This is a genomic window from Dactylosporangium siamense (genome assembly GCF_016862795.1).
Classification (GTDB): Bacteria; Actinomycetota; Actinomycetes; order Mycobacteriales; family Micromonosporaceae; genus Dactylosporangium; species Dactylosporangium siamense.
Window position 1 is genome coordinate 1 of the sequence record NZ_BONQ01000187.1, and the last position, 56,266, is coordinate 56,266.

Annotated in this window: 51 protein-coding genes (1 of these 51 cut by a window edge); 32 read left to right on the top strand and 19 right to left on the bottom strand. The window is 72.6% G+C overall.

Going from position 1 to position 56,266, the window contains the following annotated elements; translation table 11 throughout:
- Positions 1–325, top strand: a 325-nt coding sequence (locus Dsi01nite_RS53855; RefSeq protein ID WP_203854299.1) for a hypothetical protein, incomplete at its 5' end; no start/stop codon positions are given.
- Positions 326–436: 111 nt separating this feature from the next.
- On the opposite strand, the gene Dsi01nite_RS53860 is transcribed toward Dsi01nite_RS53855, so the two are convergent.
- Together Dsi01nite_RS53860 and Dsi01nite_RS53865 are read right to left on the bottom strand one after the other, a co-directional pair.
- Positions 437–1,315, bottom strand: a complete 879-nt coding sequence (locus Dsi01nite_RS53860; protein ID WP_203854300.1) for a helix-turn-helix domain-containing protein — start codon at positions 1,313–1,315, stop codon at positions 437–439.
- 42 nt (positions 1,316–1,357) lie between these two features.
- A complete protein-coding gene (locus tag Dsi01nite_RS53865; protein WP_203854301.1) occupies positions 1,358–1,798 on the bottom strand; it encodes a hemerythrin domain-containing protein in 441 nt (146 codons plus the stop codon).
- 121 nt (positions 1,799–1,919) lie between these two features.
- Between Dsi01nite_RS53865 and Dsi01nite_RS53870 the strand changes: the two genes are divergently transcribed.
- From Dsi01nite_RS53870 to Dsi01nite_RS53955, 18 genes are all read left to right on the top strand, one after another.
- Positions 1,920–2,576, top strand: coding sequence for an aldolase/citrate lyase family protein (locus tag Dsi01nite_RS53870; RefSeq protein ID WP_203854302.1), 657 nt, complete (start codon positions 1,920–1,922; stop codon positions 2,574–2,576).
- A gap of 325 nt (positions 2,577–2,901) precedes the next feature.
- Positions 2,902–5,709 carry a sensor histidine kinase gene (locus Dsi01nite_RS53875; RefSeq protein WP_203854303.1) on the top strand — a complete coding sequence of 936 codons (2,808 nt, stop codon included), beginning with the start codon at positions 2,902–2,904 and terminating at the stop codon, positions 5,707–5,709.
- A gap of 32 nt (positions 5,710–5,741) precedes the next feature.
- Positions 5,742–6,137 carry a roadblock/LC7 domain-containing protein gene (locus tag Dsi01nite_RS53880; RefSeq protein WP_203854304.1) on the top strand — a complete coding sequence of 132 codons (396 nt, stop codon included), beginning with the start codon at positions 5,742–5,744 and terminating at the stop codon, positions 6,135–6,137.
- Positions 6,134–6,709: a GTP-binding protein gene (locus Dsi01nite_RS53885; RefSeq protein ID WP_203854305.1), complete on the top strand. Its 576-nt coding sequence runs from the start codon at positions 6,134–6,136 to the stop codon at positions 6,707–6,709. Before Dsi01nite_RS53880 ends, Dsi01nite_RS53885 begins: the two co-directional genes overlap by 4 nt.
- 67 nt (positions 6,710–6,776) lie before the next feature.
- Complete coding sequence (locus Dsi01nite_RS53890; RefSeq protein WP_203854306.1) at positions 6,777–7,961, top strand: ABC transporter substrate-binding protein; 1,185 nt, start codon at positions 6,777–6,779, stop codon at positions 7,959–7,961.
- Between the two features lie 5 nt (positions 7,962–7,966).
- Positions 7,967–8,842, top strand: a complete 876-nt coding sequence (locus Dsi01nite_RS53895; RefSeq protein WP_239137174.1) for a branched-chain amino acid ABC transporter permease — start codon at positions 7,967–7,969, stop codon at positions 8,840–8,842.
- Positions 8,839–9,795, top strand: coding sequence for a branched-chain amino acid ABC transporter permease (locus Dsi01nite_RS53900; RefSeq protein ID WP_203854307.1), 957 nt, complete (start codon positions 8,839–8,841; stop codon positions 9,793–9,795). Before Dsi01nite_RS53895 ends, Dsi01nite_RS53900 begins: the two co-directional genes overlap by 4 nt.
- A complete protein-coding gene (locus Dsi01nite_RS53905) occupies positions 9,788–10,519 on the top strand; it encodes an ABC transporter ATP-binding protein (RefSeq protein ID WP_203854308.1) in 732 nt (243 codons plus the stop codon). The genes Dsi01nite_RS53900 and Dsi01nite_RS53905 overlap by 8 nt, the downstream gene beginning before the upstream one ends.
- On the top strand, positions 10,516–11,244 hold the full coding sequence (locus tag Dsi01nite_RS53910; protein WP_203854309.1) for an ABC transporter ATP-binding protein: 729 nt from the start codon (positions 10,516–10,518) through the stop codon (positions 11,242–11,244). The genes Dsi01nite_RS53905 and Dsi01nite_RS53910 overlap by 4 nt, the downstream gene beginning before the upstream one ends.
- A 49-nt stretch (positions 11,245–11,293) precedes the next feature.
- The gene (locus tag Dsi01nite_RS53915; protein ID WP_203854310.1) at positions 11,294–12,763 is read left to right on the top strand and encodes a GGDEF domain-containing protein; all 1,470 of its coding nucleotides are present in this window, start codon (positions 11,294–11,296) and stop codon (positions 12,761–12,763) included.
- A gap of 64 nt (positions 12,764–12,827) precedes the next feature.
- Positions 12,828–13,529, top strand: a complete 702-nt coding sequence (locus Dsi01nite_RS53920) for an energy-coupling factor ABC transporter permease (protein WP_203854311.1) — start codon at positions 12,828–12,830, stop codon at positions 13,527–13,529.
- On the top strand, positions 13,526–13,882 hold the full coding sequence (locus Dsi01nite_RS53925; RefSeq protein WP_203854312.1) for a PDGLE domain-containing protein: 357 nt from the start codon (positions 13,526–13,528) through the stop codon (positions 13,880–13,882). Before Dsi01nite_RS53920 ends, Dsi01nite_RS53925 begins: the two co-directional genes overlap by 4 nt.
- Position 13,883: 1 nt before the next feature.
- Positions 13,884–14,648 (top strand): cobalt ECF transporter T component CbiQ, encoded by a 765-nt coding sequence (gene cbiQ / locus Dsi01nite_RS53930; RefSeq protein ID WP_203854313.1) that lies wholly within the window; start codon positions 13,884–13,886, stop codon positions 14,646–14,648.
- Entirely contained in the window at positions 14,645–15,388 is a 744-nt protein-coding gene (locus tag Dsi01nite_RS53935; protein ID WP_203854314.1) for an energy-coupling factor ABC transporter ATP-binding protein, read from the top strand. The genes cbiQ and Dsi01nite_RS53935 overlap by 4 nt, the downstream gene beginning before the upstream one ends.
- Positions 15,385–16,215, top strand: a complete 831-nt coding sequence (locus Dsi01nite_RS53940) for an AraC family transcriptional regulator (protein ID WP_203854315.1) — start codon at positions 15,385–15,387, stop codon at positions 16,213–16,215. Before Dsi01nite_RS53935 ends, Dsi01nite_RS53940 begins: the two co-directional genes overlap by 4 nt.
- Positions 16,216–16,225: 10 nt before the next feature.
- Positions 16,226–17,113: a DMT family transporter gene (locus Dsi01nite_RS53945; RefSeq protein WP_203854316.1), complete on the top strand. Its 888-nt coding sequence runs from the start codon at positions 16,226–16,228 to the stop codon at positions 17,111–17,113.
- Positions 17,114–17,168: 55 nt separating this feature from the next.
- Positions 17,169–20,105: an AfsR/SARP family transcriptional regulator gene (locus tag Dsi01nite_RS53950; protein WP_203854317.1), complete on the top strand. Its 2,937-nt coding sequence runs from the start codon at positions 17,169–17,171 to the stop codon at positions 20,103–20,105.
- Positions 20,106–20,196: 91 nt separating this feature from the next.
- Positions 20,197–23,130, top strand: coding sequence for an AfsR/SARP family transcriptional regulator (locus tag Dsi01nite_RS53955; protein WP_203854318.1), 2,934 nt, complete (start codon positions 20,197–20,199; stop codon positions 23,128–23,130).
- A gap of 6 nt (positions 23,131–23,136) precedes the next feature.
- Here Dsi01nite_RS53955 and Dsi01nite_RS53960 read toward each other — a convergent pair whose 3' ends face one another.
- Positions 23,137–23,712, bottom strand: coding sequence for a PadR family transcriptional regulator (locus Dsi01nite_RS53960; protein WP_203854319.1), 576 nt, complete (start codon positions 23,710–23,712; stop codon positions 23,137–23,139).
- 128 nt (positions 23,713–23,840) lie between these two features.
- Entirely contained in the window at positions 23,841–24,926 is a 1,086-nt protein-coding gene (locus Dsi01nite_RS53965; RefSeq protein ID WP_203854320.1) for an S-(hydroxymethyl)mycothiol dehydrogenase, read from the bottom strand.
- Positions 24,927–24,972: 46 nt separating this feature from the next.
- Between Dsi01nite_RS53965 and Dsi01nite_RS53970 the strand changes: the two genes are divergently transcribed.
- Positions 24,973–26,604 (top strand): RecQ family ATP-dependent DNA helicase, encoded by a 1,632-nt coding sequence (locus Dsi01nite_RS53970; RefSeq protein ID WP_203854321.1) that lies wholly within the window; start codon positions 24,973–24,975, stop codon positions 26,602–26,604.
- Here Dsi01nite_RS53970 and Dsi01nite_RS53975 read toward each other — a convergent pair.
- Together Dsi01nite_RS53975 and Dsi01nite_RS53980 are read right to left on the bottom strand one after the other, a co-directional pair.
- Positions 26,560–29,523, bottom strand: a complete 2,964-nt coding sequence (locus Dsi01nite_RS53975) for an AfsR/SARP family transcriptional regulator (protein WP_203854322.1) — start codon at positions 29,521–29,523, stop codon at positions 26,560–26,562. The genes Dsi01nite_RS53970 and Dsi01nite_RS53975 overlap by 45 nt on opposite strands.
- A gap of 87 nt (positions 29,524–29,610) precedes the next feature.
- The gene (locus Dsi01nite_RS53980; protein ID WP_203854323.1) at positions 29,611–29,931 is read right to left on the bottom strand and encodes a DUF2795 domain-containing protein; all 321 of its coding nucleotides are present in this window, start codon (positions 29,929–29,931) and stop codon (positions 29,611–29,613) included.
- 67 nt (positions 29,932–29,998) lie between these two features.
- Here Dsi01nite_RS53980 and Dsi01nite_RS53985 point away from each other — a divergent pair, with 67 nt between their 5' ends.
- Positions 29,999–30,715 carry a hypothetical protein gene (locus Dsi01nite_RS53985; RefSeq protein ID WP_203854324.1) on the top strand — a complete coding sequence of 239 codons (717 nt, stop codon included), beginning with the start codon at positions 29,999–30,001 and terminating at the stop codon, positions 30,713–30,715.
- 75 nt (positions 30,716–30,790) lie between these two features.
- Here Dsi01nite_RS53985 and Dsi01nite_RS53990 read toward each other — a convergent pair whose 3' ends face one another.
- Positions 30,791–33,118, bottom strand: a complete 2,328-nt coding sequence (locus Dsi01nite_RS53990; RefSeq protein WP_203854325.1) for an EAL domain-containing protein — start codon at positions 33,116–33,118, stop codon at positions 30,791–30,793.
- 112 nt (positions 33,119–33,230) lie between these two features.
- Between Dsi01nite_RS53990 and Dsi01nite_RS53995 the strand changes: the two genes are divergently transcribed.
- From Dsi01nite_RS53995 to Dsi01nite_RS54005, 3 genes are all read left to right on the top strand, one after another.
- Positions 33,231–34,232, top strand: a complete 1,002-nt coding sequence (locus Dsi01nite_RS53995; RefSeq protein ID WP_203854326.1) for a glycosyltransferase family 4 protein — start codon at positions 33,231–33,233, stop codon at positions 34,230–34,232.
- A gap of 218 nt (positions 34,233–34,450) precedes the next feature.
- Positions 34,451–36,217, top strand: coding sequence for a tetratricopeptide repeat-containing protein (locus Dsi01nite_RS54000; RefSeq protein ID WP_203854327.1), 1,767 nt, complete (start codon positions 34,451–34,453; stop codon positions 36,215–36,217).
- A 67-nt stretch (positions 36,218–36,284) separates the two neighbouring features.
- On the top strand, positions 36,285–36,848 hold the full coding sequence (locus Dsi01nite_RS54005; RefSeq protein WP_203854328.1) for a GtrA family protein: 564 nt from the start codon (positions 36,285–36,287) through the stop codon (positions 36,846–36,848).
- 9 nt (positions 36,849–36,857) lie between these two features.
- Here Dsi01nite_RS54005 and Dsi01nite_RS54010 read toward each other — a convergent pair whose 3' ends face one another.
- Entirely contained in the window at positions 36,858–37,265 is a 408-nt protein-coding gene (locus tag Dsi01nite_RS54010; protein WP_308442156.1) for an STAS domain-containing protein, read from the bottom strand.
- Positions 37,266–37,275: 10 nt separating this feature from the next.
- Positions 37,276–37,878 carry a winged helix DNA-binding protein gene (locus tag Dsi01nite_RS54015; protein ID WP_203854330.1) on the bottom strand — a complete coding sequence of 201 codons (603 nt, stop codon included), beginning with the start codon at positions 37,876–37,878 and terminating at the stop codon, positions 37,276–37,278.
- A 252-nt stretch (positions 37,879–38,130) separates the two neighbouring features.
- On the opposite strand from Dsi01nite_RS54015, the gene Dsi01nite_RS54020 reads away from it, so the two are divergent.
- Positions 38,131–38,526, top strand: coding sequence for a subtilase-type protease inhibitor (locus Dsi01nite_RS54020; protein ID WP_203854331.1), 396 nt, complete (start codon positions 38,131–38,133; stop codon positions 38,524–38,526).
- Here Dsi01nite_RS54020 and Dsi01nite_RS54025 read toward each other — a convergent pair.
- Positions 38,516–39,871, bottom strand: a complete 1,356-nt coding sequence (locus tag Dsi01nite_RS54025) for a DUF1501 domain-containing protein (RefSeq protein ID WP_203854332.1) — start codon at positions 39,869–39,871, stop codon at positions 38,516–38,518. The two genes, Dsi01nite_RS54020 and Dsi01nite_RS54025, sit on opposite strands and share 11 nt — an antisense overlap.
- Before the next feature lie 4 nt (positions 39,872–39,875).
- A complete protein-coding gene (locus Dsi01nite_RS54030; protein WP_203854333.1) occupies positions 39,876–41,801 on the bottom strand; it encodes a DUF1800 domain-containing protein in 1,926 nt (641 codons plus the stop codon).
- A 202-nt stretch (positions 41,802–42,003) separates the two neighbouring features.
- Between Dsi01nite_RS54030 and Dsi01nite_RS54035 the strand changes: the two genes are divergently transcribed.
- The gene (locus tag Dsi01nite_RS54035; RefSeq protein ID WP_203854334.1) at positions 42,004–44,145 is read left to right on the top strand and encodes a sensor histidine kinase; all 2,142 of its coding nucleotides are present in this window, start codon (positions 42,004–42,006) and stop codon (positions 44,143–44,145) included.
- On the top strand, positions 44,142–44,534 hold the full coding sequence (locus Dsi01nite_RS54040; RefSeq protein ID WP_203854335.1) for a roadblock/LC7 domain-containing protein: 393 nt from the start codon (positions 44,142–44,144) through the stop codon (positions 44,532–44,534). The genes Dsi01nite_RS54035 and Dsi01nite_RS54040 overlap by 4 nt, the downstream gene beginning before the upstream one ends.
- A 3-nt stretch (positions 44,535–44,537) precedes the next feature.
- Here the strand turns inward: Dsi01nite_RS54040 and Dsi01nite_RS54045 are convergent, their stop codons facing one another.
- The 3 genes from Dsi01nite_RS54045 to Dsi01nite_RS54055 form a co-directional block, all read right to left on the bottom strand.
- Positions 44,538–45,521: a YihY/virulence factor BrkB family protein gene (locus Dsi01nite_RS54045; RefSeq protein ID WP_203854336.1), complete on the bottom strand. Its 984-nt coding sequence runs from the start codon at positions 45,519–45,521 to the stop codon at positions 44,538–44,540.
- 36 nt (positions 45,522–45,557) lie between these two features.
- On the bottom strand, positions 45,558–45,947 hold the full coding sequence (locus Dsi01nite_RS54050) for a response regulator (protein WP_203854337.1): 390 nt from the start codon (positions 45,945–45,947) through the stop codon (positions 45,558–45,560).
- Between the two features lie 79 nt (positions 45,948–46,026).
- A complete protein-coding gene (locus Dsi01nite_RS54055; RefSeq protein WP_203854338.1) occupies positions 46,027–46,572 on the bottom strand; it encodes a copper resistance CopC family protein in 546 nt (181 codons plus the stop codon).
- A 204-nt stretch (positions 46,573–46,776) separates the two neighbouring features.
- Between Dsi01nite_RS54055 and Dsi01nite_RS54060 the strand changes: the two genes are divergently transcribed.
- Complete coding sequence (locus Dsi01nite_RS54060) at positions 46,777–47,616, top strand: hypothetical protein (RefSeq protein ID WP_239137179.1); 840 nt, start codon at positions 46,777–46,779, stop codon at positions 47,614–47,616.
- Here the strand turns inward: Dsi01nite_RS54060 and Dsi01nite_RS54065 are convergent.
- The gene (locus tag Dsi01nite_RS54065; RefSeq protein ID WP_203854339.1) at positions 47,547–47,954 is read right to left on the bottom strand and encodes a MerR family transcriptional regulator; all 408 of its coding nucleotides are present in this window, start codon (positions 47,952–47,954) and stop codon (positions 47,547–47,549) included. The genes Dsi01nite_RS54060 and Dsi01nite_RS54065 overlap by 70 nt on opposite strands.
- A 47-nt stretch (positions 47,955–48,001) precedes the next feature.
- Here Dsi01nite_RS54065 and Dsi01nite_RS54070 point away from each other — a divergent pair, with 47 nt between their 5' ends.
- From Dsi01nite_RS54070 to Dsi01nite_RS54085, 4 genes are all read left to right on the top strand, one after another.
- Positions 48,002–48,988, top strand: a complete 987-nt coding sequence (locus Dsi01nite_RS54070) for an aldo/keto reductase (protein WP_203854340.1) — start codon at positions 48,002–48,004, stop codon at positions 48,986–48,988.
- A 235-nt stretch (positions 48,989–49,223) separates the two neighbouring features.
- A complete protein-coding gene (locus Dsi01nite_RS54075; RefSeq protein ID WP_203854341.1) occupies positions 49,224–51,041 on the top strand; it encodes an anthranilate synthase family protein in 1,818 nt (605 codons plus the stop codon).
- Positions 51,042–51,070: 29 nt separating this feature from the next.
- Entirely contained in the window at positions 51,071–51,874 is an 804-nt protein-coding gene (locus Dsi01nite_RS54080; RefSeq protein ID WP_203854352.1) for a YhjD/YihY/BrkB family envelope integrity protein, read from the top strand.
- 38 nt (positions 51,875–51,912) lie between these two features.
- A complete protein-coding gene (locus Dsi01nite_RS54085; protein ID WP_203854342.1) occupies positions 51,913–53,091 on the top strand; it encodes an MFS transporter in 1,179 nt (392 codons plus the stop codon).
- 127 nt (positions 53,092–53,218) lie between these two features.
- On the opposite strand, the gene Dsi01nite_RS54090 is transcribed toward Dsi01nite_RS54085, so the two are convergent.
- The 4 genes from Dsi01nite_RS54090 to Dsi01nite_RS54105 form a co-directional block, all read right to left on the bottom strand.
- The gene (locus Dsi01nite_RS54090) at positions 53,219–54,508 is read right to left on the bottom strand and encodes a methyl-accepting chemotaxis protein (RefSeq protein WP_203854343.1); all 1,290 of its coding nucleotides are present in this window, start codon (positions 54,506–54,508) and stop codon (positions 53,219–53,221) included.
- A gap of 277 nt (positions 54,509–54,785) precedes the next feature.
- Positions 54,786–54,929, bottom strand: coding sequence for a hypothetical protein (locus Dsi01nite_RS54095; protein ID WP_203854344.1), 144 nt, complete (start codon positions 54,927–54,929; stop codon positions 54,786–54,788).
- 16 nt (positions 54,930–54,945) lie between these two features.
- Complete coding sequence (locus tag Dsi01nite_RS54100) at positions 54,946–55,869, bottom strand: sugar kinase (protein WP_203854345.1); 924 nt, start codon at positions 55,867–55,869, stop codon at positions 54,946–54,948.
- A gap of 229 nt (positions 55,870–56,098) precedes the next feature.
- A protein-coding gene (locus Dsi01nite_RS54105) for an SDR family NAD(P)-dependent oxidoreductase (protein ID WP_203854346.1) crosses the window boundary here: on the bottom strand, positions 56,099–56,266 show its 3' portion. 546 nt of this gene lie beyond the right edge of the window; 168 of the gene's 714 nt are visible here — the last part of the coding sequence; the start codon falls outside the window, past its right edge — the gene reads right to left on this strand; its stop codon occupies positions 56,099–56,101.

Consider the following 56,266-nt stretch of genomic DNA (forward strand, 5'->3'; position numbering starts at 1 on the left):
CGTGGTCGCTGTTTCCACCGGGCTGGGGTGGATCTTCCCGGTGATCGAAGTCGCTTCATGGCTGGCTGGGTGGTCGGGCGGTCAGCACACGATTTTGGTCGCCGGTCATTGGCCCAAGGTTCGTGGGCGGTGGCAGTTGCGGCAACGCTGGCGGCGTGCGCCACGTGATCGAAGGATCGCGGCGGTCGTGTGGGCGGCCAGCGCGCGGCATCGATCATGGCGGAGGGCGGCCCAGGGCGACGCCAGGGCCGGCGCGCTGTACTTCGATCGAAGTTGGTTGGGTCGTGAGCGGGTGGTGCGGTCCTTTGATCGGTGCAGCGCATGATCGAAGCGGTGCCAGCTGGGTCGGCGTTTCGGGGCGCCGGATGGGTGATCTTCGGTGGGATCACACATTATCTATGTGTGTGATCGTTCCTTATCTATGTGGGTGCTTGGGTCAGGCGGGGCGGGGGGTCAGGGGGGTCAGGCGGCCCGGCAGGGATGAGCGCTGGTGGGGGACGCGGGGGGCGGCGGGGGAGCGCAGCAGGGCGGCCCGGAACGCGCCCGGCGCCTGGCCGGTCTCGCGGCCGAAGAAGCGCCCGAAGTTCGTCGGCTCGTCGAAGCCGAGCCGGCGGCCGACCTCGGCGACCGGTAGGTCGCTGGTGGCGAGGAGGCGCTTGGCCTCCAGGGCGATCCGCTCGTCGATGAGCTGTTTCGCGCTGCGGCCGGTCACCGCGAGGCTGGCCCTGGTGAGCGTGCGGACGGAGCAGCGCAGCGTCTCGGCGTAGTCCTCCACCCGGCGGTGGGTGAGGTCGCGTTCGATCTCGGTCCGCAGCAGTTCGATGAGGTTCGCGGCGGGGCCGGAGCGGGGCGGAGGTGCCAGGGCGACGATCCGCATGAGCAGGACCGCGACCTGGTGGGCGAGGAGGGTGCGGCTCAGGTGGCCGCCGTCGCTGCGGGCCCGGTCGACCGCGATCTGGGCGATCTCCGCGACGATCGCCTCCTCGTCCTCGCCGGCGGGTTGCCAGCAGGCCGGGGCGAACGGGTCCGCCACGAGCTGGACGGGCAGCGGCGGCAGGATCGACGGCGGGAAGGCCAGGACGGTCGCGTCGAAGCCCGCCTGGCCGCCGAACTGGTGGACCTGGCCCGGCCGCCCCCACAGCAGGGTGCCGGGGCGGCAGGCGTGGGTCACGAAGTCGAGCGTGTGGGTGCCCTGCCCGGTGCTGGCGAGGATGACGACGTGGTCGTGGGCCCGCTGCGGCGCCCGGTGGGCCGGCAGGTCGCTGAGCCGCGCCGCATCGACGGCCGCGGTCGGGGAAGGGCCGAGAAGCACCATGACCAGGCCGACTGTACCCAAACCCGGACCGGGCGGGAACCCTCAGGAAACGCTGATGCCCGCGACGGCCAGTTCCTCGAGGCGGACCCGCTCGAACGCGGCACCGATCTCGATGAGTTTGGCGTCGTCGACGGCGTCGCGCAGGGCGGGGAGCACGGTGGTCTCCTCCTCCTCGATGTGGTTGGCGACGGTGGCGATGAAGTCGTCCAGGCGGTCGGCGAACCCCTCGTCGTCGGGCCCCATCCGCTGCAGGTCGTGGAGCATCCGCTCGGCCTCGTGGTGCTCGTCGGCGCCGTGGTGTGCCTCGTCGGTGGATAGCGACGGGTACACCTGGAGTTCCTCGGCGTGGCTGTGCGCGGTGAGCCTTGCGGCGATCTCGTCGAGCAGCAGCTGCCGGTCGCCCGATCCGGCGCGCAGCCGCTCGAAGAGCTGCTCCATGACCCGGTGGTCATTCATGATCAGCGTGACGGCGTCGGATGCCATGACTCCCCCTGTCGTCGCGGTCACGTTCAGCGTGCACGCATACCCGGCGACAAGAGGTGCCAAACGGTCAAAACGCACCGCACGACGTGCGCGTGCGCGCCGGCCGTTCGATGATCGAGGCATGAGGTCGTGGCTGTATATCCCCGATATCCGAAATGTCGGAAAAAGCGAGGCGGACGCGCTCGTTGTCGACCTCGAACGCGCCGGCGACCCGGCCCGGGTGCGGTCGTGGATCGAGACCGTGGGCCGGCCGGCGGTCTGGGCGCGGATCACCAACGACGAGCCGGGCCGGCGCGCCGTGCGTGCCGTCGTCTCGCCCGCCCTGACCGGGATCTGCGTCGCCGCGGAGTCGGCCAACGAGCTGGCCGCCCTCGCCACCGTCCTCGCCGAGGCGGAGGAGGCGGTGGGCCTGCCGGTCGGCCGGATCGCGGTGATCCCGCGCCTGGAGTCCGCCGCCGCGGTGCTGCAGGCCGCCGAGATCGCCCGCGCCCCCAGGGTCGCCCGGCTCCAGCTCGCCGAGGGCCCGCTGATCCGCCGGCTCCGGGTCGAGCCGGGGCGGGACGAGCACGAGCTGCTGTGGGCCCGGTCGATGGTCGTGATCGGCGGCGCGGCCGCTTCGCTCGAGCCGCCGATTGCCGCGTCGTGCCCGGCCGGCACGGATTGTGAACCGTCCACCGAGGTGCTGCGACGGCTCGGCTTCCGTGGCCGGACCTGCCTTGACGAGGATCAGGTGCGGATCGCGAACAAGGTATTTGCAAACGCATCGGCATTGGCGTGAAATTGTGTGGTCAATGACAAGCATTAACCCTTTGTGCTGTCGACAATGCGTTGTGTAAGTATTTCGGTACCGTAAAAACCCGGAAACGTCGGCGTTGCGCCGGGCGTCCCCTGAGCGGCGAAATCCGGGCCCTTGGCAGCCGTTAGGGTCCGTATGGGTTCGTGTACACCGACCCAACGGATGAGGAAAAACGAGGCGTTCGGCGCTGCATCGCGGACGTCGGTATTGACACGGATCGGCCGAGCTGTGATTGTGCTCATCGTCATGCGCCTGCTTGTCAGGACTGACCCGTATTGTCAATCTCGGATGCCTGCGGGGACTCTTCGTGACCCAAAGCCAGAGCTCGTCGTCGCTGCCCGTCCCAAGGCAGGAGCGCGACCCTCGGCTGAGTCCCGATCGCCGCCCGACGCGACATGCCATCGCCGCCAGTGCCGCGCAGCAGCGCGACCCCGGCGGCCGGCGTGAGCGGCCGGGCCGGCGCATCATCGACCAGCTCCGGCTCATCGTTGCACTGCCGCTCGTCGCCGTCGTCGTGTTCGCCGGCATCGCCCTGGTGACCACCGTGCAGGACGTGAACCGCAGCCGGCAGCTGCAGGAGTACGCCGAGCTCGCCTCCGACGCGGGCGCCCTGGCCCACGCGTTGCAGCGCGAGCGGGCCGCGGCCGTCAACGTGCTGGTCAACCCGGCGCCGGCGCAGCTGGAGGCCTACTCGTCACAGGTGATGAGCACCGACGACAACGTCGACGCGTACCGCGACCGCCGCTCCGGCATCAGCGACGTGCCCGACGCCGTCCGCCGCGTCGACAGCAACCTCGACGCCCTGCCCAACCTGCGCGACCAGGTCCGCAAGGACGCCCGCGCGTCGGTGTCCGGTATCGCGTTCAGCTACCGCATCCTCATCGCCGACCTGCTGTCCTACCGGGAGTCGGTGGCCCGTTCCGGCGCCCCGACCGAGCTGGCCGACCAGATCCGTGCCGCGGCCGCGCTGTCCCGGGCGGCGGAGGCCCTCGGCCAGCAGCAGGCGGCCGTCCTGCGCGCCTACGCCGCCGGCGAGCTGACCCCCGCGCTCCAGCAGGAGATCACCGCGACGCGGACCAGCTTCGTCGAGGCCACGGTCCAGTTCAACGACCTCGCCCCGGTCGAGTGGCGCAGCTGGTTCGAGCAGGCCAGCACGGGTGAGCAGATCATCGCCGCCCAGCGGCTGCAGGACCAGGTCAACCGCGCCCGGCCCGGCGAGAAGTTCAACCTCGACACCAGCGGCTGGATCAACGCGATGTCCGGCTGGTCCGGCCTGCTGTTCGGGGTCCAGCAGAAGATCGACGACGCGGTCGTGGCCAAGGTCGGCGAACTGCGCGACGAGCAGGTGACCCAGGCCGGTGTCCAGATCGCCGGCGTCGCCCTCGTGCTGCTCATCGCCATCGTGCTGACCGGTGTCGTGGCCCGGCGGATCACCCGGCGCCTGCGCGCCCTGCACGACGCGGCCCGCGAGGTCGCCTACGACCAGCTGCCCGCGGTCGTCGCGGAGCTGCGGGCCGCCGCGCCCGGCACGGTCGACCCGGACGAGGTCGCGGACCGGGCCTCGGCGAAGCTCGTCGTCGGCGGCGCGGACGAGGTCGCCGACGTGGCCCAGGCGTTCCGGGCGGTCCACCGCGAGGCGGTCCGCATCGCCGGTGAGCAGGCCGTCATGCGCTCCAACGTCGCGGAGATCTTCGTCCACCTGTCCCGCCGCGAGCAGCGACTGGTCGACGCCGTGCTGGCCCAGGTCGACCGGGTCGAGCGCGACGAGACGGACCCGGACCGGCTGCAGGAGCTGTACCAGCTGGACCACCTCGCGACCCGGATGGCCCGGATCAACCTGAGCCTGCTCGTGCTGGGCGGCTCCGGCGCCGCCCGCGTCCGCCGCGAGGACGCCCCGATGGGCAAGGTCCTGCAGGCCGCGATCTCGCAGATCGAGCACTACACCCGGGTCCGCTTCGGCAGCGTCGACGACGACGTCGCGGTCGTGGCCGAGGCGGTCGACGAGATCGTGCACCTGCTCGCCGAGCTGCTGGACAACGCGACCGGTTACTCGCCGCCGGAGTCCGAGGTGTGGGTCACCGGCCGGGCCCTCGGTGACCGGATCATCCTGCAGATCGTCGACGAGGGCGTGGGTCTGGCGCCGTCGCGGCGCGAGCAGCTCAACCAGCTGCTCGCCCAGCCGCCCGCGATCGACATCGCCGCCGTGCGGGCCATGGGTCTGACCGTGGTCGGGCACATCGCGGCCCGGTACCAGATCCAGGTGCAGCTGCGGCCCGGCCAGCACGGCGGTACCCTCGCCGAGGTCGTCATCCCCAAGGACGTGTTCCGGCCGATCATGGCCGCGGAGCGCCAGCCGCAACTCGCGCCGTCCATCGTCGCGGGCCCGCCCGCCGGCTACAGCACGACTGCCGGCAACGGCAATGGCAACGGCGGCAACGGGGGTGCGCCGGCCCGCCCGGTCGCCGCGGAGCTGTTCACGCCCGCGCCGCGCACCGCACCGCCGAGCCTGTTCGACGTGCCGACCCAGGAGTACCGGGTCGCGTCGCCGAGCCCGACGGCCGAGTACACCCAGGACTATTCGCAGGACTACTCGCACGGTCAGGCGCAGACGCAGAGCTTCGCGGCCGTGCAGGACTACGCGCCGCCCCGCGACTACCGCACCGCCACGCCGATGCCACCGGGGCCGGGCGCCTGGCCGCCCCTGCCGGAGCCGGACGTGCCGTCGATCCTCGCCGACGCCGACGACTCGATCGAGCTGCCGATCTTCCAGTCGGTCAACGGCTGGTTCAAGACCACCGAGGTGCCGGTCGAGGTCGCCGTCCCGAGTGCGTACACCGTCGCCGCCGTCCCCGTCGCGGAGGAGCCCCCCAACTGGGAGTCCAGCGCCGATGAAGGCTGGCGCGCCGCTCAGCAGGCGGCCACGCCCGATGTCAGCTCGATGACCGCGTCGGGCCTGCCCGTCCGCGCACCGCAGCGGCATCTGGTCCCGGGCGCCGCCGTGCCGTCGCAGGTGGACCGTTCCACCACGCCGCGCCGCGACCCCAGCAAGGTCGCCGCGGCGATGTCCGCCTACGCCCGCGGTGTGGCCGGCCGACGGCCGGCCGGCGGCTCCTGAAGTACCAAGAACAGCAAGAGAGGACCATTTCTGTGACCGACCCGAGTAATCTCGGTTGGCTGCTGGACAACTTTGCGAGCCGCACCCCGGATGTCAGCCATGCGCTGGCGATCTCCACCGACGGGCTGGTCCTGGCCCATACCCGGGCACTGCCGCGCGACCGTGCCGACCAGCTGGCCGCCACCGGCAGCGGCCTGGTCGCGCTGCTCGCCGGCGCGGCGCGGTTCTTCGAGGCCGGCAACGTGGTCTCCAACGTGACCCAGCTCGACGGCGGCTTCATGTTCTGCATGGCGTTCAGCGACGGCGCGTCGCTGCTGGTGCTCGCCTCACCGCACGCCGACGTGGGCAAGGTGTCCTACGAGATGACCGAGCTGGCCAACCGGATCGGTGACGCGCTGTCCCCGACCGTGCGTGGGGCGCCGGCATGACGGCACCGGGACGCGGACGGCCCACCGCCGTCAAGATCATCATTGCCGGCGGGTTCGGGGCCGGCAAGACCACCCTCGTCGGGGCCATCTCGGAGATCCCGCCGGTGACGACCGAGGCCGTGATGACCGCGGCCAGCCTCGGGCACGACGACGCCACCCTCGTGCCGGACAAGGGCAGCACCACCGTCGCCATGGACTTCGGCCGGATCACGCTGTACCAGGACCTCGTGCTCTACCTGTTCGGCACGCCCGGGCAGAAGCGGTTCTGGTTCATGTGGGACGAGCTGTGCCGTGGCGCGATCGGCGCCGTGGTCATCGCCGACACGCGCCGGCTGGCGGACTGCTTCGGCGCGATCGACTTCTTCGACAACCGGCGGCTGCCGTACGTCATCGCGGTCAACCACTTCGAAGGCGCGGCCAAGTATCACCTCGAGGACGTCCGCGAGGCCCTGGCGGTCAGCCGGGGAGTCCCGATGATCAACGCCGATGTCCGGTCGCGCGCGTCCGCCAAGGAGATCCTGGTCGCCGTGACCGAACACGCGCTCGCACAGCGCACCGGCGGGCGTCGCTGAACCCTGCGCGAAACCCCCATTGAACCGTTTCACCAACCGCGAACGTACAGACACATAGGGGAGAACCATGCAACGACGATCGCTGGTCAGTGCGGCACTTGCCGCCGGGCTGCTGTTCGCAGCCGCCGGCTGCGCCGATTCCGACCCGAAGAGCACCAGCGGCGCCGCCGCGTCCACCCTGAAGATCGGCTTCCTCGGCTCGCTCACCGGCACCTACCAGGCGGTCGGCACCGATCTGAAGAGCGGCTTCGAGCTGTACCTGGCGACGCACGACAACAAGCTCGGCGGCCACCCGATCGACCTGAAGATCGCCGATGAGGGCGACGGCGCCCCGACCGCGGTGCCCGCGGCGACGAAGCTCATCAAGGACGACAAGGTCGTCGCGCTGACCGGCATCGTCGGCGGTGGCTCGGTCGCGGCCGTCGCGCCGCTGCTCGCCGAGGCGAAGATCCCGCTGATCGGCTCCAACGGCCGGCCGGAGCTCAAGGACCTCAGCGGCGTGTGGACGACCAGCTTCATGTCCACCGACACGGGCCAGTCCATCGCGCAGTACATCAAGGACAAGGTCAACGGCCCGGTCTACGCGATCGGCCCGGACTACCAGGGCGGTTACGACCAGGTCGGCGGCTTCACCACCGAGTTCCTGAAGCTCGGCGGCACGCTCGTCAACGGCAAGGCAACGTTCACGCCGTTCCCGACGACGACGAACTTCCTGCCGTTCTTCTCGCAGATCAAGGCGAGCAACGCCAAGGCCGTGTACACGTTCTACGCCGGCAAGGCCGCGATCGACTTCGTGAAGCAGTACGCCCAGTCCGACGCCAAGGACATCCCGCTGTACTCCGCGGGCTTCCTCACCGAGGGCTCGGTGCTGCAGGCCCAGGGTGACGCCGCGAAGAACATCCTGAACGTCTGCAACTACTCGCCCGACCTCGACAACGAGGAGAACCGCAAGTTCGTCGCCGCCTGGAAGCAGAAGCACCCGGACGCGACGCCGACCACGTACGCGATGGCGTCCTACGACGCGGCCGCGGTCCTGGACCGCGCGATCGCGGCGGCCGGCGAGAACCCGACCCCCGAGTCGATCAACGCGGCCGTCGGCAAGCTCGGCCAGATCCCCTCGCCGCGCGGCAACTGGCAGTTCGGTCCGAAGACCCACTCGCCGATCCAGAAGTGGTACCTGCGGCAGGTCCGCAACGACGGCCGGGCCCTCGCCAACGTCATGGTGCAGGACCTCGCGACGGTCGGTGCCTGACCGAGTTGGACGCGTACCTGATCCCGGCGGTCGACGGCGTGGGCTACGGCCTGCTGCTGTTCGTCGTCGCCGCCGGGCTCACCCTCGCCTTCGGCGTCGGTGACGTGCTCAACCTCGCCCACGGCACGCTGTTCGCCTTCGGCGCCTACGCGGCGGCGAAGGTCAGCGACGGCACGTGGCTCTCGCTCGCGCTCGCGGTGCTGGTCGGCACCGCGGCCGCGGCGGCGGGCGGCGCGGTGCTGTCGGCGCTGCTGGTGCCGCTCGCCGGGCGGGGTCACCTGGCCCAGGCGCTGCTGACGTTCGGCGTGGCGCTCGTCGTCGGCGACCTGCTCGTCGGGCTGTTCGGCCCCGACGAGCTGCCGGTCAAGGTCCCGGCGCTCCTGGACCGGCCGGTCGACATCGCCGGCCACTCCTACCCCGGCTACCGCCTGGCCTTCATCGGCGTCGCGGCGCTGATCGCGGTCGTGCTGTACGTCGTCGTCGCCCGGACCCGGGTCGGCAGCCTCGTGCGGGCCACCGTCGACGACCGCGACATGGTCGCCACGCTGGGCGTCAACCCGTTCATGGTGCGCACCGGGGTCCTCGCGGCCGGCGGCGCGCTCGCCGGGCTCGCCGGCGCGCTCGGCGCCCCGATCATCGGGCCCGGGCCGCGCACCGCGGACCTCGTGCTCATGCTGTCGCTGGTCGTGGTGGTGCTGGGCGGGCTCGGCTCGATCGGCGGCGCGTTCGTCGCCGCGATCGCGGTCGGCGAGATCCAGACCATCGGGGTCACCTCCGAGGTGACCCAGGACTTCGCCCCGTTCCTGCTGTTCGGCGCGATGGCCGTCGTGCTGTCCGCCCGGGCCCGTGGCCTGCTGACGTCCCGCCGGAGCGCGGCATGAGCATCCTGAGACGGCTGACGCCGCTGGGTTTCCCGGCGCTGATCGTGGTGCTCCTGCCGATGGCGTGGGTACTGGACGACTACGCCACGAAGACCCTCACCAGCATCCTCGTCCTCGGGCTGCTCGCCGCCAGCGTCGCGCTGCTCACCGGCGTCGCGGGCCTGCCGACGCTCGGGCAGACCGCGCCGTATCTCGTCGGGGCCTACACCGCCGCGACCCTGGTCCGTCACGACGTCTCGATCGGCGTCGTGCAGCTGCTCGCGGCGGCCGCGGCGGGGGCGCTGTTCTCCCTGGTCACCGCGCCGCTCGTGGTCTACGCCCGCGGCGTCGTGGTGCTCATGATCACCCTCGCGCTCGGCGAGCTGACCATGACCGTCGCGGGGCGGTGGAAGTCGGTGACCCACGGCACCGACGGTCTGCTCGCCTTCGCCGCGCCGGCGCCGCTGCCGGGTCTGGTCACGCTGGACACCGACCGGGCCACCTACCTCTACGTCCTCACCGTCGTCGCGGTGCTGGTCGGCGTCATGCTGCTGGTGCTGCGCTCACCGGCCGGCGCGCTGCTGCGCGCCGCGCGGGACGGCGAGGCCCGGATGCGGGCCAGCGGGCATCCCGTCGCCGGATACCTCACCGTCGCCTACGTGGCCGCCGGTGGCCTCGCCGGGGCGGCCGGCTCGCTGCTGGTCACCGTCGAGCGATACGTCTCGCCCGGCGCCGGCGGCTTCGACATCTCCGCGCTCGTCCTGCTCGCGGTCGTGATCGGCGGCGCCACCTCGCTCGTCGGCGCGCTGCTCGGCGCCGGCCTCGTCGTCGCGACCCGCGACTGGATCGCGAGTCGCGACTGGTTCGGCGGGTCCATGGCCGGGCACGCGCCGCTGGTGCTCGGCGGTCTGTTCATCCTCTGCGTCTACCTCCTGCCCCGTGGCCTGCTAGGAAAGCGGACGGCACATGAGTGACCTGCTTGCCGTCGACGGACTCGGCCGGCGGTACGGTGACCTCGCCGCGCTGGACGGGGTCGACCTGCGGGTGGCGCCCGGCGACCGGCTCGGGCTGATCGGCCCCAACGGCGCCGGCAAGTCCACGCTGCTCAACCTCATCGCCGGGTCGTTGCGGCCGACGGCGGGCCGGATCCGCTTCGACGGCCGCGACGTCACCCGGCTCGCCCCGGCCCGCCGGGCGCGGCTCGGCATCGGCCGCACCCACCAGCACCCGGCGGTCTGGGCGAGCCTGCCCGCCCTGGACAACGTGCTCGTCGCCGCCCGCCTGCCGTGGGGACGGTTCCGCGCCGGTCGCCGCGCCAAGCCCCGTGAGCACGCCCGGGAGCTGCTGGCCGGGGTCGGGCTGACCGGGGTGGAGCAGACCCTGGCGGGTGCGCTGTCGCACGGCCAGCGCCGCCAGCTGGAGCTGGCGATGGCCCTGGCCGGGGAGCCGCGCCTGCTGCTGCTCGACGAGCCCGCCGCGGGCCTCGCCCCGCCGGAGGTCGAGGTCCTCGCGTCGCTGCTGGCGTCGCTGCCGCTCACCGTCGCGATCCTGCTGGTCGAGCACCACCTCGACCTGGTCTACGGCTTCGCCGACCGGATCACCGTCCTGCACTCGGGGCGCCACGTGCACACCGGCACCGTCCCGGAGACCCGCTCCTCGCCCGAGGTCGCGGCAGCCTACGCGGGGGTCGCGCCATGACGCTCACCATCGACGGCGTGCACGCCGGCTACGGCGGCGGCACCGTCCTGCACGGCGTCGACCTGGTCGTGCCCGAGGGTGCGGCCCTGGCGGTGCTCGGCATGAACGGCGCCGGCAAGACCACCCTGGTGCACACCATCGCCGGCCTGGTGAAGGCCCGTTCGGGCAGCATCCGGCTGGGCGACGCGGAGCTGGCCACTGAGCTGGCCGGGCGGCCGGCGCACCGGATCGCCAGGGCCGGTGTCGCGCTGGTGCCGCAGGGCCGCCGGGTGTTCGCCAGCCTGACCGTCGCCGAGCACCTCGCGCTGTCGCGGCGCAAGGGCGACTGGACCGTGCCGCGGATCCTGGAGCTGCTGCCGCGGCTCGGGGAGCGGCTCACCCACAAGGGCAACCAGCTCTCCGGCGGCGAGGCCCAGATGCTCGCGATCGCCCGGGCGCTGCTGACCCAGCCGCGGCTGCTGCTGCTCGACGAGCCGTGCGAAGGGCTCGCCGTCGACCTGGCGGCCAGGGTCCGGGGGGTCGTGGCGGAGCTGACCCGCACCGGGCTGACCGTGCTGCTGGTCGAACAGCAGCCCGAACACGCCCGCGCGGTCACCGACCGGCTCGTCCACCTGGCCAACGGCGTCCTGAGCGCCAACGACGTCCTGAGCGCCACCGCGGACGACGGCGCTACTGCGGACGACGGAGCCACTGCTGCCGTGCTGCCGCAGGGTCAACCCCAGTAACAACCGTAAACGCCTCACGTGCACCCGCCACCCTGCCGAACAGGCGGGTATGGCAGGACTCAGGGGACGCCCCGCACCGTGGCAGATCTGGATCGGGTGCGGGGCGCTCATGATCGCCGTGTACTACATGTTCCCGCTCGGGGGGATCCAGCGCGGCTTTCTCTACCCGGCCCTGTCGGCGTCGTGCACGCTCATGGTCGTCGCCGGGATCCGGCGCAACCACCCCGTCCGGCCGTCGGTCTGGTACTGCGTCGCGGCCGGGCTCGGCATGTGGTCGACCGGCGACTTCGTCTTCGCCTACCTGTACTACGTCCGCGGCGAGGAGGCGTTCCCGTCCTACGCCGACGCCTTCTACCTCGCCGCGATCCCCGTCCTCGCGACGGGCGTGTTCATCCTGATCAAGGGGCGGGTCTCCGGCCGGGACCGCGCCGGGCTGCAGGACGCGCTCATCATCTCCACCGGCCTGGCGCTGCTGACCTGGACGTTCATGATGCGCCCGATCGCCGAGGACCACTCGATCAGCGTGCTGGCCAGGCTGGTGTCGCTCGGCGCGCCGGCCGGGGACCTGCTGCTCATCTCGATGCTGCTGCGCCTGCTGGCCAGCCCCGGCGGCCGCAGCGCGAGCTACCGGTTCCTGATCGGCGGGTTCGCCTTCACGCTCGGCACCGACGTGCTCTACAGCGTCGTCAACACCATCGCCGTCTACGAGGGCGGCGCCATGGACGCCGGCTGGATGGCCTCCTACGTCATGTTCGGCGCCGCCGCGCTGCACCCGTCGATGCGGTCGCTGTCGGAGGTCGCGCCGGACCGCGCGGAACGCTTCCACAAACAGCGCATCGGCGTGCTCGCCACCACGTCGCTGCTGGCCCCGGCGATGCTCGTCTACGACGGGCTCACCGACCCGGCCCACGTCGACTGGAAGGCCATCAGCGCCGGCTCGGTCGTGCTGTTCCTGCTGGTCGTGGCCAGGATGTCCGGTCTGGTGGCGCAGGTGCGCGACCAGGCCGCCCAGCTCGACGCCCTCGCGCACAACGACGGCCTGACCGGCGTGCCCAACCGCCGGTCCTGGGACCTGGAGCTGCACCGGGAGACCACGAAGGCGCGCCGTAGCGGCGCGGAGGTCTGCGTGGCGCTGCTGGACCTCGACCACTTCAAGCGGTTCAACGACACCCACGGCCATCAGGCCGGCGACCGGCTGCTCAAGGAGGCCTCGGCCGCGTGGCGGTCGCTGCTGCGCCCGGGCGACGTCCTGGCCCGCTACGGCGGCGAGGAGTTCGGGGTGATCCTGGTCGGCGCGTCCCCGCCGGAGGCGATGCACGTCCTGGACCGGCTGCGCGCGGTCACCCCGCAGGGGCAGACGTTCTCCGCCGGCCTGGTCCGGTGGGACGGGGTCGAGGCGGCGGACGAGGTCGTCGGGCGCGCCGACGAGGCGCTCTACCACGCCAAACACAACGGCCGGAACCGTGTTCACCTGGCCGACCCGATCCGGACGACCAGGGACACCAAGATTCTCGCGTGAACTTCGTTTCGGCGTTGTTGCAAGCTCTTGGCAACAACGCCCGATCGGCAATAGGCTCCATGGCATGCCTGCGGTAGCCATGCACATCTCCAACGGGATCATCGACAACCAGGTCGCGTTGCTGTTCGCCGCCATCGCCCTGGCGGGGCTCGGCCTGTGCTTCGTCCAGGGGCGCCGCGAGCTCGACGACCGGCTCGTGCCGATGGCCGGCCTGGTCGCGGCGTTCATCTTCGCCGTGCAGATGCTCAACTTCCAGGTCCTGCCCGGGGTCAGCGGCCACCTGCTGGGCGGCACCCTCGCCGCCATCCTCGTTGGGCCCTACCTGGGCGCGATCTGCGTGTCGATCGTCCTCGTCGTCCAGGCGCTGATCTTCAGCGACGGCGGCGTCACCGCACTCGGGCTGAACGTCACCAACATGGCGCTGCTCGGCACCGCCGCCGGCTACCTGCTCGTCGCGACCCTGCTGCGGGTCCTGCCCCGGCGCGCCTGGACGCTGACGGTGGCCGCCGTCATCGCCTCCGTCGTGTCGGTGACCGTCGCCTCGCAGGGCTTCGTCCTGCAGTACTACCTGGGCGGCGCCGTCGACGTCGGCCGCTCCCTCGGCGCGATCGCCGCCGCGATGGCCGGCACGCACCTGCTGATCGGCCTCGGCGAGGGCGTCATCACCGCGCTCACCGTCACCTACGTGGCGAAGGTCCGGCCCGACCTCGTCTACGCGGTGCGCAACCTCAAGCGTCCGGTCGTCAGCGAGGCGGTGACGGTATGAAGAAGTCGACCTGGTTCATCCTCAGCGGGCTGATCGCCGCGCTGCTGCTCGCCGGCGTGGTCAGCAACTTCGCCTCCAGTCATCCCGACGGCCTCGACTCGGTCGCCCGCGAGGGCTGCACCTTCGACGCCGACGACAACATCACCGGCGGCACCTGCATGGCGCAGAGCGAGGCCGAGAACCAGACCAAGGACAGCCCCCTGGCCGGATACGGGCTGCGCGGCGTCGGCAACGACGTCCTGTCCACCGGCCTGTCCGGGGTGATCGGGGTGGTCGCCACGTTCGCGATCGGCGGCGGCGTCTTCTGGCTGCTGCGCGCCGGCACCAGGGACCGCACGAAGCAGAACGCCTGACATGGGCGCCGGCCACAGCCACGCGCTGTTCGTGCACCGCGACTCGCCGGTGCACGCGCTCGCGCCCGAGGTGAAGATCACCGCCAGCGTCCTGTTCACCGTCGCGGTCGTCGCGACGCCGCGCGAGGCGTTGTGGGCGTTCGGCGGCTACCTCGTGGTCATCGTCGCGGTGGCGTTCACCGCCCGCATCGGGCTGGGCTGGCTCGCGCTGCGGTCCCTGATCGAGCTGCCGTTCATCCTGTTCGCGTTCGCGCTGCCCTTCCTCGGCCACGGCGAGCGGGTGCACTGGCTCGGGCTGAGCCTGTCGGTCGACGGGCTCTACGGCGCGTGGAACATCGTCGCCAAGGGCACCCTCGGCGTGCTGTCCTCGCTGCTGCTCGCCGGCACGACCACCCCCCGTGACCTGCTGCTCGGCCTGGACCGGCTGCGCTGCCCGACGATGATCACACAGATCGCCACGTTCATGCTGCGATACCTCGACGTGCTGGCCGCCGAGGGCCGCCGGATGCGGATCGCGCAGCGCTCACGCGGCTACGACCCCCGCTTCCTGTGGCAGATCAAGGGCTTCGCCAGCGGCATCGGCGCCCTGTTCCTGCGCGCCTTCGAACGCGGCGAACGCGTCTACCTGGCGATGGTCTCGCGGGGCTACGAGGGACGGATCCCCCTGTCGCTGGCCGGTGCCGGCGCGACCGCCCGGCAGTGGGCCGCCGCCGCGCCGGTGCCCGTCGTGGCCGGCGCGATCGCGACGGTAGCGTTACTCGGGTGACGCCATCCCTGCGGGTGACCGGCCTGCACTTCGCCTACCCGGACGGGCACGTGGCGCTGCGCGGCGTCGACCTCACCGTGCCGCAGGGGGAGCGGGTCGCCCTGCTCGGGCCCAACGGCGCCGGCAAGACCACGTTCGTGCTGCACCTCAACGGCATCAACACGGCCACCGGCGGCGGTGTCGAGGTCGGCGGTCTCGCCGTCGACCCCCGCGACCGGACCGGGTTGAAGGAGGTCCGCCGCCGCGTCGGGATCGTCTTCCAGGACCCCGACGACCAGCTGTTCATGCCGACCGTCGCGGAGGACGTCGCGTTCGGCCCGGCGAACCTGGGCCTGCGCGGGGCCGAGCTGGCCGAGCGGGTCGACGAGGCCCTCGCCGCGGTCGGGATGGGTGCCGTCCGGGACCGGGCCCCGCACCACCTGTCCTTCGGTCAGCGCCGCCGCGTCGCCGTCGCCACCGTGCTCGCCATGCGGCCCGAGATCCTGGTGCTGGACGAACCGTCCTCCAACCTGGACCCCGCCTCCCGGCGGGAGCTCGCCGGGATCCTGCGGTCGCTGCCGGTCACGCTGCTGATGGTGACCCACGACCTGCCCTACGCGCTGGAGCTGTGCCCGCGGGCCGTCATCCTCGACGAGGGCCGGATCGTCGCCGACGGCCCCACCCGCGAGCTCCTGGCCGACGCTGACCTGCTCGAACGGCACAGGCTGGAGCTGCCGTTCGGGTATACCGTGACGGCATGACCGAGTCCGCGCGCTGGACCCGCGTGGATGACGGGCGGTTCCAGGTGGACCTGCTCACCGCCGACTACCAGCGGCACGCGTTCACCCGGCACAGCCACTCCACCTTCGCGATCGGCGTGGTCCTCTGCGGCGAGGAGCAGTTCCACTACCGGGGCGAGCTGCACCGCGCCGGCGTCGGCAGCCTCGCGATCCTGGAGCCCGACGAGCCGCACGACGGGCAGGCCGCCGACCCGAACGGCTGGGCGTACCGGGTCTTCTACCCGCCCGCCGACCTGCTCTTCGAGGACGGGCCGAGGGCACACTTCGCCGACCCGGTGGTCCACGACCCGCGCAGCGTGCACCTGATCCGCTCGGCGCACGAGGAGCTGACCGCCGGCGCCGACCCGTTCGCCGCGCACTCGAAGCTGGCGTGGGCGATGACCGCGGTGGCCCGCCGCCACGGAGACGGGCGCCCCGCCGGGCCGGTCCTGTCACCGCGGGACGCGGCCGCGGCACGGAAGATCGCCGAGATCCGGGACCGGCTCACGGCCGACCTGCGGTGCGCGCCGAGCCTCCGCGAGCTCGCCGCCGGGGTCGAGCTGTCCCCGTTCCACCTGCTGCGGGTCTTCCGCGACGCGACCGGCTTCCCCCCGCACACCTGGCTGGTCCTGGAGCGGGTCTGCCGGGCCCGGCACCTGCTCGCCGCCGGACTGACCCCGGCCCAGGTCGCCAGCGGCGTCGGCTTCGCCGACCAGGCCCACCTCACCCGCTGGTTCAAGCGCGTGACCGGCGTCACCCCGGCCGCATTCCGCAACTCCGTTCAAGACCCGGTGCGCCCCGCGGCGTGACGCTGTCGGCATGAGTCGTCGCGGATGGATCCTCTTCCTCGCCATGTCCGTCGTGTGGGGCGTCCCGTACCTGCTGATCAAGGTCGCGGTCCGGGACATCGGCCCGGCCGAGCTGGTCTTCGTCCGCACCGCGATCGGCGCGCTCCTGTTGCTGCCGATCGCCCTGTACCGCAAGGAGCTCCGCGCGTCGCTGCGCCCGTGGCTGCCGCTGCTCGCCTACACCGTCGTCGAGATCGGCGTGCCCTGGCTGCTGCTGTCCCACGCGGAGCAGGAGGTCGACAGCTCGCTGACCGGCCTCATCATCGCCGGCGTCCCGCTCGTCGCCGCCCTGATCGCCCGCGAACGGCTCTCCGCGACCCGGGTCACGGGACTCCTCACCGGACTGGCAGGGGTTGGACTGCTCGTCGGTTTCCACGGGGGTACCGGTGGCGCCATCCCGATCCTCGAGCTCCTCGGCGTGGTGCTGTGCTACGCCACCGGCCCGCTGATCATCGAACGCTGGCTCGCCGACGTGCCCCGCTACGGCGTCTCGGCCGCGTCCCTGGTCGCCGGCGCGCTGCTGTTCGCCCCGGTCGCGGTGCCGAACCTGCCGTCCCTCGCGCGCACCGTCACGCTCGGCCCGGCCCTGGCCGCCCTCGGCCTCGCCGTCATCTGCACCGCGCTGGCGTTCGTGCTGTTCTTCGCCCTCATCGCCGAGGTCGGCGGGGTGCGCGCCACCGTGATCACGTTCGTCAACCCGGCGGTCGCGGTCGTCCTGGGCGCCCTGGTCCTCGGTGAGGAGATCACCCCGCTGACGGTGGGCGCGTTCGCGCTGATCCTGGCCGGCTCGTTCCTGGCCACCCGCCGCCGGTCGGCGGGGAAGGAGGCCACCCCGGACGCCGAGCCCGCACCGGTCTGAGTCGGAATGGGATGTCGGTGTACGCTCCGCGGCTGATCGACTACCGTCCCCTGACGTGCAGTGCGGTGTGCTCGGGCCGGTCGAGGTGCGGGTCGGTGGCGTGCCCGTCGATCTCGGTGGGCCCAGGCAGCAGCTGATCGTGGCGGGTCTGTTGTTCCATGCCGGGCAGGTCGTGACCGTGGCTGACCTGGTGGAGCTTGTCTGGGACGAGGACCCGCCGGCGACTGCCCGCAACCAGATCCAGACCGTGGTGTATCGCCTCCGCAAGCTGCTCGGCCCGGCCGGCTCGTTGCAGACCGATCCGGCCGGTTACCGGATGGTCATCCCGGCCGGTGGTCTCGACCTGAGCCGCTTCCGGACGGCCCTTGCGCAGGCCAGGGCGGCGGACGGGGAGGCGGCCGCCGCGTTCTACCGTGAGGCCCTGGATGAGTGGCGGGGCGTCCCGTTCGCGGGGTTGCCCGGTTCGGTGGTCGGCCGGTGGCGGGACGCCCTCGTGGAGCTGCGTTGGGCGGCGACTGAGGAGTGGGCCGATACGTTGGTGCGGGTTGGTCGGCACCGTGAGGTGGTGGAGGTTGTCGCGCCGCTGGTTGCCGGGGATCCGTTGCGGGAGCGGTTGGTCGGGGCGTTGATGGCGGCGTTGCATCGGGAGGGCCGGCAGGCGGAGGCGTTGCAGCTCTTCCAGCGCACGGTTGTGGCGCTGCGTGAGGAGCTCGGCGTCGATCCGGGCCCGCAGTTGCGGGAGCTGCATCTGGAGGTGCTGCGTGGTGTGGCGCAGGCCCCCGCCGGTCGGGTGAACGTGTTGCCCCGGGCGGTGACGCAGTTGCGTGGCCGGGAGCAGGAGACGGGTCGGCTGCTGCGGGCGGTCCGTGGTGGGCATCGGGTCGTTGTCGTGGACGGGATGGCGGGGGTCGGTAAGTCGGCGTTCGCGGTGTCTGTCGCGGAGGCGTTGCGGGAGGAGTACCCGGGCGCGCAGCTGTTCGTGGATCTGCAGGGGCATAGTGAGGGCGCGCCGGTGGCGCCGGTCGATGCGTTGGGGCTGTTGCTGGCGCAGCTTTGTGAGGTGCCGCAGCGTGTCCCTGATGACCTTGCCGGTCGGCAGGTCCTGTGGCGGCGGGCCCTGACTGGTCATCGGGCGGTCGTGGTGGTGTTGGACAACGTGGCGGGTGCGGAGCAGGTGCGGCCGTTGTTGCCGCCGGTGGATGCGGTGTGTGTGGTGCTGGTGACGAGCCGGACGCGGATCGGTCCGGTCGATGGGGCGTTCCCGTTGAGTCTGGAGCCGTTGCCGGTCGGCGATGCGGTGTCGGTGCTCCGCGACGCGATCGGTGACCGGGTCGACGCGGAGCCGGACGCGGCGGCCGAGGTGGTGGAGTTGTGTGGGCGGCTGCCTCTCGCGGTGCGGTTGATCGCGCATCGGTTGCAGCATCGGCCGCGGTGGAGTGTGTCGGCGATGGCGGAGCGGTTGCGGGCCGCGGATCCGCCGCCGATCGCGGTGTCCGCGGAGGGGCACAGCGTGGCGGCGGCGTTCGACGTGTCGTATCGGCAGTTGAGCGCGCTGGAACAGCGGTGTTTCCGGTTGCTGGGGTTGCATCCGGCGGGTGAGTTCGAGGTGTGGCCGGCCGCTGCTTTGGCTGAGGTGCCGGTGCCGGTGGTGCGGGACCTGCTCGACCGTCTGGTGGAGGTACACCTGCTGCAGGAGGATCAACCCGGGCGCTACCGTCTCCATGATTTGCTGCGGGAGTTCGCCGGGACCCTGGTCACCGCAGCGGAACGGCCGGCGGCGATGGAACGGCTGCTTGACTACTACCTGCATTCCGCGGCTATGGTCAACGTCTATCTGGAGATGCGGCCCGAGACCGCGCCGAGGTTCCCGTCCGACGCCTTCACCCGGCCGTTCGCCGGTGACCGGGACGGACTGGCCTGGATGCGTGCGGCCTGGCCGGCGCTCGTGGCGCTCGCCGACGAGGCGCACCGCATCGGCGCGCACCGGCACCCCGTGCTGCTGCACCGGGTCCTGTGGCGGTTCGCCAACAACGAAGCCCGGTCCGAGATCGCCGAGCGGCTCGGGCAGCAGGCGATCGCCTCCGCCCGCGCGCTCGGCGACGACGAGCTGATCGCGATGGCGTGCAGATGGCACGCGGGCACGATGCTGCGGCTGTGCCGGCCCGCGGAGAGCATCGAGCACCTGCGCGAGGCCGCCGCCCGGTACGCCGCGGCCGGGCTGCGGGCGGGGCTGGCGGCCATCGAGGTCAACCTCGGCGTCGTCTGCCGGGCGGCCGGGCGGCTCAGGGAGGGCATCGAGCACGCGCGCACGGCCATCGCCCTGAGCGAGGAGACCGGCGACCACACGACCCGGTTGACCGCCCTCGCCGAGCTGGGTTCGACGCACATGCTGCTGGGCGAGCTGGCCGAGGCCCGCTTGGCGCTGCGGGAGTCGGTGATCGGTATGCGCCGGCTCGGCGCGACGATGCAGCTGGCGAGCAGCACCGCCGAGTTCGGCCGGGCGCACCTTGCCCAGGGCCACCCGCGCGTGGCGTTCCTGCTGCTGCGGCGGGCGCACCGTGCCTACGCCGACTACGGCAGCGTCGCCGGTTCGGCGGAGATGCTCAGTTCAATGGGACGGGCGCACGCCGTCCTCGGCGACCTCGACGCGGCGTTGCGCTGCCAGCTTGAGGCGATCGAGGAGGTCCGGGATCTGCCGGACCGGTTCTTCGAGGCGACGATCCACAACGACCTGGGTGCCACGCTGACCCTGCTCGACCGCACCGGCGAGGCGATCACCGAATACGAGCGGGCGTTGCTGCTCACGGCGCGGACCGGGCAGCGGTTCGAACAGGCGCGGGCGCACACCGGCATCGCCGACGCGCTGCGCCGCACGGGGCGGGACGACACCGGCCAGCGCGCTGAGGCACACGCCGTGTTCCTGGAGTGCGGGCTGAGTGAGCAGGCCGCCGCGCGCGCGGCGGGCCTGACCCGCGTGGTGAGCGTGCCCTGAGAGTCCGGTCAGGCATCGACCGCGCCCGTCGTCTGAGCTGGAATGGGATGGCGGTGTACGCTCTGCGGCCGATCGACTACCGTCCCCTGACGTGCAGTGCGGTGTGCTCGGGCCGGTGGAGGTGCGGGTCGGTGGAGTGTCCGTCGACCTTGGTGGGCCCAGGCAGCAGCTGATCGTGGCCGGCCTGCTGTTCCATGCCGGGCGGGTCGTCACCGTGGCTGACCTGGTGGAGCTCGTGTGGGACGAGGATCCGCCGGTGACTGCCCGCAACCAGATTCAGACCGTGGTGTATCGCCTGCGCAAGCTGCTCGGTCCGGCTGGCTCGTTGCAGACGGATCCGGCCGGTTACCGGATGGTCGTTCCGGCTGGGGGTCTTGACCTGGCCCGGTTCAGGACGGCCCTGGCGAAGGCCAGGGCGGCGGACGGGGAGGCCGCCGCCGCGTCCTACCGTGAGGCGCTGGATGAGTGGCGGGGCGTTCCGTTTGCCGGGTTGCCCGGCTCGGTCATCGGTCGGTGGCGTGACTCGCTTGTTGAGTTGCGTTGGGCGGCGACTGAGGAGTGGGCCGATACGTTGGTGCGGGTTGGTCGGCACCGTGAGGTGGTGGAGGTCGTCGCGCCGCTGGTTGCCGGGGATCCTCTGCGGGAGCGGTTGGTCGGGGCGTTGATGGCGGCGTTGCATCGGGAGGGTCGGCAGGCGGAGGCGTTGCAGCTCTTCCAGCGCACGGTCGTTGCGTTGCGTGAGGAGCTCGGTGTCGATCCGGGCCCGCAGTTGCGGGAGCTGCATCTGGAGGTGCTGCGCGGCACGGCGCAGGCCCCCGTGGCACGCCGGGCCAGTGCGCTGCCGCGGGTGGCCCGGCTGCGCGGGCGCGACGAGGAGACGGACCGGCTGCTGCGGGCGGTCCGCGGCGGACATCGGGTCGTTGTCGTGGACGGCATGGCCGGGGTCGGCAAGTCGGCGTTCGCGGTGTCGGCCGCGGAAGCGCTCGACGGCGACCACCTCGGCGCGCGGCTGTTCGTGGATCTGCAGGGGCACAGCGAGGGCGCGCCGGTGGCCCCGGTCGACGCGCTCGGCCTGCTGCTGGCGCAGCTCGGTGAGGCGCCGCAGCGGATCCCTGATGACCTGCCGGGCCGGCAGGTGCTGTGGCGGGAGTCCCTGACGCAGCGCAGCACCGTCATCGTGCTGGACAACGTGGCTGGGGCGGAGCAGGTGCGGCCGTTGTTGCCGCCGGTGGATGCGGTGTCTGTGGTGCTGGTGACGAGCCGGACCAGGATCGGCCCGGTCGACGGTGCGTTCCTGCTGAGTCTGGAGCCGTTGCCGGTCGGCGATGCGGTGTCGGTGTTGCGCGACGCGATCGGTGAGCGGGTCGACGCGGAGCCGGAGGCGGCGGCCGAGGTGGTGGAGCTGTGTGGGCGGCTGCCCCTCGCGGTGCGGTTGATCGCCCACCGGTTGCAGCATCGGCCGCGGTGGAGCGTGTCGGCGATGGCGGAGCGGTTGCGGGCCGCGGACCCGCCGCCGATCGCGGTGTCGGCGGAGGGGCACAGTGTCGCGGCGGCGTTCGATGTGTCGTATCGGCAGCTGAGCGCGCTGGAACAGCGGTGTTTCCGGTTGCTGGGGTTGCATCCGGCCGGTGAGTTCGAGGTGTGGCCGGCGGCCGCGCTGGTTGAGACCGCTGCGCCGCAGGCGCGTGAACTGCTCGACCGCCTGGTGGAGGTACACCTCCTGCAGGAAGACCAACCAGGGCACTATCGGTTGCACGATCTGCTGCGGGAGTTCGCCGGGACCCTGGTCACCGTTGCGGAACGCCCGGCGGCGATGGCCCGGCTGCTCGACTACTACCTGCACACCGCCGCCATGGTCAGCGTTCACCTGGAGATGCGGCCCGAGACCTTGCCGAGGTTCCCGTCCGACGCCTTTACCCGGTCGTTTGCCGGTGACCGGGAGGGACTGGTCTGGATGCGTGCGGCCTGGCCGGCGCTCGTGGCGCTCGCCGACGAGGCGCACCGCATCGGCGCGCACCGGCACCCCGTGCTGTTGCACCGGGTCCTGTGGCGGTTCGCCAACAACGAGGGCCGGGCCGAGATCGCCGAGCGGCTCGGCCGGCAGGCGATCACGTCCGCGGTGGCGCTCGGCGACGACGAGCTGATCGGGATGGCGTGCAGGTGGCACGCGGGCACGATGCTGCGCCTGTGCCGCCCGGCGGAGAGTATCGAGCACCTGCGCGAGGCCGCCGCCCGGTACGCCGCGGCCGGGCTGCGGGCGGAGCTGGCGCCCATCGAGATCAACCTCGGCGTCGTCTGCCGGGCGGTCGGGCGGCTCAGGGAGGGCATCGAGCACGCGCGCACGGCCATCGCCCTGAGCGAGGAGACCGGCGAGCACGCGGTCCGGCTGGCCGCCCTCGCCGAGCTGGGATCGACGCAGACCCTGCTGGGCGAGCCGGTCGAGGCCCGCTTGGCGCTGCGGGAGTCGGCGATCGGCACGCACCGGCTCGGGCGGTCGATGCAGCTGGCGAACACCACCGCCGAGTTCGGCCGGGCGCACCTCGCCCATGGCCACCCGCGCCTGGCGTTGCTGCTGCTGCGGCGGGCGCACCGCGTCTACGCCGACTACGGCAGCGTCGCCGGCACCGCGGAGACGCTCAGCTCGATCGGACGGGCGCACGCCGTCCTCGGCGACCTCGACGCGGCGTTGCGCTGCCAGCTTGAGGCGATCGAGGAGGTCCGGGATCTGCCGGACCGGTTCTTCGAGGCGACGATCCACAACGACCTGGGTGCCACGCTGACCCTGCTCGACCGCACCGGCGAGGCGATCACCGAGCACGAGCGGGCGTTGCTGCTCACCGCGCGGACGGGGCAGCGGTTCGAGCAGGCGCGGGCCCAGGCCGGCATCGCCGATGCGCTGTTCCGCGCGGGGCGGGACGGCACCGGTCAGCGGGCTGAGGCACACGCCCTGTTCCTGGAGTGCGGGCTGGGTGAGCAGGCCGCCGCGAACGCGGCGGGCCTGACCCACGTGATGACCGTGCCCTGACGGGCATCAGTCGGCGAGGATGGCGTACAGCTTGCGGCGCGTCTCGGTCAGCACCTCGAGGGCCTGGGTCCGCTGCTCCGCGGTGCCGTTGAAGCCGACCTGGCGCAGGGCGTCCATGATGCCGACGGCGGCGTCGCGGAACTCCTGGGCCTGGGAGACGTTCTCGTCGCCGTACTCCTGCCAGGGGGCGTTCTGCGCGGCGGCCTCCGCCTCGGGGCGGCCGGTGTCGGTGAGGACGAAGCGCTTGCGGCCGCCCGTCTCCTCGGCGGTGATGAGACCCTCGTCCTCCAGCAGCTGCAGCGTCGGGTAGATCGAGCCGGGGCTCGGTCGCCAGATGCCGCCGGTGCGGGACTCGAGCTCCTGGATCATCTCGTAGCCGTGCATGGGGCGCTCGTGCAGCAGCGCGAGGACGGCGAGTCGCACGTTGGGGCGTCCGCCCCGGCCCGTGCCCTTACCGCCCCAGCCGCCGCCCCGGCCCGCGCCGCGGCCGTGCCCGGGTCCCCACGGCCCGCGCCCACCGGGCGGGAAGGGCGGGATGAACCCGCCGAAGCCACGGTGCCAGGCACCTGCGTCGAAGAGCATTGCTCCGTGTCGTGATCGCATGATCGTTCTCCTGTCGTCGAACTGTCGGCGACTGTCGCCGACAGTTCGACGATATATCGGGAGACTATCGGCGACAAGTCGTTGACCGATACATCCCGTTATATCCGTTACAGGACGATAACCGTGCGCAACACCGATCCCGCCTCCATCTCGTGGAAGGCCGCCTCCACGTCGGACAGGGTGCCGGTGGCGCTGACGAAACGGTCCAGTGGCAGCCGGCCCTGCAGGTACAGGTCGATGAGCAGCGGGAAGTCCCGGGAGGGCAGGCAGTCGCCGTACCAGCTGGACTTGAGCGCACCGCCCCGGCCGAACACCTCCAGGAACGGCAGGGTCAGCTGCATGTCGGGGCGCGGCACACCGACCAGGACGACCGTCCCGGCCAGGTCACGGGCGTAGAAGGCCTGCTCGTACACCTGCGGCAGCCCGACGGCCTCGATGACGACGTCGGCGCCGAAGCCCCCGGTCAGCGCCCGCACCGCCTCCACCGGGTCGGTCTCGCGCGAGTTGACGACGTGCGTCGCCCCGAACTCCTGCGCCCAGGCGAGCTTGCGCACGTCGACGTCGACCGCGATGACCTTGCTCGCGCCGGCGAGGACCGACCCGACGATCGCCGCGTCGCCGACCCCGCCGCAGCCGAACACCGCGACCGTGTCGCCGCGGCCCACGTTGCCGGTGTTCAGCGCGGCGCCGATACCCGCCATGACCCCGCAGCCGAGCAGCCCGGCGACGCTCGCCGACGCCCTCGGGTCGACCTTCGTGCACTGCCCGGCGGCGACCAGGGTGTACTTGAGGAACGCGCCGATGCCCAGCGCCGGCGACAGCGGGGTGCCGTCGGCCAGGGTCATCTTCTGCTTGGCGTTGTGCGTGTTGAAGCAGTACCAGGGACGCCCGCGCTGGCAGGCCCGGCACTGCCCGCAGACGGCCCGCCAGTTGAGCACGACGAAGTCGCCCGGCGCGACGTCGGTGACGCCCGGCCCGACGGCCGAGACGATCCCCGCCGCCTCGTGGCCGAGCAGATACGGGAAGTCCTCGCCGATGCCGCCCTCGCGATAGTGCAGGTCGGTGTGGCAGACCCCGCACGCCTGGACCTCCACCACCGCCTCGCCGGGGCCGGGGTCGGGGACGATGACGGTTTCGAGGCTGACAGGCTGGCCCTTGCCCAGCGCGACCACGCCTTGCGTTTCGATAGGCATACCCTCCGTCCTACCAGACGGATCGAGGGATGGTAGTAAGAGCGGCATGACGGACGACCTGCGGCGCATCGCGAAGGAACGCTTCGGCTGGGACCGCCTGCGCGACGAGCAGGTGAAGGCCATGGAGGCCCTGATGGCCGGGCGCGACGCCCTGGCGGTGCTGCCGACCGGCGCCGGCAAGTCCGCCATCTACCAGGTGCCGGCGCCGCTGCTGCCGGGCCCGACGATCGTCATCTCGCCGCTGCTGGCGCTGCAGCAGGATCAGATCGCGTCGCTGACCGCCCGTAACCACGCGTCGCTGCAGGCGGTGCGGCTGTCCTCCGCCGAGGGCCGGGCCGAGCGCGCGGAGGCCTTGGAGGCGCTGCGGGCCGGCGACGCCGAGTTTGTGTTCCTGACCCCGGAGCAGTTCGCCGACCCGGCCCGCGTCGCGCAGATCAAGGCCCTGAAGCCGAGCCTCGTCGCGGTCGACGAGGCGCACTGCGTCTCCGCGTGGGGGCACGACTTCCGCCCCGACTACCTGCAGCTGGGGCAGTTCATCCGCGAGCTGGGCCGGCCGCCGATCGTCGCCCTGACCGCGACCGCGTCACCGCCGGTCCGCGACGACATCGTCGAGCGGCTCGGGATGCGCGACCCTGAGATCGTCGTGACCGGCCTCGACCGGCCCAACCTGTTCCTGGAGTCGGTGCACTGCCCCGACGAGCAGACCCGCTGGCGGCGGCTGCTGGCCCGGCTGAAGGAGTCCACGCCGCCGGGGATCATCTACGCGCCGACCCGCCGGGCGACCGAGGAGCTCGCGGAGCGGCTCGTCGCGGAGGGCATGCCCGCCGTCGCGTACCACGGCGGCATGAGCGCCGGCGACCGCGAGCGCGCCCACGAGGCGTTCCTCGCCGACGAGGTCGAGATCATGGTCGCGACGACCGCGTTCGGCATGGGCATCGACAAGCCCAACATCCGGTGGGTGAACCACATCGCGCTGCCGGACTCGCCCGACTCCTACCTGCAGGAGATCGGCCGGGCCGGCCGGGACGGGCAGCCGGCGCAGGTGCTGCTGCTGCACCGCACCGAGGACACCGGGCTGCGGAAGTTCTTCACCAACGTCTCGGTCGACCGGGAGGAGGTCAGCTCCCTCGCGGCGCTGCTGCGCTCCGTCGCGCCCGACCCGATCACCCGCGACGAGCTGGAGGAGCGCACCGGCCTCGGCGCCCGCAAGCTCGGCCAGCTGCTGAGCCTCCTGGAGGAGGTCGGCGGCGCGCAGCTGCTGCACGGCAGCAAGGTCAAGGCGCCCCGCTGGGCGCCGACCCCGGCGAAGTCCGCCGAGCTGGCCGAGGCGCAGGCCGAGAAGCAGCAGACGGTGTCGCGGTCCCGGCTGGACATGATGCGCAACTTCGCCGAGACGGAGCTGTGCCGCGGTCAGACCCTGCTCGCCTACTTCGGCGAGCACCTCGACGGCACCTGCGGGCACTGCGACAACTGCCTCGACGGCAGCGCGCAGGCCGGCCTCGACGCGGCCGGGGCCGTGCCGTTCCCGATCCACAGCGAGGTCCGCCACGGCGAGTGGGGCAAGGGCATCGTGCTGTCCTACGCGGGCGAGCAGATGACGGTCCTGTTCGACAACGTCGGCTACAAGACGCTGTCAGTGCCGGTCGTCGAGGAGCACCGGCTGCTGCGGCGGCTCTGACGCGCGGGCCGCCGCCTCCTCGCTCAGCCCGCACCACCGGAACAGGGCCCGCGCCGCGGCCCGTTCGCCGGTGTCGTCCCGCCCGGCCCGGCGCAACGCGTCAGCGCGACCGGCGTGCGCCCGGGCCTGCTCGTAGCGCTGCCCGGTCTGCGCGGCGAGCAGCAGCACCCGCTCATACACGGCGATCGCCTCGTCGGTGCGGCCGAGCAGGGTGAGCGTGGCGCCGAGGTCGTTGCGGACGAGCGGCTCGAAGTGCGGGTCGGGCAGGTGCCGGACCTGCTCGCACGCGTCGAGCTGGCAGCGCAGCGCCTCGTCGAGGTCGCCGAGCGCGGCGTGCGCCCGGCCGATCGAGCCGAGCGTCTCCGCGGCGCCCGCGGGGTTGTTGGCCTCGGTGTTGATCCGCAGGGCCCGGCGCAGCAGCAGCAACGCCAGGCGCGGGTGTCCGAGCGCGAGATGGACCCGGCCGAACTCGGACGCGGCCCAGGCCTCGGCGCTCGCCGTCGCGCTCTGCTGGTGCATGCCGATCACGGCCTCCCGCAACGCCACCCGGGCCTGCTCGGGCCGCCCCAGCCGCAGCAGCGCCGAGCCCCTGTCGGCGATGCCCCGCAGCAGGCTGCTGACGTCGCCGGCCTCGCGGCACAGGCGGTGGCCGGTGCGGTGGTGCGCCAGGCTCTCCTCGAGGCGGCCGGTGACCCGGCAGACCACGCCGAGGTTGACCTCGACGGCGCCCAGCTGGCCGGGCATCCCGGCGGCGGCGTAGTAGGTCGCGGCCTCCCGCAGGTATTCGATGCTGTCGGCCGGGCGGCACAGCCGCAGCATCGTGCCGGCGTGCCACTTGTACGCCTGCGCGATCAGCCCGTCGTCGCCGAGGACGCGGGCGGAGGCGATCGCCTGCCGGCCGAGCCGGTCGGTGACCTCGGACCGGCTCTCGATGTTGGCGAACCGCCACAGGATCCGGTGCAGCATCACCGCGTGCCAGTGCGCGCCGCCGCCGTGTGCCTCGTCGGCGAGGGCGACGAGCGCCGGCCACGCCGACCGCATCCAGGCCAGGTTCTCCTGTGCGCCGGCGAACGGCCGGGTGAACGCGTCCGGCGGGAGGCTCGGCGCGTCCTGCGGCCGCAGTTCCATGTGGCTGTTCACGACGGCCGCCGTGCGCAGGTAGTAGTCGAGCAGCCGGGCCATCGCCGCCGGGCGTTCCGCAACGGTGACCAGGGTCCCGGCGAACTCCCGCAGCAGATCGTGCAACCGATAGTGCCCTGGTTGGTCTTCCTGCAGGAGGTGTACCTCCACCAGGCGGTCGAGCAGTTCACGCGCCTGCGGCGCAGCGGTCTCAACCAGCGCGGCCGCCGGCCACACCTCGAACTCACCGGCCGGATGCAACCCCAACAACCGGAAACACCGCTGTTCCAACTCGCTCAACTGCCGATACGACACGTCGAACGCCGCCGCCACACTGTGCCCCTCCGCGGACACCGCGATCGGCGGCGGGTCCGCGGCCCGCAACCGTTCCGCCATCGCCGACACGCTCCACTTCGGCCGGTGCTGCAACCGGTGCGCGATGAGCCGCACCGCGAGGGGCAGCCGTCCGCACAGCTCCACCACCTCGGCCGCCGCGTCCGGCTCCGCGTCGACCCGGTCACCGATCGCGTCGCGGAGCACCGACACCGCAGCGCCGACCGGCAGCGGCTCCAGGCTCAGCAGGAACGCACCGTCGACCGGACCGATCCGCGTCCGGCTCGTCACCAGCACCACACACACCGCATTCGCCGGCGGCAACAACGGCCGCACCTGCTCCGCACCCGCCACGTTGTCCAGCACCACCACGGCCCGCCGGCCGGTCAGGGCCCGCCGCCACAGCACCTGCCGGCCCGGCAGGTCGTCGGGGATGCGCTGCGGCGCCTCGTTGAGCTGGGCGAGCAGCAGCCCGAGGGCATCGACGGGGGCGACGGGGGCGCCCTCGCTGTGCCCCTGCAGGTCGACGAACAGTTGCGCGCCCGGATAGTCCTCCCGCAGCGCCTCCGCCGCGGACACCGCGAACGCGGACTTGCCGACCCCGGCCATGCCGTCCACGACGATCACCCGGTGCGCCCCGCGGGCAGCCCACAGCAGCCGGTGCGTCTCCTCGACCCGGCCGCGCAGCGGGGCCACCCGCGGCAGTGCGCTCGCCGTGGCCGTCTCGGGCGCAGCGGTGACCTGGCCCGTGCCGCGCAGCACCTCCAGGTGCAGGTCCCGCAGGTGCGGGCCGGGGTCGACGCCGAGCTCCTCGCGCAGGGCCACGACCGTGCGGTGGTACAGCTGCAGCGACTCGGCCTGCCGGCCCTCCCGGTGCAGCGCCGCCATCAGCGCCCCGGCCAGCCGCTCGCGCATCGGGTGGCCGGCGACCAGCGGCGCCAGCCGCTCCACCACCTCCCGGTGCCGCCGCAGGTCGAGCATGATCTCCGCCCACTCCTCGGTCGCCGCCCAGCGCTGCTCGACGAGGGAGTCGCGCCACCGCGCGACCGTGGCGCCGAGCAGCCCGGCGAACGGGGTGTCGCGCCACTCGTCGAGCGCGGCCCGGTAGAGGGTGGCGGCGGTCTCGTGGTCCGTCGCGGCGCGCGCCCGCTGCAGTGTGACCTGGAAGCGGGTCAGGTCGAGCCGGTCCTCGGCCAGCGTGAGCCGGTAGCCCGCCGGGTCCGTGCGAAGGGCGGCGCCGGCGATGCCGAGGAGCCGGCGGAGGCGGTACACCGCGTTCTGCAGCTGGTTGCGCGCGGTCGCCGGCGGGTCTTCGTCCCACACCAGCTGGACCAGGTCGGGCACCGTGACCACGCGGCCCGCGTGGAACAGCAGCCCCGCCACGATCAGCTGCTGCCGGGGACCGCCGAGGTCGACGGGCGCGCCGTCGATGATGACCTCGACCTGCCCCAGCACGTAGCACTCCACGCGGTGGGACGCTAGCGCGTCGTGTGCGCGGCGTACACAGGAATCCCGCTCAGCGGCGGGCTTTGTCGTCGGCGGCGTTCCTCGCCGTCAGCGGCGGGTCGCGTCCTCGTTGCGGTGGCCCAGTGCCGCCCACACCTCGCTCACCGTTTCGAACAGCTCGTCCTCGGGCAGCCGCTCGAGCTCGGCGAGGACGTCGTCCGGTGCGTTGAGGTCCGTCGCGCCGGCCACCAGGTCGTCGCGGTCGCCCGGCAGGCTGGCAAGCGGGATGAACCGGCCGAGCCGGCTCCGGGCTTCGACCTCGTCATGGGTGAGTTCAGGCTCCATGTCACCGGCGATACCCGGGCATACCCCCACCAAACGAACGACACCCGATTGGGGTGGGACGAGGTTGGGTACTCGCATCGACATCCGCCCGATCCGTCGCGCTCCCACCCCCGGGGTCTGCGGCCGGGCGCTTCACAGGAGGTGAACACACGTGGCACGCATCGGGCAGCTGTTCGGCAAGCGGGACGCCGCAGTGGTGGACCGCGACCACGACGGTGTCGACGACCGGGACGAGGACCGCACCGTCGACCAGCGCGTCGACCGTGACCGCGACGGTGTTGTCGACCGCACCTTGGACAACCGGGTCGACCGGGACGGCGACGGTGTCGACGACCGGGTCGAGTCGAAGCGGCTCAGCACGTCGGACCGCACCCACCGGATCCCCGCCGTCGGCCCCCTGTCCGGGGTCCCCGACCGCGACACCGACCGGGACGGCATCGCGGACAGCCGCGAGACCCACACGACGACCATGAAGCCGGTCATCGACCGCGAGCCCGCCTCGGACGTGGACGCCGTTCCCGTCGTCGAGCCGGGCCGCCCGGCCCGCGCGAGCCTGCTGTCCACGCTCGGCCTCGTCGTCGGCGTGGTCGCCGTCGCGACCGCCCTCACCGGCCTGCTCGCCACCTGGGCGTTCCCGCTCGGCGCGATCGGCCTGCTGCTGTCCTTCGGCGGGATCATCGCCGGCGCCCGCCGGCACGTCGCCGGCCGCGGCACCGGCACCCTGGGGGTGCTGTTCAGCGGCACCGCCGTCGTCTTCGCGATCCTCGCCCTCACCGGGCAGGTCAGCTGGCTCGACAGCGACGTCGACCAGGTCGCCCGCCTCAACGAGTGGCTCGACGCCCAGTTCCCGTGGATGCGGGACTGGTAGTCGCTTTCTCTGGCGCCGGCCGGGCTCGTCCCGGTCGGCGCCGGCGTGTCGTCCTCAGGTGCCAGCGTGTCGTCCTCAGGTATTGGCCGGTGTGGGAATGCCGTGCAGGATGCCGTTGCCGGCGTTGAGCACCGCGGTCAGGTCCTCGGCGGGCAGCGGGCGGGAGAAGTGGTATCCCTGCGCCTGCGGGCAGTCCAGCTCCCGCAGCCGCTCCGCCTGCTCCGGGGTCTCGACCGCCTCCGCGATCGACGACAGGCGCAGGCTGTTGCCGAGCTCGACGATCGCGCGGGTGAAGGCCATCTCCTCGGCCATCCCGCCCTCCGGGGTGAACGCCCGGTCGATCTTCAGGATGTCGACCGGCAGGTGCCGCAGGTACGCCAGCGACGAGTACCCGGTGCCGAAGTCGTCGACGGCGACCCGTACCCCCTCCTCGCGCAACGCCGACAGCAGGACCGTCACGTCGTCGCTCTCCGTCGACGAGGACACCAGGACCGTCTCGGTGATCTCCAGGATCAGCGCGCTGCCCGGCAGGTCCGCGTCCCGCAGCGCCGACAGGACCGTCTGCGCGAAGTCCGGCTCCCGCAGCTGGCGGCCGGAGACGTTGACGGTCACGGAGATGCCGAACCGGTCATGCCACGGTCGGACGTCGCGGCACGCCTGCCGCAACACCCATGCACCGATCGGGACGATCAGGCCGTACTGCTCGGCGATGGGGATGAAGTCCAGCGGCGGCACCGGCCGGCCGTCGGGACTCCAGCGCAGCAACGCCTCGACGGCCGTGACCCGGCCCGAGGTCAGGTCCACCACCGGCTGGTAGTTGACCGTGAACTCGTTGTTCGCGACGGCCCGGCGCAGGTCCGACGCCAGGCGCATGTGCTCGTGCCGTTCGCTGGCCAGGCGGGGCTCGTAGGCGGCGAGCCGGTTCTTGCCGGCCGCCTTCGCCGCGTACAGGGCCAGGTCCGCGTTGCGCAGCGCCTCCGCCGGCGTGTCCGGGGCGTGCACCACCAGGGTGCCGACGCTGGTCGTGACGCTCAGCTCCCGCCCGCCGATCTCGTACGGCTGGGCGAGGGCGTCGACGACCGCCTGCCCGACCGCGTTGACCCGCAGCACCGGCACGTCCTCCAGCAGGATGGCGAACTCGTCCCCGCCGAGGCGCACCAGCGTGTCGGCGGTGTCGACCTCGCCGAGCAGCCGGGCGGCGACCTCCATCAGCAACGCGTCGCCGACCGGATGCCCGAACGAGTCGTTGACGTCCTTGAACCCGTCCAGGTCCAGCAGCAGCAGGCCGTGCGCGGCGTTCGTGCGGGTCAGCGCGTGCTCGAGGCGCTCCTGCAGCAGCGCGCGGTTGCCCAGGCCGGTCAGCGCGTCGTGCAGCGCCCGGTGCGTCAGCTGTTGCCGCAGCGCCTCCTGCTCCCGCAGCGACGCACCGAGGGCGAGCGCGTGCGCGTCGAGCTCCTCGACGCGCCGGTTCGCGAACTGGACGAGCTGGCTCAACCGGGCGATGAGCAGCACCGACGTGACGATCGACGTGGCCAGGGGCACGACGGCCCACGACCGCGACGGCAGCGGGGCGGCGGCCAGCAGCATCGTGATCGCGATGACCGGCCCGATCAGCGACAGCACCGAGTACAGGTAGATGCGGTGCCGCGGGATCACCTGCTGCGCCCGTTCGAGCCGGCCGGCGGCCTCGCCCATCGACGGGTGCAGCGCGCCGGTGCCGAGCAACGCGTACGCGCACAGGTACAGCGCCGCGGACACCCGGTCGCCCTTCGCGTCACCGGTCCAGGCGAGGGCGACGTAGTAGACGATGTCGCCGGCGATGAGCGTCGCGGCGGCCACGCAGACGAGCCGGTGCGCGGTGTTGCGCACGCTGCTGGTGAACGCCATCCGGGTGGTGACCACGACCAGGAGCAGGTCGATCACCGCGTACGTCAGGTGGCTGGCGCGGTGCGGCCCGTCGAACCGGGCGCTGAACAGCACCGGATGCACGATGAACGTCCAGCTCAGCGCCGCCACGCCGGACGCGACGATGCCGGAGTCGATGAGCCGCTCCCAGCGCGGCCGGCCGGGGTCCCGGCGCACCCAGCTGACCAGCCCGCCGCCGAAGAACGGGTACGCCGCCAGGAACAGGGCGTCCTTCACCGAGGGGAAACCCACGTCACCGGTCAGCGCGTAGTCGACCGCCCACGCGCCGGCACCCAGCACGGAACAGGCGAGACCGGCGCCGAACAGCCACCACGTCCGGCGGTGCGCGGGCCGGTGACGGCGCATCCCGACGGCCACCGCGACCACCGTCGACGCGCCGACCAGGGTGTACAGGAGCTGGCGTGGTATGACCGGAAGGAACGCGCCGAGGATCACCGCGCCGAGTCCCAGTCCCGCATACCAACGCCATGCGGTCATCGGTCTCCTTGTCGCTGATTCGGCTGACCTGCCTATCGGCAGCGGGACCGCGGAGCTGAGCAGGGCGAAGATGGACGGGGTTCGACTGCCGAGCGAGGGGTAGGAAGCGCCGATGAAGGTCGCACTGCTGGGGCCGATCGCCTGGCGGACCCCGCCTCGCGCGTACGGGCCGTGGGAACAGATCGTGTCCCTGCTCGCCGAGGGGCTCGTCGCGCAAGGTGTCGACGTCACCCTCTTCGCCAGCCTCGACTCGGTCACCGCCGCCCGTCTCGACGGGGTCGTCGCGCGACCGTACAACGAGGACACCTCCTACGACGGGAGGATCTGGGAAGCGCTGCACGTGGCACACTGTTTCGACCGCAGCGGCGAGTTCGACCTGGTGCACAACAACCTGGACTGGCTGCCCCTCGCGATGAGCGGGTTCTGCGCGGCGCCGCTCGTGACCACCGTGCACGGCTTCTGCTCGCCGGCAATCCTCCCCGCCTATCAGCGGGCCCGCTCCGCGTTCGTGTCCATCTCCGACGCCGACCGCGGCCCCGGCCTCGACTACGCCGCCACCATCTACCACGGCATCGACGTCAGGCAGTTCCCCTTCCAGGCCGCGCCGGGCGACGCGCTCGTCGCCTTCGGCCGGATCCACCCCGACAAGGGCACCGCGGACGCGATCCGGATCGCCCGCGCCGCCGGCCGGCGGCTGCTGATCGGCGGCCCGGTGCACGACGAGCGGTACCACGCCGAGGAGGTCGTGCCCCAGATCGACGGCGAGCAGATCGTGTACCTCGGCAACATCGGTCCCGCCGAGCGCGCCGACGTCCTGGGCGCCGCCGCCGCGCTGCTGCACCCGATCGGGTTCGCGGAGCCGTTCGGGCTGTCCGTCGTCGAGGCGATGACCTGCGGCACGCCCGTCGTGGCGTATCCGCTCGGCTCGATGCCGGAGGTCGTCGACGAGGGCGTCACCGGCTACCTCGCCGGCTCCGTCGCCGAGGCCGTCGAGGTCCTCGACGACGCGCTCAAGCTCGACCGGCACCAGGTCCGCGGCCACGCGGTCAGCCGTTTCTCCGCCGACCGCATGGTCGCCGACTACCTGCGGCTCTACACCCGCCTGCTGAGCTGAAATCCGGCGGTGCACCTCGGAATTCCCTCAAGGCCCACGCCCCGCGGCCGAACCTTCACAGTGTGCGGCGCCCGCGGCATACGACGCGGTAACGCGGGACGGCTCGGCTCCGGCAGCGACGTGGCAGGCTGCCGGAGCCGACGCCATCTGCGCGCATCGTGATCGAAGGCTGGCGTTGCGTCACCGTTCCCTCTAGGCTCTCGGGCGGAGGGAAGGCTGTGACTAGCGTCGATACCACTGCGGGTCTCGTCCCGGCACCCGGGCCCGGCTTCGGCGCCCGGCTCGCCGCCGTCGAGGACCTCGTCGCCACCTGGGACCTGCACGGCGCCCAGGCGGCCGCCCGGGCCCTGCTCGACGAGCCCGACCTGCCGCCCGGCGCCCGGCTCACCGCCCGCCGGCTGCTCGCCGAGGCACTGCGCGAGCTCGGCGACCTCGACGCCGCCTACGACCTCGCCGAGGCCGTCGCCGCCCAGGCCGAGCAGGTGTACGGGCCCTCGGACGTGTCGACGGTGCACGCCTGGGCCGTCCTCGCCGCCGTCCGCCACGACTACGACGAGTGGGACGCGGCCGAGGCGCTCTACCATCGCGTCCTGGACAGCGGCGTCGACGAGTCGGATCCCGAGGCGGCCCGCGTCATCGGGCTCACCCGGGTCAACCTGGCGCTGCTGCAACGCGACCGCGGCCAGCGCGCCCTCGCGCTGGCCATGCTCAACGCCGCGTACGTGGTGCACCGCCGCGAGTACGGCGCCGACGACCTCGACACCATCCGGATCGCCGCGGAGCTCGCCGCCCTGCACCACGCCGACGGCAACGTGCCCGCGTCGCGGCGGCTGTTCACGCTCGCGCACGCGGCGGCGAGGTCCCGGCTGGGAAACCGGCACCCGTTGACGAGGGCCGTCGAGTGGGAGCTGGCGGCAGTCGAGCCGGCGATGCCCGCGTCGCTGCTGCCGCCGGTCGTGCCGGCCGGCACCGGTGCGTCCGATGCCCCGGCGGTCGCGGAGCCGCTCGATGCCCCGGCGGTCATGGTGCCGCTCGATGCTCCGGCGGTCGCGGAGCCGGTCGACTCGTCGAAGCCGGTGGGCGGGCTGGATGCGCCCTTCGAGTCCGCCGACGGCGGCTCCCGGGCCGCGGTCGACCTGGACCTGGACTCCGAGCTGGACCTGGACTCCGACCTGGACCTGGACTCCGACCTGGACCTGGACTCCGACCTGGACCTGGACTCCGACCTGAACCTGGATTCCGAGCCGGACCTGGGCCCCGAGCTGGATGCCGACCTGGACCTGGATGACGACGGGCTGTCCTGGGGGCCGGTCGAGGCTCCTCCTGGGGTCGTAGGTGCCGCTGCCGTGACGCAAGTGGCTTCCAGCCCGGCCGTCGTGGGTCATCCCGAGGTCGGACGGGCTCCGGTCGTGGGGGAGCGGCGGGTCGTCGTGCCGCTCAAGGCGGTGGCCGGGCTGGCGGTCGGGGCGCTGGCCATCGCGGCGGTGTCGATCCTGTGGCAGTCCGGGGACGCTTCGGACCGGTCCGCTGGGCCGTCCGCCGGCGCCGTGAGCTCCGCCGACCCTGCCGGCGCCGCTGGGGCTCCGGGCACCGTCGGGGCTCCAGGCGTCGCTGGAGCTTCCGGCCCAGCTGGGGCTCCGGGCGCAGCTGGTGCTTCCGGCGCCGCTGGGGCCTCGGGGGCCGGCGGGGCCGCCGGGCAGGGTGGTGGCGGTGCGGGTGGTGAGCCGGTGCGGGTGCGGGATCTGCGGCTGCGTGACGACGGGACCGCCCTCGCGGTCACCTGGACGGGGCTGCAGAGCAAGGCCGTCGTGGCACTTTCACGGGCCGGCGGGCCGGCGGTCGTGCTGGCCGAGGTGCCGCCGGGGACGACGACGTATGTGGTGAAGGACGTCGATCCGGCCGCGGCGTATTGCGTGGTCGTCGGCCCTGTCGACGCCACCGTCGCACTCACCCCGGGCGCGTCGGTGTGCACCGGGGAGCGGTGAGCACGAGGGTGGGAACGAGTGGTCGGCATGAAGCGTGTCGCAAGGTTCGCCGGGTATAGTCCGGCCGATGCGGCTCACTGACCGGACGCTCAACCGGCTGCCCCGCCCCGTGGCAAACCTGATGCGGGATCACCGGGAGACGGTCAAGTTCGTGATCGTCGGCGGCTTCTGCTACGCCGTCACGCTGCTGGTGAACTATGGGCTCCGGTTGACCGTGCTGGCGGACAAACCGGTCACCGCGCTCACGATCGCGAACGTGGTCGCGTCGGTCGTGTCGTACTTTCTCAACCGCGAATGGTCGTTCCGGACCAGGGGTGGGCGGCGCCGCCATCACGAGCTCGTGCTCTTCCTGATCATCAACGGCATCGGCATCGCGGTCAACGCGGCGCCGTTGTTCATCGTGCGCTATGTCTTCGGATTGCAGGAGCCGGCGGTCAGCGCCCTGGTCGAGGAGATCTCCGACTTCGGCTTCGGCATGGTGCTGGGCACCGGGCTCGCGATGCTGTTCCGGTTGTGGGCATACCGCATGTGGGTCTTCCCCCACGACGACGTGCGACCGGCCCCGCAGCGCTGGGACCACACCGTGCCGTCCCAGGCGGGCGCCGCCCCGACGGTCAACGCCACCGAGTAGCCGGAGCCGTCAGAACGCGATGTGGTCGGGATCCGGCTCCGCGGGCGCGCCGAGCAGCTGGTCGACGCCCGCGATGCGCAGCTGCCGGAGCACGAACGGGCTGGCCCGGTGGATCACCAGGCGGACGCCCTCGGCGCCGGCCTCCCGCTGGGCACCGACGAGCGCACCGACCGCGGCCGAGTCCAGGAAGGTGACGAGCCCCAGGTCGACCCGCAGCACGCTCGGCCGGCGCTGGGTGGCGGCGGCGACGAGATCCTGACGGAGCGTGGTCGCGGTGCCGTGGTCGATCTCGCCCCGGACGGAGACCTCCGTTGATCCGTCCATCATGACGTTGACCGTTACCGACATCGACATGGCGCTCCCAGCGTGCTCATCCGCCCCAGCATAGGAGCACCCGCGGCCGCTCGCAGCGCGCATCCCGTCCCGTTCACCCGGTGCGCGGTGGCGCCCCGCCCAGAATGTGGTCGGGGCAGTGCAGTCGTAGCTCCCGGTAGCCGAACGGGGCGTCGACGAACCAGCAGTGGTGCGGCGCCTCGGTGCCCGGGTGCCGGTACCCGTCGAAGAAGCGGCACGACAGGCACATCCGGCTCACCGGAATCCGGCCCTCCCGCTGCAGCTGGGTGATCCTGGTGGTGACCATCCGCAGCAGCCGCGCCCGGGTGGGCTCGTCCAGGTCCTCGACCTTGCCCAGCACGGCCTCCGCCCAGTTGGACGGCGCCGGGGTCAGGGCGAGACCACGCTCGGTCGCGGCGATCCGCATGTCGTGCGCCGCGTAGGACGGCGCCGGCCGCATCTCGACCAGCCCGTCGGCGATCAGCGGCGACACGATCGCCATGGTCGCGGCGATCGACGACCCGAGCTCTGCGGCGAGGTCGGACAGCCGGAACTCACGGTCCCGCCGGCCGAGCAGCAGCAGCACCTGCCGGTGCGGCGGCGGCAGCGGGTCGGCCGGGGGAGCATCCGTGGGCGCCATGACGGCGACCCGCACCAGGCCGGCGACGAGCTTCTGCGCCTGTGCCTCAAGGGTCACGGCAGCCTCCTCCGAGCATCCGCTGCTAGCACCCTAGACCGCGACGTCGATCAACAGGGAGCACCGTGCGCCGCAATTCGCCCCGGCCCGTCAATCACCCGGTCCCGCCGCACCCCGGAGCGACGTTCTCCGTCCGCGAGGCGGCACGCGCTGGTCGTACAATATGAAAAAATGCGAAATGTCCAACTTTTGCGTGTAGACTACGCACGATTTCAGCGGGTGCAACGGGGGTTCGGAATGGGTGCAGGACGGTTGGTCGCGACGGCCACCATGCTGGTGGCGGCGATCGCGACCGTGGAGACAACGACAGCGGTGGTGGCGACAGCGGCCCCCGCCAAGCCTACGAAGCTCGTGCTCACGGTCGCCAAGGGCGAGAGCACGAAGCCGGTGCAGCGGCGGGCGTCGCTGACGTGCCGGCCCGCCGGCGGCTCGCACAAGATGGCCCGCGACGCGTGCTCGGCGCTCGCGAAGGTCGGCGGCGACTTCGCCCGGCTGCAGCAGGGGGCCGGCGTCGCGTGCACGATGCAGTACGACCCGGTCACCGTCACGGCCGTCGGCCGGTGGAAGGGCAAGCGGGTCGACTACAAGAAGACCTACGGCAACGCGTGCTCGCTGTCCACGACGACGGGACCCGTGTTCAGCCTTTGAACACGCCCAGCGTCTTGAACTGGTGGTTGGGGAAGATGGCCGCCGAGTCCTGGACGTTGAAGCGCTTCTTGAGCATCTCGGCGAGGATGTCGCGGTAGTCGTTGGCTCCCGCGACATCACCCTGGTCGAGCGCGCCGGGGGACAGGCCGGGCCAGTTGCCGTGGACCTTGCCGCCGTTGAGACCGCCGCCGAGCAGCAGCATCGCGTTGCCGTGGCCGTGGTCGACGCCGACGTTGCCGTTCTCCTGGACGCGCCGGCCGAACTCGCTCATCGTGATGATGGTCGTGTTGTCCAGCAGCGGGCCGAGGTCGGTGGCGAAGGCGCCGATCGCCTCGGACAGGTTCGTCAGCGAGTTGCGCATGTCGCCGCCGTCGACCCGGCCGAGGTTGGTGTGCATGTCCCAGCCGCCGACGTCCAGCGCCGCGACCCGCAGGCCGACGCCGCCCTTCATGAGCTGCGCGATGTCCCGGAGCCGGTCGGCGATGCCGCCGCCGGGGTACTGGACGCCCTCGGCGGGGCGGTACTGCGAGTTCGCGATCTTCTGCGCGGTGTTGATCGCCTGGATGGTGCCGGCGGCGGTGCCCGCGAGCGGGTGGTCGAGGCCCGTGTAGAGCGTCTGCAGCGCCGCCATCGTCTGGCTGCGCATCGCGTCGTTGTCGATGCGGAAGTCGCGGATGCCGTTGAGCACGATCGCCTGCTCGCCGCCGACGAGGGAACGCGGCAGCGCCGAGCCCTGCGCGACGGCGCGGAACGTCGTCCCGGGGCCCATCTGGGCGAGGACCCGGTCGAGCCAGCCGGTGCGCACCGCGACGGAGGCCGCGCCCCGTTCGAGGGCGTCCTGCGCCTGGAAGTGGCTGCGGCTGGCGTCGGGGGACGCGACCGCGTGCACCGCGGCCATCTTGCCGGCCTGCCAGAAGGGGTAGAGGGCGGCCATCGCCGGGTTGAGCCCGAAGCCGCGGCCGGCGGGCAGCAGCGCCGCCATCGGGATCGCGATGTTGGGCCGCATCTGGCGGTAGTTGGGGTCGTCGCCCGGCGCGACCACGGACAGCCCGTCCATGCCGCCGCGCAGGAAGATGACGATCAGCGTGCCCTTGTTGTCCTCGGGCGCGGCGAACGCGACGCGGCTGGTCACCAGCTGCGCGCCGAGCGCGGCCACGCCGACGAAGCCGGCGCCCTGCACCAGGCGGCGGCGGGTGAAGCCCTTGCTCCACTTGTCGCGCTCGGCGTCCAGCTCGTCGGCGACCTGCGAAGCGTGCACGCGGATGGCGGCCTCGCACAGGTTGGGCCCGTGCCGGCGCAGCTCTTCCAACGAAGCCGGTCGGCGTTCACCTTCAGGGAGTGTCATAGCCTCACCGCAGCGCGTGGTAGACGGAGTCGAGGACCAGCGGGGCCAGGTTCGGCAGCTTCCCGCCGAGGTTGGCGTCGGTGATCCGGGTGTCGGGTTTCGCGCCGAGGAACTTGATCAGCGCGTCCCGTTCGGCGGGCTGCATCGGCTGGAAGATCAGCCGGTTGCACAGCACGTCCAGGTAGGTCGCCATGGTCGCGGCGGGCTGGGTGACGAGGGAGTCGGCGCGCGGGTTGTTGAGCCCCTTGAACGACTGCTGCAGGAAGGCGCGGTGCGAGTTCCAGGTCTCCAGCATGCCGGCCGCCGAGCTCCAGGCGTTCGCGACGTCCGGGTAGCCGTCCGGCGGCTCCCAGCCCAGCGGTGCCTGGCCGAGCTTGCGGGTGAAGTTGTACAGGTCCTCGAGGGCCTTGCCGGTGTCCGCGCCGGGCTTGGTGCCCACGACCCGCGCGGTGGCGACGAAGTTCTCCAGGGGCCGGCGGGTCTTCAGCCCGGCCGCGATCCAGAACTCGAGGGACCGGAACAGCACCTTCAGCACCGGCACGATCGCCGAGCCGCTCTGCTGGTACGCGGTCGCGAGCCGGTCGACGAGGGACTGCGGCGGGGTGTCGCAGACGAAGCGCACCGCGAGCTTGCGCGCCACGTACTTCGCGGTCGACGGGTGCGTCGCCAGGTACAGCAGGTAGGCGTCGCCGACGGCGAGGCCGTCCTTCGCGGACTTGTTGGCGTGCTGGAAGCCCAGCACCTTCACCGCGCCGGTCCAGTGCCGGTTCTGCTCGTACTTGAACACGCCCTCGCGGGTCGCGGTCCGGCCGGTCATCAGGTACGCCGAGTTGCGGACGTCCTTCTCGTTGTAGCCGCCGTCGATGCCGACGGTGTGCAGCTCCAGCAGCTCCCGGCCGTAGTTCTCGTTGACGTTGCGCTTGTCCGAGGACGTGTTGTCCAGGTAGCGCATCATCGCCGGGTCCCGGGCGGAGGCGATGAGCATGTCGGAGAACTTGCCCAGGGCGTGCTTGCGGATGACGTTCACGTCGTACGGCACGCGGGTGTCCCAGCCGCCGTCGAACGGGCTGGTGATGTTGAGGTGGTTGTTCCAGAAGTCGACCATGACCTCGTAGAGCTGGCGGGTGCTCCAGACCTGCCGGGCGATGACGGCCTTGGTCAGGTCGTACATCGCCTTGTTGTCGCCGTCCTTGACCGTCGCGCGGATCTCCGCGGTGGACATGGTGACGGTCGGCGTGGTCTTCAGCGCCGCCTCGGCGACGGGATCGGCGATCTTGTCCGGCTCGAGCTGCTGGTCGAGCCAGCCGTCGATGCCGAGCTCCTTGACCGCGGCCACGTCGGCCTGCGTCGGGCCGAACGTGCAGCGCCGCAGCAGGTGCAGGACCGGGTCGCGGTTGAGCGGCGACGGGAAGCGCGGCGTGGCGCGCATCGCGGCGACGGCGGCGGCGGACGCCGAGTCGGCGGTCCCGGTCGCGCCGAGGTCGTTGAGGTCGCCCTGGCCACTGGTGTAGCTGGAGTCGCGGTTGGAGAACGAGCCGGCGTCGCGCGGGGAGATGTTGCCGCCGCCCTGGCCGGTCTTCACCATGTCGTCGGTGTCGTCGGCGGGCCGCCCGAGCATCACGGCCGCGCCCGATCCGAGCCCTCCGATCGCGACGGCACCGCCGCCGAGGGCCATCAGCGCCTGGCGCCGGTTGCGCATCAGCTCGTGCAACGCGGGCCGTCCCGTGCGCAACCAGGCAGGCGCGGGTCCCCTGGAGGACTTCGCGGCGGGAGGTGTACCGGTGTGCTGCGGCCCGTCGGCGTCGTCTGCGGGCGACTCGAGGACGCGTGGCATCGGAAATTCGCCCGTGTAGTCGGCGAAGAAGGCGCCCTTGACCTTTTTGGGCGAATCGGACGCGGGGGTGTCGTCCGAGAAGAGCCGCTCAGGCATCCCTGAACCCTAATGAGCGCGTGATCTCGCATTCAAGCCGGCAGGTGCGGGTGCGGTTCAACTTTGTCTTTGTTCTTGCTTAAGCCGAGCGCATACCGCGTCAATGCGTGGAATTCGGGCGACTACCTGAAGTTACCTCTTCCGCACGTAACGCAAGAGGGTGTACGCATGAGGAAGCCGAATAGGGGAGGCGGTGGGGGTCGTGGCCGACGCTGCGCCGGTCCGCCGGCGCTGGAGGGTGACGATCGCCGACATCCCGGTCGCCGGGAAGCTCGCCCTCGTCCTGATCCTGCCGCTCGCCGGGCTGCTCGGCCTCGCCGGCGTCGCCGCGTCCGGCTACGCCGCGCAGAGCGGCCGCATCGGCGACCTGCGGGGCGCCGTCGCCGCCGGTGCGCAGGCCGGCCTGGTCACCGACGGCCTGCAACGCGAGCGCCTCGCGCTCGCCCGGCTGCTCGGCGGGGACGGCTCCCGCGACGCGTTCGCCACCGAGGCCGCCGGCACCGACGCCGCCGTCGCCCGGTTCCGCGCCGCCGCCGCACACGTCGACGGCGGCGCCGCGCTCGCCCGGGCCGTCGACGGCCTCGACGGGCTCGACCTGCTGCGGGCCCGCGCGTCCGACACGTCCGGGCAGCTGGTGCTGCTCGGGTACCGGCAGCTGATCGCCGATCTCGTCGCCTTCCAGCAGGGCATCGCCGAGCGCCCCGCGCCGCCGGCCGTCACCGCCGCGATCCGGGCCGCCGGCTGGCTCGCCGAGGCCGGGGAGGAGCTCGCCCTGGTCCAGCTGGGGACCTTGCGGGCCCTCGCCGCGGGGGAGCTGACCCCGGCGGACCGCGACGACGTGACCGCCCACCGGGCCGCCGCCGCCGGCGCGTTCGAGCGGTTCACCGCGGCCGCCACCCCGGCGTGGCGCGCGCAGCTGGCCGGCCTCTCCCTGGACGTCGAGCGGCCCGCGCCGGCCGCCACCGACGCCGCCGGGTTGGCCCGGACCAGCCTCGCCCAGCTCGACGGCCTGCGGGTCCTCGCCGACCGGGTCGCCGCCGACAACGCCGCCGCCGTCACCGACGCCCGCGACCGGCAGAACCGCACGATCATCCTCGGCCTCGCGGCCGTCCTGCTGGTGGCCGCCGCCGCGGTCTGGCTCGCCGTCGCCGTCGGCCGGTCCCAGCGCCGGGGGCTGCGCGCCCTGCTGCAGGCGCCGGCCGCCGAGCTCACCGCGGGCGGGCGGGACGAGGTCGGCCGGGTCACCGAGGCGTTCAACGCCGTCCGGCGGGAGGCGGCCCGGGCGGCCGCCGACCAGGCCGCGCTGCGCACCGGTATGAGCGGCGCGTATGCCGACCTCGCGCGCCGCTCCGCCCGGCTCGCCGACGCGCTCCTCGAGCGGCTCGACGACGTCGAACGCGACGAGGCCGACCCGGACCGGCTCGCGACGCTCTTCGCCGCCGACCACCTGGCGACCCTGCTCCGTCACGACAACCACAGCCTGCTCGTCCTCGCCGGCGCCGGCACCGCCCGCGAGCACGCCGCCCCGGTGCCGCTGCTCGACGTGCTGCGGGCCGCCCAGTCGCAGATCGAGGCGTATCAGCGGGTCGAGTACGGCCGGGTCGACGACGCCGTGGCGGTCGAGCCGGCGGCCGTCGACGGGGTCGTGCACCTGCTCGCGGAGCTGCTCGACAACGCCGCCAGGCACTCGCCCGCCGACCGGCCCGTGGTCGTGGAGGCCCGGCACATCGGCGACGGTGCCACCATCCAGGTCGCCGACCGCGGCCCCGGGGTCGACCCCGCCCGCCTCGAGGAGCTCAACGGCCGCCTCGCCGACCCGGCCCCGTTCGGTCCGCGGCCGGGGCTCACCGTCGTGGCCCGGCTCGCCGCCCGGCACGGGCTCGACGTCACGCTGGTGCCGTCGCCGCACGGAGGGTTGGTGGCCGCGGTACGGCTGCCGCCCGCGCTGATCGTGCCGGCGCTACCCGTGCCGGTGCCGGGTGTTCCTGCCCGTCCCCTGCCGCCGCGGGTGCTCGAACGCAGTCCCGCGCTGCCCGGGGCCGAGCCGATGGACATCCCGCATCCGCGCAAGGACGGCGGCCGGCGCCCGGCCGTCCGGGCAGGTGTGGCCGCCGACGGGCCCACGGTCGAGGCCCGGGCGTTCGACGGCGACCCGCCGCGGCGTACCGTCGAGTCCGGTCCCGCTCCAGGCTCCGCTCCGGGCCCCGCTCCTGGCCCCGCCCCTGTCTCCGCTCCGGTCGAACCCGACGACGTCAGCGACCTGCTGTCGACCTACCAGCACGCGATCGGTCGTTTCGACGCCGTGACGGTGCCGGTGAACCAGGAAGGACATGCCACGTCATGACGGCTCCCACGGGGCTCGACTGTGTGCTCAGCGGCTTCACGGAACGTGTCGCCGGCGTCCGGCACACCGTCGCGGTCTCCGGGGACGGCCTGCTGGTCGCGGCGTCCAACGAGCTGCCACCCGAACGCGCCGACCAGCTCGCCGCGATGGTCGCCGGCGTGGTCTCCCTGGCGCAGGGACTCTCCGCGTGCACCGACGCCGGCCCGGTCCTGCGCACGATCGTGCAGATGGGGCGCAGCCTGCTGTTCGTCATGGCCCTCGGCGACGGGCACACGCTCGCCAGCCTGGCCACCATGGTCCAGCCGGGCTGCGACGTGGGCCAGGTGGCGTTCGAGATGACCGGCCTCGTCGATCAGGTCGGCGCCGTCCTGACCCCCGCCGCGCGGTAGCCCTCACAGGTCTGGATCCCGGTCGTCCTTGACCTTGCTGGCGTCGCGCAGGGGGATGAACGGCTCCTGCTCCTCCGGCAGGCCGCCCTGGATGGCGCGGCCGCGTTCGAGCTCGGCGTCGAACTCGGCGCCCAGCAGGATCGCGATGTTGGAGATCCACAGCCAGACCAGGAACGCGATGATGCCGCCCAGCGTGCCGTACGTCTTGTTGTACGAGCCGAAGTTCCCCACGTAGACCGCGAAACCCGCGGAGGCGACCAGCCAGATGAACACGGCCAGCCCACCGCCGGGCGTGACCCAGCGGAAGCCGGTCTGGCGGGCGTTGGGGGAGGCCCAGTAGAGCACGGCGAGGATCAACAGCACGACCAGCAGCAGGACCGGCCACTTGGCGATGTCCCAGATCTGCACGGCCTGCTTCGACAGCCCGATCCAGCCCCCGGCCTGCTCGGCGAACTTGCCGGTGAACACGATGCTCATCGCGGCGAGCGAGATGAGGATGCCGACCACGACGGTGACGCCGAGGCGGATCGGCAGGACCTTCCAGATCGGGCGGCCCTCGGGGACGTCGTAGATGGCGTTGGCGGCGCGGATGAAGGCGCCGACGTAGCCGGAGGCGGTCCACAGCGCGCCGAGGAGGCCGACGATCGCGAGGAAGCCGGCCGAGCCGGAGCCCTCCTTCAGCTCGCCGACGGCGTCGTTCACCGGCCCGGCGACGGTCGGCGGGAACAGCTCCTGCGCGTTGCGGATGACCGCGTCCTGGGTCGTGTCGGTGAGCAGCATGCCGGACACGGCGAGCAGCACGAGGATGCCGGGGAAGATGGACAGCACCCCGTAGTAGGTCAGCGCGGCGGCCCAGTCGGTGAGGTTGTCGTCGTTGAACTCCTTGACCGTGCGCTTGAGCACGTCGATCCAGGAGCGCTTGGTGAGCTGCGAGAGCCGGCTCGGCGGGTTCTCGAGCTCGGGGCCGGTGGGGTCCTCCTGCGCCATGCCCTACCTATGCCCTGCCGGTGTCCGGGGATAACGCTATGGTGCGACCCTTCCGGCCCGGATCAGGGCGACCTGCACCATGTCGACCAGTTCGGTGGCGCGGAACGGCTTGGCGACGACCGAGGCGTCCTCGCCGAGCTCGACGACGGCGGCGTCGAAGTACGGCAGGCCCGACATGTACATGATGAGCGCGTCGGGGCAGTTGGCGCGGACCACCTCGGCGACCTGCACGCCGGAGCCGTCGTTGAGCTTCAGGTCGGTGATGGCGAGGTCGATCGCGGCGGGGTGCTCGACGCAGACGCGTTCGGCGCCGGCGAGACCGGACGCCGTGTACACCTCGGCGCCGGCGCGGCTGAGCACCCGTTTGACGATCTCGCACAGGTCCGGCTCGTCGTCGACGACGAGGACGCGTAGGTGCTCCAGCATGCCTTTACGATAAATCGTGATTGTGCCGGACTTGCCGTACTTGGCCTTTTCCCCGGGCTTCCTCCGGCCTCGCTCGGCGCTACCTGACAGGGTTGCCCGGCCGGATCCGGCGCCGGCTGAACCCGAGGAACACCACCAGCACGCATGCCACCACCAGCAGCACCGCCGCGTAGGTCCACCAGGCCGGGCGGCCGGCGGGCGTGGGAGTGGCCGCGGCGGGGGGCGCGGCGACGCTCGTGACGAAGTCGGCGGGTGCGGCGGCGGCACTGGTCGCGGCCGGCGCGGCGGCGCTCGGCGACGACGTCGGGGTCCGGGTCGGCTTGGCGGAGGCGCTGCTCTTCACGCCCGTGGTCACGGTGAAGGAGAAGCTGCCGTTGCCCGCCACGCCGCCGCTGCCGCTGGCGGTGTAGGACACGGTGTAGCTGCCGGGCGGCCCGTCGGGCACGCCGAGGGCGATGCGGGCCGTCTCGTTGCGCACGCTGACCGCGCCGAGGGCGACCGTGGTGTTGTCCGGTCCGAGCAGGGTGACCTGAGCGTCCAGGATCTTGTCGTTGAAGACCAGCTGGAGCACCTGCGGCAGGTGCCCGACCCGGGTCTCCGCGCCCGGCGTGCTGCTGGCGAGCATGAGTCGCGGTGCATATGCGGTTACAATTGACGGAAACGGCAGGATGCCAAGAATTCCGACAATTATCGCGGCGAGAACTGAACTCCGCCTGACCACACCAACAAATCGCCCGGTCATGGGCGGAAACGATAGTGCATTGATGTCAGCGATGCGCGGTCGACGGTGTTAGCGTGCCGTTTCATGCAGGGCAGTTGGCGTGAACTGGTGCAAATCAAACGGCCTCCGGCGCCGACCCCGGCGAGCCGGCGGCTGCGGCGCATCGTGCTGCTCACCGCCGTGCTGACCCTCGCCGCGGACCTCGTCAACCTGGAGTACTCCACCGAGGGAGGATTCGGCCTCGGTGTGCGGACGTTCTGGGCGATGCTGCGCGCGCTCGGATTCCTGTTCCTGATGCGGGAGATCCGCTGGGGGCGGCTCACCGCCCGGCCGTTCGGGTTGATTCTCGCGATCACCACGGTGTTCGCCTCGGCCCGGCTCGCCCAGCCCCGCGCGGACGGGTACCTGCCGCCGTGGCCCGTCCTGGTGGCGCTCGCGGTCATCCTGGCGCTGTGCGCGGTGGTGGTGTGGCAGCTGTTCCGCTCGCCCGACATCGCCGCGCACCTGACCCGCCGCCCGCCGAAGCGGCCGATCCCGCCGTGGGCGCTGACCGCGCGGGTCGCCGCGCTGTCCTACTCCGCGCTGCTGACGGTGCCGTGCCTGGTCGCCGCCGGCACGCTGTGGGACGAGCCGCGCCAGCCCCGATCGACCGCGGTGCCGCTGGTCATCTCGTGGTTCGTGCTCGGCATCGCGATCGCGTTCGTGGCGTCGCTGATCAGCTTCGCGATGATGTTCGGGCACACCTGGGCCCGCGTGCTCCTCGCCATGATCAGCGTGTTCGTGCTGGTGGTGCAGCCGGTGCTGTGCTGGCTGATGCTCGGCGCCGACGGCCTCATCCGCGACGGCATCCCGCTCGTCCTCGCGGCGCTGGTCTGCCTCTACGGCCTGGCCAGATCGGGCGCCGGCAGGCCCGACATGGCGGCCGGCACGTCGTCGGCGCCGGTGTAGACGCTGATCTTGTACTCGATGAGCGCCAGGTCGGTCTGCAGCTCGGCGATCTTCTGCTGGACCTGCCGGCGGTGGTCCTCGAGCAGCTCGCGGCGCTCGTCGAAGGTCGCCGGTCCGACCCGGCACAACTCCGCGTAGCGGCGCATCTCGGCGATCGTCATCCCGGTCGCCCGGAGCCGGGTCAGCAGCCGGAGCATGCTGATGTCGCGCTCGGAGTAGCGGCGGTGGCCGTTCCAGTCCCGCTCCGGCGGGTCCAGCAGCCCCGCCCGCTCGTAGTACCGCAGGGTGTGCGCGGTCAGCCCGGTCTGGTCGGCCACCTCGGCGATGGTGTACTCCATGCCGCCAAGCTTGCCTTAGAGCGCGCTCGAAGGGGGAGGGTGGAGGCATGCGACAGCGAACCCTTGGCACTCTGACCACGTCGGCGCTCGGCCTGGGCTGCATGGGCATGAGCGAGTTCTACGGCCCGGGTGACGACGCCGAATCCGTCGCCACCATCCACCGCGCCCTCGACCTGGGCGTGACGTTTCTGGACACCGCCGACATGTACGGCCCGTTCACCAACGAACAGCTCGTCGGCCGGGCCCTCGCTCAGTTGGGTGCCGGCCGCCGCGACGAGGTGACCCTGGCGACGAAGTTCGGCATCCAGCGCGACGGCGGCACCCGCAGCATCAACGGCCACCCCGACTACGTGCGGGCCGCCCTCGACGCGTCCCTCGCCCGCCTCGGCGTCGACCACATCGACCTGTACTACCAGCACCGCGTCGACGACCGGGTGCCCATCGAGGACACCTGGGGCGCGCTCAGCGAGGCCGTCGCCGCGGGCAAGGTCCGCCACCTCGGCATCTCCGAGGCGTCCGTTTCGACCGTGCGCCGGGCGCACGCCGTGCACCCCGTGACCGCGGGGCAGTACGAGTACTCGCTGTGGACCCGGGACCCGGAGGACGGGATCCTGGCCACGTTCCGCGAGCTCGGCATCGGCCTGGTCGCCTACAGCCCGCTCGGCCGCGGCTTCCTCTCCGGTGAGATCACCGACCCGTCGCAGTTCGACCCGTCGGACTTCCGCCGCTCCAACCCCCGCTTCCAGGGCGCCAACTTCCAGCGCAACCTCGACCTGGTCGCCGAGGTCAGGTCCCTGGCCGAGGCGAAGGGCGTCACGCCGGCGCAGCTCGCCCTCGCCTGGGTCCTGGCACAGGGCGACGACATCGTGCCGATCCCTGGCACGAAGCGGCAGCGGTACCTGGAGCAGAACGCCGCCGCGGTGGACGTGGTGCTCACGGCGGACGACCTGGCCGCGATCGAGAAACTGGCCATCGGCAGCGACGTCGCCGGGACGCGGTACGCCGCCGAGACGATGGGATCGCTGAACCGCTGATCTCCGTCTGGTTGGTTGCCCCCTGGGTGGTGCTGGCGCCGCCCGGGGGGTTCGTCGTATGGTGGTCGACGTGTCCGCGTTCCAGAACAGTTGCTGGTGGCCCGCCTGACGAGGCGGCCCACCTCCGCGTGACACCCACATCCGCGGCCGCCCTTTCCGGCGGTCGCTTTTTCGTTCCCTCGTCGTAGGGGCCGGCCGCCCGGACGGACGGCCAGACCTGAGAGGGACGACCCGAATGCTGCCCGACCTGACCCGCCCGTTCGCCCTGCTGCGCCGCGAAGGCCGCGACGTCGTCGAGGTGCTCGCCGGCACCGTCGTCACCGTCGACGCCCTCGGCGACATTCCCGACGAATCGCTGTCGCTGGTGCCGTTCCGGCAGGTCCGCGAGCGCGGCTTCGACTGTGTCGACGACGGCACGCCACTGTCGGTGCTGCGCATCGCGTCGCGTGCGCTGCATCCACTCGCTGATGTCATCGCTTGCCTGTCCGCCGTGCCGGTGGTGTTGTCCGGTGGCGCGTTCGACGTGTCCGACGATGACTACGCGACGATCGTCGCCGAGGTGCTCCGCGACGAGATCGGCCGCGGCGAGGGGTCCAACTTCGTCATCCACCGGGTGTTCGAGGCCGACGTCGACGGCGACCCGGTCACGGCGGCCCTGGCCGTGTTCCGGCGGCTCCTGGAGCGGGAGCGCGGCGCGTACTGGACGTTCCTGGTGTCCACCGGCGACCGCATCCTCGTCGGCGCCACCCCGGAGCGGCACGTCAGCGTCGAGGACGGCCTGGTGATGATGAACCCGATCAGCGGCACCGTCCGGCACCCGGACAAGGCGGCGCTGCTGCGGTTCCTGACCGACCGCAAGGAGATCGACGAGCTGTCCATGGTCCTCGACGAGGAGCTCAAGATGATGGCGACCGTCGCGACCGAGGGCGGGCAGGTCGTCGGCCCGTACCTCAAGGAGATGGCGCACCTCGTCCACACGGAGTACCTCCTCGCCGGCCGCAGTGCACTGGACGTGCGGGACGTGCTGCGCGAGACGATGTTCGCGCCGACGGTCGTCGGCAGCCCGATCGAGAACGCGTGCCGGGTCGTGGCCCGGCACGAGCGGCGCGGCCGTGGCTACTACGGCGCCGTCCTCGCCCTGATCGGCCGGGACGCCGCCGGCCGGCAGACCCTCGACGCGCCGATCCTCATCCGCACCGCCGACATCTCCGCCTCCGGCCGGCTGCGGGTGCCGGTCGGAGCCACGCTGGTGCGGCACTCGACGCCGGCCGGCGAGGTCGCCGAGACGCACACGAAGGCCGCGGGGGTGCTCGCCGCACTGGGCCTCGGTGGGCCGGCTGAGGCTTCCACACCGACCCTGCTCGCCGCGGACCCAGGGGTGCAGGCCGCGCTCGTCGCGCGCAACGCCACCCTGGCGCCGTTCTGGCTGCGGGACCACCAGACGCGGGCCCTGGCGACGCCCCAGCTCGCCGGGCGGCGGGTCCTCATCGTCGACGCGGAGGACACGTTCACCGGCATGCTGCACCACCAGTTGCGGGTCCTGGGCCTGGACGTCACCCTCCGGAAGTACACCGACGTCCCGTCCGTCGCGGGGTTCGACCTCGTGGTGCTCGGCCCCGGGCCGGGCGACCCGCGACGGATCGAGGAGCCGAAGATGGCCGCGATGCGGGCGGTCGCCGCGCGGCTGCTGGCCGACGGCACGCCCACCCTCGCCGTGTGCCTCGGCCACCAGCTGCTGTCGGGGCTGCTCGGGCTGCCGCTGCGGCGCAAGGCCAACCCGTATCAGGGCATGCAGCGCGACATCGTGTTCTTCGGCCGGCCGGCGATCGTCGGCTTCTACTCCACCTTCACCGCGACGCACCCGCACGACCGCTTCACCAGTGAGTACGGCGACGTGGAACTGTCCCGCGACCCGGCCAACGGCGACGTGCACGCCCTGCGCGGGCCGACGTTCGCCGGGGTGCAGTTCCATCCCGAGTCGGTGCTCAGCTACGACGGCATCGAGCTGCTGCGCGCCATGCTCACCACGCTGCTGCCGGCCGCCGTGTCGTAGCCGTCCCGGGTGGGTACCGGGCGGACGTGATGCGTCTGGTGCGGGTCGTCCTGCGGTTCTTCCACGGCCGTGACCTGAACCTGCACGCCGGCGCCGTCACGTTCTACGGCGCGGTCGCCGTCGTGCCCGTCGCGCTGCTCACCATCAGGCTCGCCGGGCTGATCGCCGGCGCCGGCCGGGTCCGCGACCTGGCCGGCCCGGTGATCGCGGCGATGCCGGACCGGCTCGGCGCGGACCGGGCGGCCGCGGTCCTGGTCGACGCGGGCCTCGGCATGTCGTGGCCGCTCACGCTGATCGCGCTGCTCCCCGCCACCTGGTACGGCGAGGGCCTCCGCCGCGCGTTCGTCTCCCTCACCGAGGCCGGCCCGCCCGCGGGCTGGCGCGGCCGGCTGCTCATCCTGCCCGTCCTCGCCGCCGCCCCCGCGCTCCTGCTCGGCCTCCTCCTGGTGCTGCCCGACGCCGCACGTCGCTTGCAGGACGGCGGCTGGTCGAGCGTCGGCGCGGTGGTCGTGTCGTTCCTGGCCACCTGGCTGACCCTCAGCCCGGTGTTCGTCATGGTGTACCGCTGGTGCGCGCCCCCCAGCCCGGCCTGGCTCCCGACGGTGGTTGTCGGCGCCTTCACGGCGGCGAACGTCGCCGGCTTCGCGCACGGGTTCGTCCTGTTCTGGTCGCTGCCGCTGGACCTCGGCGCGCCCTTCGGCGGCCTGGACGTCGTCGGCGCCGTCGTCGCCGTCCTCCTGTGGTTGTATCTGTTTCACCTGCTGACACTCGTCGGCTACGGCGCGACCCTGCAGGCCGCCCGGTGGTGGGCCTTGCGCTCCGCAGCTTCGTGAACGATGCTTCCGAAGAATTCTCACCATTGGGGGCCTTCATGCGGGACCGCCGGGCAAGACTCAGCGTCGCCGTGGCGTACCTCGTCCAGGGCTTCTGCTTCGCCGCCCTGCTGACCCAGGTCGGCGTCCTGCAGGACAAGTTCGGCTTCTCCGACGGTGAGCTCTCCCTCGTCCTGCTCGCGGTCCCCGTCGTGGCCGGCGTCGGCAGCGTCCTGGCCGGCCTGCTCTCCACCCGCTACGGCAGCTCCCCGGTGCTGCGCGCCGGCGGCCCGGGCGTCGCGCTCGCCATCACCGCGGTCGGCCTCGCCGGGCAGGCCTGGCAGCTGTACCTGGCGCTCGCCTTCGTCGGCCTCATGCTCGGCGTCGTCGACGCCACCATGAACATGCAGGGCGTCAGCGTCGAACGCCGCTACGGCCGCCCGGTCCTGAACTCCTTCCACGCCGTGTGGAGCGTCGGCGCCATCTTCGGTGCCCTGGCCACCGCCGGCACGTCCCGGCTGGACTGGTCGATCGCCGCGTCGCTCGGCTCGGTCGCGGTCGTCGGCGCGATCCTCGCCCTCGCCGCCGGCCCCTGGCAGCTGCGCCGCGCCGAGGAGGTCGCCGACGTGCCACCCGGCGTGGCCACCGCGGTCCCGTGGCGCCCGGTCATCCTGGTCGGCGTGGCGATGATGCTCATGTTCATCGCCGACTCCGCGGTCTCCAACTGGAGCACCGTCTTCCTCGACAACGCCTTCTCCGCGAGCACCAGCGTCGCCGCGCTCGGCCTCGCCGCGTATCAGGCGATGATGCTCGTCGGCCGCACCGCCGGCGACCTGATCGTGCGCCGCTTCGGCCCGGTCGGCGTCGTCTCCGTCGGCGGCGTCGTCGGTGGGCTCGGCCTCGGCCTGGTCGCCGCGTCCCAGTCCGCCGCGATGGGCATCGCCGGGTTCGCCGTCGTCGGCATCGGCCTGTCCCTGGTCGTCCCGCAGTCCTTCTCCGCCGCGGGCCGCCTCGACCCGGCCGGCACGGGCGTCGCGATCGCCCGGGTCAACCTGTTCAACTACGTCGGCTTCGTGGTCGGCGCGGGGCTCATCGGCGCGGTGGCGGAGGGTGCGTCGCTCCGCCTGGCCTTCGTGGTGCCGGCGGTGCTCGCGGTGGGGATCGTCGCCCTGGCGCCGGCGTTCCGCACCACGGCTCCGGCCCCGGCGGCGGAAGTGCCGGCACCCGCCACCCCCTGACCGCTGTGGGCGTCGGCTGTCTGCGGCGTGGTCGCTACCACGGCTCCGGCCCCGGCGGCCGAGGTGCCGGCGCCCGCCACCTCCTGACCGTCGCCCTGCCAGCTGTCGTGGCGTGGGGCCGGGCCGGTCAGGGTTGGTGGGCGGTGGCGCTGACCTTCTCGGCCGCTGCCGCCACCGAGCCGCGGGTCGTGGCGGCGAGGCTGGTCTGCTCGAACAGCGACGCCTCGACCTCGCGCTGAGCGGCCGCGACCGTGCCGAGCCGGTCCGCGACCCCGCCGACCGCGTTCGCCGCCGCGGCCGCGCCCGCGGTGACCTGCCCGACGGTCGTCTCGATCCGGCCGGTCGCGGCGGCCGTCTGCGCGGCGAGATCCTTGACCTCGTTGGCGACCACGCCGAAGCCCTTGCCGGCCTCCCCGGCGCGGGCGGCCTCGATCGTCGCGTTGAGCGCGAGCAGCTTCGTCTGGTCCGCGACCGCCTGGATGAGCCCGGCGACGGTAGCGATGTCGGCGATCGCCGTCTCGAGCTCGCTGATGACGGTCCGCGCGTGGTTGGAGTCGCTGAGCGCCGCCTCGACGTCGGTGACGGCGTCGCGCACCGTGCCCGTCATGCCGGCCAGCTTCTGCTCGAACGACTCCATCGCCGCGCCGGCCTCGGCGCCCAGCTGGACCCCCGCGTCGGCGACGTCGGCCAGCACGGTCTCCAGCCGCCGGCCGAGCCGTTCGCTGTGGGTGACCTGCTCCGCGGCGTTGCTCGCGGCGGCCTCCTCACGCCGGGTGGCGTCGTCCGCGGCGGCCCGCAGCGCCGCCTGGTTCTCGGCCGCGACCCGGGCGCGGTCCGCGTCGACCTCGGCCTCGGCGTTGGCGGCGAACCTCCAGTACGTCAGCTGCGTCAAACACATCGCGATGACGAAACCGGCGTGCATCAGCACGAACAGGATCGGGTGGTCGCGGGCCTGCGGGCTGCTGAACAGCATGTCAGGCATCGCCAGGGCCACCAGCAGGTGGTGCGCGCCGACCAGCAGGACGGTGACGAACAGGGCCACCCAGTCCTGATACAGGCTGACCAACCCCACCACGACGAAGAAGTGGAAGTGCAGGTCGGTGAGGCCGTTGCCGGCGTGCACGAGCGCGGCCGCCGCCAGGACCATCCCCGTCGACACGGCGACCGCGGCGCCGCGCCTGCTGCGGGCGATGTTGCTGGCCACCGCGCAGATCAGGACACCGGCGTTCGCCGACCAGACCAGCCAGGCGCCGTTGTGCGCGTGCTCGCCGGTGATCGAGTGGCCGTTGAGGACGCTGATCAGGACCAGCACGGGCAGGTGCAGCCACAGCAGCAGTCGCAGTGCCCGATGTCTGGACTGGAAGGCCGCGTCGCTGAGCCGGACCTTCGGCATGAGCCAGGCGAGGACTCCGGGCATGACGTTCGACGCTCCCTCTGGTCGGTTGACCCCGGGACCTGCAAGAGGACCCAACCGCCCATCGGCCGCCGGAGGGCGAACTGAAGGGTGTTCGCCCCATTCGCGCCGATCGGGTGCCCGCCCGCCGCCGTTGACGGGCACCGACCGGCGGCCGGCGGGCCGGACCTGCACGCCGGTTCCGCACCGGGCATGCAGGTCCGCCGGTCGGTGTCCGCTGGAGGTGCTGCGACCTCGGGCATGTTCGGTGTCCGGCTCCCGCAACGGGCTTGCGCCGCTGTCAGCCGGCCTCCGCCGGGGGTGCGGTGGCCTCGTTCGCATCGGGTGTGTGGTGCTGCCGGTCGACCTTGGCCGGGAGTGCGGTGGCCTCGTTCCGCTCCGGGTGTGTGGTGCTGCCGGCCGGCCTCGGCGCCTCGTTCCGCATCGGGTGTGTGGTGCTGTCAGCCGGCCTCGGCCAGGAGCGCGGTGGCCTCGGCGGGGGACGGCAGGCCGTCGGTGTCGCCGGCCGTCGCGACCACCCCCGCCGCGAACCGGGTGCCGAGCCACGCGGCGCCCCTCGGCCCGATCCCGCGGAGGCGGGCGGCGAGATACGCCCCGGCGAACGCGTCCCCGGCGCCGACCGGGTCCACCACCCGCACCGCCACCGACGGCAGGTGGGTCGGCCGGTCACCCTCGTGCCAGCAGCCGTCGGCACCGGCTTTCAACACCACCTCACCCACGCCGGCCGCTCTGGCCTGCGCGAACACCGTAGCGGGAACATCGGTGCCGAAGAGGGGCACCGCTTCGTCCATCCCGAGGAGGAGGTACGCCGTCAGCGGCAGCAACTCCGTCACCACCTCGGTCACGCCCTCCAGCCCGGGGCGCAGGTTCGGGTCCACGGCGACCGGTACGCCCCGGGCGTGCGCCTCGCGGGCCAGCCGCAGCACCGCCCGCCGCGGGCCGGCGCCGAGCGCGGCGGTCAGGCCGGACACCGCGACCAGGTCCGGACCGGCGGCCAACGCCCGGTCCGCGTCGGCCTCGTCGAGGACGGACGCGGCCGAACCGGCCCGGTAGTAGTACACCCGCCGGGCACCGTCGGGCAGCACGTCCTTGACGAACACCCCCGTCGGCCGGGTCCCGTCGACGGCCACCAGGCCCGTGCCGACCCCGAGGCCGGCCGCAGCCGCGACGACCCTCCGGCCGAACGGGTCGTCGCCGATCCTGCTGCAGAACGCCGTCCGTGCGCCGGCCCGGGCCGCCGCCGCGAGGAGGTTCAGTTCGGCGCCGGCCACGTGCACCGACGCCGACCGGCACGCTTCGAGGGTGCGGTCGGCGGGCTGGAAGAGCACCATCGCCTCACCGAGCCCGACGATGAGCCCGCTCATGCCACCCACCGCCGTCCTGAGCCGCCGACCCGTCCGGCGTCAGAGCCAGCGTGCCGCCGCGTGGCCGGCTGGGTGTCCGGACCTGCATGCGGTCCCGTGGCCGGCCGGGTGGTTGGGGCCGGGGGCCGTCGTGTGGCCGGCTGGGTGTCCGGGTCCGCGTGCCGTCCGGATGCCGGCCCGGTGGCTGCGGCCGGGTGCCGTCGCCTGGTCGGGTGGGTGGCCGGGGCGGTCATGACAGCCACCGGGCGCGCAGGTCCGGGCGGAGGAACGCGGCCGGCGAGGCGATCGACAGGCCGCCGTCGACGGGAAGGCAGGCGCCGGTGATGAAGCCGGCGCCCGGCGAGGCCAGGAACGCGACCGCCGCCGCGACCTCCTCCGGCCGGCCGACCCGGCGCAG

Excerpts from the sequence above, each read along its gene's own strand:
- Dsi01nite_RS53940 (WP_203854315.1), top strand. The coding sequence starts at position 15,385 with ATGACCGAGTCCGCGCGCTGGACCCGCGTGGATGACGGGCGGTTCCAG.
- Dsi01nite_RS53905 (WP_203854308.1), top strand. The coding sequence starts at position 9,788 with ATGAGTGACCTGCTTGCCGTCGACGGACTCGGCCGGCGGTACGGTGAC.
- Dsi01nite_RS54050 (WP_203854337.1), bottom strand. The coding sequence starts at position 45,947 with ATGCTGGAGCACCTACGCGTCCTCGTCGTCGACGACGAGCCGGACCTG.
- Dsi01nite_RS53945 (WP_203854316.1), top strand. The coding sequence starts at position 16,226 with ATGAGTCGTCGCGGATGGATCCTCTTCCTCGCCATGTCCGTCGTGTGG.
- Dsi01nite_RS53900 (WP_203854307.1), top strand. The coding sequence starts at position 8,839 with ATGAGCATCCTGAGACGGCTGACGCCGCTGGGTTTCCCGGCGCTGATC.
- Dsi01nite_RS54065 (WP_203854339.1), bottom strand. The coding sequence starts at position 47,954 with ATGGAGTACACCATCGCCGAGGTGGCCGACCAGACCGGGCTGACCGCG.
- Dsi01nite_RS53990 (WP_203854325.1), bottom strand. The coding sequence starts at position 33,118 with ATGACCGCATGGCGTTGGTATGCGGGACTGGGACTCGGCGCGGTGATC.
- Dsi01nite_RS54030 (WP_203854333.1), bottom strand. The coding sequence starts at position 41,801 with ATGCCTGAGCGGCTCTTCTCGGACGACACCCCCGCGTCCGATTCGCCC.
- Dsi01nite_RS53870 (WP_203854302.1), top strand. The coding sequence starts at position 1,920 with ATGAGGTCGTGGCTGTATATCCCCGATATCCGAAATGTCGGAAAAAGC.
- Dsi01nite_RS53865 (WP_203854301.1), bottom strand. The coding sequence starts at position 1,798 with ATGGCATCCGACGCCGTCACGCTGATCATGAATGACCACCGGGTCATG.
- Dsi01nite_RS54010 (WP_308442156.1), bottom strand. The coding sequence starts at position 37,265 with ATGCGCGCTGCGAGCGGCCGCGGGTGCTCCTATGCTGGGGCGGATGAG.
- Dsi01nite_RS54095 (WP_203854344.1), bottom strand. The coding sequence starts at position 54,929 with ATGCGGAACGAGGCGCCGAGGCCGGCCGGCAGCACCACACACCCGGAG.
- Dsi01nite_RS54055 (WP_203854338.1), bottom strand. The coding sequence starts at position 46,572 with ATGCTCGCCAGCAGCACGCCGGGCGCGGAGACCCGGGTCGGGCACCTG.
- Dsi01nite_RS54070 (WP_203854340.1), top strand. The coding sequence starts at position 48,002 with ATGCGACAGCGAACCCTTGGCACTCTGACCACGTCGGCGCTCGGCCTG.
- Dsi01nite_RS54025 (WP_203854332.1), bottom strand. The coding sequence starts at position 39,871 with ATGACACTCCCTGAAGGTGAACGCCGACCGGCTTCGTTGGAAGAGCTG.
- Dsi01nite_RS54090 (WP_203854343.1), bottom strand. The coding sequence starts at position 54,508 with ATGCCCGGAGTCCTCGCCTGGCTCATGCCGAAGGTCCGGCTCAGCGAC.
- Dsi01nite_RS53885 (WP_203854305.1), top strand. The coding sequence starts at position 6,134 with ATGACGGCACCGGGACGCGGACGGCCCACCGCCGTCAAGATCATCATT.
- Dsi01nite_RS54040 (WP_203854335.1), top strand. The coding sequence starts at position 44,142 with ATGACGGCTCCCACGGGGCTCGACTGTGTGCTCAGCGGCTTCACGGAA.
- Dsi01nite_RS53995 (WP_203854326.1), top strand. The coding sequence starts at position 33,231 with ATGAAGGTCGCACTGCTGGGGCCGATCGCCTGGCGGACCCCGCCTCGC.
- Dsi01nite_RS54085 (WP_203854342.1), top strand. The coding sequence starts at position 51,913 with ATGCGGGACCGCCGGGCAAGACTCAGCGTCGCCGTGGCGTACCTCGTC.
- Dsi01nite_RS53965 (WP_203854320.1), bottom strand. The coding sequence starts at position 24,926 with ATGCCTATCGAAACGCAAGGCGTGGTCGCGCTGGGCAAGGGCCAGCCT.
- Dsi01nite_RS53920 (WP_203854311.1), top strand. The coding sequence starts at position 12,828 with ATGCCTGCGGTAGCCATGCACATCTCCAACGGGATCATCGACAACCAG.
- Dsi01nite_RS53910 (WP_203854309.1), top strand. The coding sequence starts at position 10,516 with ATGACGCTCACCATCGACGGCGTGCACGCCGGCTACGGCGGCGGCACC.
- Dsi01nite_RS53980 (WP_203854323.1), bottom strand. The coding sequence starts at position 29,931 with ATGTCGATGCGAGTACCCAACCTCGTCCCACCCCAATCGGGTGTCGTT.
- Dsi01nite_RS54075 (WP_203854341.1), top strand. The coding sequence starts at position 49,224 with ATGCTGCCCGACCTGACCCGCCCGTTCGCCCTGCTGCGCCGCGAAGGC.
- Dsi01nite_RS53860 (WP_203854300.1), bottom strand. The coding sequence starts at position 1,315 with ATGGTGCTTCTCGGCCCTTCCCCGACCGCGGCCGTCGATGCGGCGCGG.
- Dsi01nite_RS54045 (WP_203854336.1), bottom strand. The coding sequence starts at position 45,521 with ATGGCGCAGGAGGACCCCACCGGCCCCGAGCTCGAGAACCCGCCGAGC.
- Dsi01nite_RS53925 (WP_203854312.1), top strand. The coding sequence starts at position 13,526 with ATGAAGAAGTCGACCTGGTTCATCCTCAGCGGGCTGATCGCCGCGCTG.
- Dsi01nite_RS54005 (WP_203854328.1), top strand. The coding sequence starts at position 36,285 with ATGCGGCTCACTGACCGGACGCTCAACCGGCTGCCCCGCCCCGTGGCA.
- Dsi01nite_RS54080 (WP_203854352.1), top strand. The coding sequence starts at position 51,071 with ATGCGTCTGGTGCGGGTCGTCCTGCGGTTCTTCCACGGCCGTGACCTG.
- cbiQ (WP_203854313.1), top strand. The coding sequence starts at position 13,884 with ATGGGCGCCGGCCACAGCCACGCGCTGTTCGTGCACCGCGACTCGCCG.
- Dsi01nite_RS54100 (WP_203854345.1), bottom strand. The coding sequence starts at position 55,869 with ATGAGCGGGCTCATCGTCGGGCTCGGTGAGGCGATGGTGCTCTTCCAG.
- Dsi01nite_RS53960 (WP_203854319.1), bottom strand. The coding sequence starts at position 23,712 with ATGCTCTTCGACGCAGGTGCCTGGCACCGTGGCTTCGGCGGGTTCATC.
- Dsi01nite_RS53890 (WP_203854306.1), top strand. The coding sequence starts at position 6,777 with ATGCAACGACGATCGCTGGTCAGTGCGGCACTTGCCGCCGGGCTGCTG.
- Dsi01nite_RS53915 (WP_203854310.1), top strand. The coding sequence starts at position 11,294 with ATGGCAGGACTCAGGGGACGCCCCGCACCGTGGCAGATCTGGATCGGG.
- Dsi01nite_RS53970 (WP_203854321.1), top strand. The coding sequence starts at position 24,973 with ATGACGGACGACCTGCGGCGCATCGCGAAGGAACGCTTCGGCTGGGAC.